The organism is Streptosporangium sp. NPDC020145 (assembly GCF_040631275.1).
GTDB lineage: Bacteria > Actinomycetota > Actinomycetes > Streptosporangiales > Streptosporangiaceae > Streptosporangium.
Window position 1 is genome coordinate 57,154 of the sequence record NZ_JBEXZT010000008.1, and the last position, 57,671, is coordinate 114,824.

General features: G+C 70.0%; 54 protein-coding genes (2 of these 54 only partly in view). 17 read left to right on the plus strand and 37 right to left on the minus strand.

What is annotated here, in order from left to right; all coding sequences use genetic code 11:
• Positions 1-361, minus strand: the 5' end (the start) of a protein-coding gene (locus ABZ463_RS17030; protein WP_362776923.1) for an APC family permease. It extends 986 nt beyond the left edge of the window; 361 of the gene's 1,347 nt are visible here — the first part of the coding sequence; its start codon is at positions 359-361; its stop codon lies beyond the left edge, outside the window.
• A gap of 99 nt (positions 362-460) precedes the next feature.
• Complete coding sequence (locus ABZ463_RS17035; protein WP_362776925.1) at positions 461-1,828, minus strand: CoA transferase; 1,368 nt, start codon at positions 1,826-1,828, stop codon at positions 461-463.
• 194 nt (positions 1,829-2,022) lie between these two features.
• Between ABZ463_RS17035 and ABZ463_RS17040 the strand changes: the two genes are divergently transcribed.
• From ABZ463_RS17040 to dprA, 3 genes are all read left to right on the plus strand, one after another.
• Positions 2,023-2,385 (plus strand): YraN family protein, encoded by a 363-nt coding sequence (locus ABZ463_RS17040; RefSeq protein ID WP_352009521.1) that lies wholly within the window; start codon positions 2,023-2,025, stop codon positions 2,383-2,385.
• Positions 2,386-2,418: 33 nt separating this feature from the next.
• Positions 2,419-3,990, plus strand: coding sequence for a YifB family Mg chelatase-like AAA ATPase (locus tag ABZ463_RS17045; RefSeq protein ID WP_352009522.1), 1,572 nt, complete (start codon positions 2,419-2,421; stop codon positions 3,988-3,990).
• A 752-nt stretch (positions 3,991-4,742) separates the two neighbouring features.
• Positions 4,743-5,717, plus strand: a complete 975-nt coding sequence (dprA, locus tag ABZ463_RS17050) for a DNA-processing protein DprA (protein ID WP_352009523.1) — start codon at positions 4,743-4,745, stop codon at positions 5,715-5,717.
• Between the two features lie 220 nt (positions 5,718-5,937).
• Here the strand turns inward: dprA and ABZ463_RS17055 are convergent, their stop codons facing one another.
• Positions 5,938-6,336: a RidA family protein gene (locus ABZ463_RS17055; RefSeq protein ID WP_352009524.1), complete on the minus strand. Its 399-nt coding sequence runs from the start codon at positions 6,334-6,336 to the stop codon at positions 5,938-5,940.
• Between the two features lie 142 nt (positions 6,337-6,478).
• On the opposite strand from ABZ463_RS17055, the gene ABZ463_RS17060 reads away from it, so the two are divergent.
• A complete protein-coding gene (locus tag ABZ463_RS17060) occupies positions 6,479-6,628 on the plus strand; it encodes a hypothetical protein (protein ID WP_362776929.1) in 150 nt (49 codons plus the stop codon).
• Positions 6,629-6,755: 127 nt separating this feature from the next.
• On the opposite strand, the gene ABZ463_RS17065 is transcribed toward ABZ463_RS17060, so the two are convergent.
• The 15 genes from ABZ463_RS17065 to ABZ463_RS17135 all read right to left on the minus strand — a co-directional run bounded on the left by ABZ463_RS17065 (position 6,756) and on the right by ABZ463_RS17135 (position 19,913).
• Positions 6,756-7,271, minus strand: coding sequence for a M23 family metallopeptidase (locus tag ABZ463_RS17065; protein ID WP_362776932.1), 516 nt, complete (start codon positions 7,269-7,271; stop codon positions 6,756-6,758).
• A 129-nt stretch (positions 7,272-7,400) separates the two neighbouring features.
• Positions 7,401-7,724: a DUF2469 domain-containing protein gene (locus tag ABZ463_RS17070; RefSeq protein WP_012888569.1), complete on the minus strand. Its 324-nt coding sequence runs from the start codon at positions 7,722-7,724 to the stop codon at positions 7,401-7,403.
• Between the two features lie 39 nt (positions 7,725-7,763).
• Positions 7,764-8,450, minus strand: coding sequence for a ribonuclease HII (locus ABZ463_RS17075; protein WP_352009527.1), 687 nt, complete (start codon positions 8,448-8,450; stop codon positions 7,764-7,766).
• Positions 8,451-8,514: 64 nt separating this feature from the next.
• Positions 8,515-9,141 (minus strand): signal peptidase I, encoded by a 627-nt coding sequence (lepB, locus tag ABZ463_RS17080; RefSeq protein ID WP_362776936.1) that lies wholly within the window; start codon positions 9,139-9,141, stop codon positions 8,515-8,517.
• 9 nt (positions 9,142-9,150) lie between these two features.
• Complete coding sequence (gene lepB / locus ABZ463_RS17085) at positions 9,151-10,038, minus strand: signal peptidase I (RefSeq protein WP_362776939.1); 888 nt, start codon at positions 10,036-10,038, stop codon at positions 9,151-9,153.
• Positions 10,039-10,191: 153 nt separating this feature from the next.
• Positions 10,192-10,545, minus strand: a complete 354-nt coding sequence (gene rplS / locus ABZ463_RS17090) for a 50S ribosomal protein L19 (protein WP_352009530.1) — start codon at positions 10,543-10,545, stop codon at positions 10,192-10,194.
• Positions 10,546-10,740: 195 nt separating this feature from the next.
• Positions 10,741-11,529 (minus strand): tRNA (guanosine(37)-N1)-methyltransferase TrmD, encoded by a 789-nt coding sequence (gene trmD, locus ABZ463_RS17095; RefSeq protein ID WP_352009531.1) that lies wholly within the window; start codon positions 11,527-11,529, stop codon positions 10,741-10,743.
• Position 11,530: 1 nt separating this feature from the next.
• Positions 11,531-12,046 carry a ribosome maturation factor RimM gene (gene rimM, locus ABZ463_RS17100; RefSeq protein WP_352009532.1) on the minus strand — a complete coding sequence of 172 codons (516 nt, stop codon included), beginning with the start codon at positions 12,044-12,046 and terminating at the stop codon, positions 11,531-11,533.
• 135 nt (positions 12,047-12,181) lie between these two features.
• Positions 12,182-12,424 (minus strand): RNA-binding protein, encoded by a 243-nt coding sequence (locus tag ABZ463_RS17105; RefSeq protein WP_184713302.1) that lies wholly within the window; start codon positions 12,422-12,424, stop codon positions 12,182-12,184.
• A 1-nt stretch (position 12,425) separates the two neighbouring features.
• On the minus strand, positions 12,426-12,878 hold the full coding sequence (gene rpsP, locus ABZ463_RS17110) for a 30S ribosomal protein S16 (RefSeq protein WP_352009533.1): 453 nt from the start codon (positions 12,876-12,878) through the stop codon (positions 12,426-12,428).
• A 468-nt stretch (positions 12,879-13,346) separates the two neighbouring features.
• A complete protein-coding gene (ffh, locus tag ABZ463_RS17115; protein ID WP_352009534.1) occupies positions 13,347-14,894 on the minus strand; it encodes a signal recognition particle protein in 1,548 nt (515 codons plus the stop codon).
• Between the two features lie 388 nt (positions 14,895-15,282).
• Complete coding sequence (locus tag ABZ463_RS17120; RefSeq protein ID WP_031158879.1) at positions 15,283-15,843, minus strand: ATP/GTP-binding protein; 561 nt, start codon at positions 15,841-15,843, stop codon at positions 15,283-15,285.
• A gap of 13 nt (positions 15,844-15,856) precedes the next feature.
• Positions 15,857-16,213, minus strand: coding sequence for a DUF742 domain-containing protein (locus tag ABZ463_RS17125; protein ID WP_352009535.1), 357 nt, complete (start codon positions 16,211-16,213; stop codon positions 15,857-15,859).
• Between the two features lie 126 nt (positions 16,214-16,339).
• Positions 16,340-16,753 carry a roadblock/LC7 domain-containing protein gene (locus tag ABZ463_RS17130; RefSeq protein ID WP_197048434.1) on the minus strand — a complete coding sequence of 138 codons (414 nt, stop codon included), beginning with the start codon at positions 16,751-16,753 and terminating at the stop codon, positions 16,340-16,342.
• Positions 16,754-16,796: 43 nt separating this feature from the next.
• The gene (locus ABZ463_RS17135) at positions 16,797-19,913 is read right to left on the minus strand and encodes a nitrate- and nitrite sensing domain-containing protein (protein ID WP_362776945.1); all 3,117 of its coding nucleotides are present in this window, start codon (positions 19,911-19,913) and stop codon (positions 16,797-16,799) included.
• A gap of 551 nt (positions 19,914-20,464) precedes the next feature.
• Here ABZ463_RS17135 and ABZ463_RS17140 point away from each other — a divergent pair.
• From ABZ463_RS17140 to ABZ463_RS17160, 5 genes are all read left to right on the plus strand, one after another.
• Positions 20,465-21,256, plus strand: coding sequence for an ABC transporter permease subunit (locus tag ABZ463_RS17140; RefSeq protein ID WP_362776947.1), 792 nt, complete (start codon positions 20,465-20,467; stop codon positions 21,254-21,256).
• Positions 21,253-22,041 carry an ABC transporter permease subunit gene (locus ABZ463_RS17145; protein ID WP_352009538.1) on the plus strand — a complete coding sequence of 263 codons (789 nt, stop codon included), beginning with the start codon at positions 21,253-21,255 and terminating at the stop codon, positions 22,039-22,041. The genes ABZ463_RS17140 and ABZ463_RS17145 overlap by 4 nt, the downstream gene beginning before the upstream one ends.
• 9 nt (positions 22,042-22,050) lie before the next feature.
• Positions 22,051-22,833, plus strand: a complete 783-nt coding sequence (locus ABZ463_RS17150; RefSeq protein ID WP_362776951.1) for an ABC transporter ATP-binding protein — start codon at positions 22,051-22,053, stop codon at positions 22,831-22,833.
• Positions 22,834-23,444: 611 nt separating this feature from the next.
• On the plus strand, positions 23,445-24,425 hold the full coding sequence (locus ABZ463_RS17155; protein WP_352009540.1) for an ABC transporter substrate-binding protein: 981 nt from the start codon (positions 23,445-23,447) through the stop codon (positions 24,423-24,425).
• The gene (locus ABZ463_RS17160; protein ID WP_352009541.1) at positions 24,422-25,489 is read left to right on the plus strand and encodes a nitrilase-related carbon-nitrogen hydrolase; all 1,068 of its coding nucleotides are present in this window, start codon (positions 24,422-24,424) and stop codon (positions 25,487-25,489) included. The genes ABZ463_RS17155 and ABZ463_RS17160 overlap by 4 nt, the downstream gene beginning before the upstream one ends.
• Positions 25,490-25,585: 96 nt before the next feature.
• Here ABZ463_RS17160 and ABZ463_RS17165 read toward each other — a convergent pair whose 3' ends face one another.
• The 6 genes from ABZ463_RS17165 to ABZ463_RS17190 form a co-directional block, all read right to left on the minus strand.
• Positions 25,586-26,125, minus strand: coding sequence for an ATP/GTP-binding protein (locus tag ABZ463_RS17165; protein ID WP_184713291.1), 540 nt, complete (start codon positions 26,123-26,125; stop codon positions 25,586-25,588).
• 7 nt (positions 26,126-26,132) lie between these two features.
• The gene (locus ABZ463_RS17170) at positions 26,133-26,531 is read right to left on the minus strand and encodes a DUF742 domain-containing protein (protein ID WP_352009542.1); all 399 of its coding nucleotides are present in this window, start codon (positions 26,529-26,531) and stop codon (positions 26,133-26,135) included.
• Between the two features lie 9 nt (positions 26,532-26,540).
• The gene (locus ABZ463_RS17175) at positions 26,541-26,963 is read right to left on the minus strand and encodes a roadblock/LC7 domain-containing protein (protein ID WP_184713289.1); all 423 of its coding nucleotides are present in this window, start codon (positions 26,961-26,963) and stop codon (positions 26,541-26,543) included.
• Complete coding sequence (locus ABZ463_RS17180) at positions 26,960-30,046, minus strand: nitrate- and nitrite sensing domain-containing protein (protein WP_352009543.1); 3,087 nt, start codon at positions 30,044-30,046, stop codon at positions 26,960-26,962. The genes ABZ463_RS17175 and ABZ463_RS17180 overlap by 4 nt, the downstream gene beginning before the upstream one ends.
• A 126-nt stretch (positions 30,047-30,172) precedes the next feature.
• Positions 30,173-31,579, minus strand: a complete 1,407-nt coding sequence (locus ABZ463_RS17185; RefSeq protein ID WP_352009544.1) for an aldehyde dehydrogenase family protein — start codon at positions 31,577-31,579, stop codon at positions 30,173-30,175.
• A 35-nt stretch (positions 31,580-31,614) separates the two neighbouring features.
• Complete coding sequence (locus tag ABZ463_RS17190) at positions 31,615-32,754, minus strand: nucleotide disphospho-sugar-binding domain-containing protein (protein ID WP_362776955.1); 1,140 nt, start codon at positions 32,752-32,754, stop codon at positions 31,615-31,617.
• Between the two features lie 258 nt (positions 32,755-33,012).
• Between ABZ463_RS17190 and ABZ463_RS17195 the strand changes: the two genes are divergently transcribed.
• A complete protein-coding gene (locus tag ABZ463_RS17195; protein WP_352009546.1) occupies positions 33,013-33,621 on the plus strand; it encodes a TetR family transcriptional regulator in 609 nt (202 codons plus the stop codon).
• Here the strand turns inward: ABZ463_RS17195 and ABZ463_RS17200 are convergent.
• Genes ABZ463_RS17200 through ABZ463_RS17215 form a run of 4 tightly spaced genes read right to left on the minus strand, consistent with a single transcriptional unit; the run spans position 33,615 to position 37,747 of the window.
• Positions 33,615-34,982: an ATP-binding cassette domain-containing protein gene (locus ABZ463_RS17200; protein ID WP_362776958.1), complete on the minus strand. Its 1,368-nt coding sequence runs from the start codon at positions 34,980-34,982 to the stop codon at positions 33,615-33,617. The two genes, ABZ463_RS17195 and ABZ463_RS17200, sit on opposite strands and share 7 nt — an antisense overlap.
• Positions 34,982-35,755, minus strand: coding sequence for an ABC transporter permease (locus ABZ463_RS17205; protein ID WP_362776960.1), 774 nt, complete (start codon positions 35,753-35,755; stop codon positions 34,982-34,984). The genes ABZ463_RS17200 and ABZ463_RS17205 overlap by 1 nt, the downstream gene beginning before the upstream one ends.
• Complete coding sequence (locus ABZ463_RS17210) at positions 35,748-36,623, minus strand: ABC transporter permease (RefSeq protein WP_362776962.1); 876 nt, start codon at positions 36,621-36,623, stop codon at positions 35,748-35,750. Before ABZ463_RS17210 ends, ABZ463_RS17205 begins: the two co-directional genes overlap by 8 nt.
• Complete coding sequence (locus ABZ463_RS17215) at positions 36,620-37,747, minus strand: spermidine/putrescine ABC transporter substrate-binding protein (protein WP_352009550.1); 1,128 nt, start codon at positions 37,745-37,747, stop codon at positions 36,620-36,622. The genes ABZ463_RS17210 and ABZ463_RS17215 overlap by 4 nt, the downstream gene beginning before the upstream one ends.
• A gap of 361 nt (positions 37,748-38,108) precedes the next feature.
• Between ABZ463_RS17215 and ABZ463_RS17220 the strand changes: the two genes are divergently transcribed.
• Both ABZ463_RS17220 and ABZ463_RS17225 read left to right on the plus strand, forming a co-directional pair.
• A complete protein-coding gene (locus ABZ463_RS17220; RefSeq protein ID WP_362776965.1) occupies positions 38,109-39,020 on the plus strand; it encodes a hypothetical protein in 912 nt (303 codons plus the stop codon).
• Between the two features lie 82 nt (positions 39,021-39,102).
• Complete coding sequence (locus ABZ463_RS17225) at positions 39,103-40,080, plus strand: SIS domain-containing protein (RefSeq protein ID WP_362776968.1); 978 nt, start codon at positions 39,103-39,105, stop codon at positions 40,078-40,080.
• A 6-nt stretch (positions 40,081-40,086) separates the two neighbouring features.
• Here the strand turns inward: ABZ463_RS17225 and ABZ463_RS17230 are convergent, their stop codons facing one another.
• Both ABZ463_RS17230 and ABZ463_RS17235 read right to left on the minus strand, forming a co-directional pair.
• Positions 40,087-40,473 carry a DUF742 domain-containing protein gene (locus ABZ463_RS17230; protein ID WP_352009553.1) on the minus strand — a complete coding sequence of 129 codons (387 nt, stop codon included), beginning with the start codon at positions 40,471-40,473 and terminating at the stop codon, positions 40,087-40,089.
• Positions 40,474-40,476: 3 nt separating this feature from the next.
• On the minus strand, positions 40,477-42,918 hold the full coding sequence (locus tag ABZ463_RS17235; RefSeq protein WP_362776970.1) for a nitrate- and nitrite sensing domain-containing protein: 2,442 nt from the start codon (positions 42,916-42,918) through the stop codon (positions 40,477-40,479).
• Positions 42,919-43,271: 353 nt separating this feature from the next.
• Between ABZ463_RS17235 and ABZ463_RS17240 the strand changes: the two genes are divergently transcribed.
• The 4 genes from ABZ463_RS17240 (at position 43,272) to ABZ463_RS17255 (ending at position 48,245) form a co-directional block, all read left to right on the plus strand.
• Positions 43,272-44,348 (plus strand): betaine/proline/choline family ABC transporter ATP-binding protein, encoded by a 1,077-nt coding sequence (locus ABZ463_RS17240; protein ID WP_362776972.1) that lies wholly within the window; start codon positions 43,272-43,274, stop codon positions 44,346-44,348.
• A gap of 119 nt (positions 44,349-44,467) precedes the next feature.
• On the plus strand, positions 44,468-46,345 hold the full coding sequence (locus tag ABZ463_RS17245; protein WP_362776974.1) for an ABC transporter permease subunit: 1,878 nt from the start codon (positions 44,468-44,470) through the stop codon (positions 46,343-46,345).
• Positions 46,342-47,301, plus strand: a complete 960-nt coding sequence (locus ABZ463_RS17250; RefSeq protein WP_362776976.1) for an ABC transporter substrate-binding protein — start codon at positions 46,342-46,344, stop codon at positions 47,299-47,301. Before ABZ463_RS17245 ends, ABZ463_RS17250 begins: the two co-directional genes overlap by 4 nt.
• Positions 47,298-48,245, plus strand: a complete 948-nt coding sequence (locus ABZ463_RS17255; RefSeq protein WP_352009558.1) for an ABC transporter substrate-binding protein — start codon at positions 47,298-47,300, stop codon at positions 48,243-48,245. The genes ABZ463_RS17250 and ABZ463_RS17255 overlap by 4 nt, the downstream gene beginning before the upstream one ends.
• A 63-nt stretch (positions 48,246-48,308) precedes the next feature.
• Here the strand turns inward: ABZ463_RS17255 and ABZ463_RS17260 are convergent, their stop codons facing one another.
• The 7 genes from ABZ463_RS17260 to ABZ463_RS17290 form a co-directional block, all read right to left on the minus strand.
• Complete coding sequence (locus ABZ463_RS17260; RefSeq protein ID WP_352009559.1) at positions 48,309-48,896, minus strand: ATP/GTP-binding protein; 588 nt, start codon at positions 48,894-48,896, stop codon at positions 48,309-48,311.
• Positions 48,877-49,239, minus strand: coding sequence for a DUF742 domain-containing protein (locus tag ABZ463_RS17265; protein WP_352009560.1), 363 nt, complete (start codon positions 49,237-49,239; stop codon positions 48,877-48,879). Before ABZ463_RS17265 ends, ABZ463_RS17260 begins: the two co-directional genes overlap by 20 nt.
• Before the next feature lie 24 nt (positions 49,240-49,263).
• On the minus strand, positions 49,264-49,683 hold the full coding sequence (locus ABZ463_RS17270; RefSeq protein WP_352009561.1) for a roadblock/LC7 domain-containing protein: 420 nt from the start codon (positions 49,681-49,683) through the stop codon (positions 49,264-49,266).
• Complete coding sequence (locus ABZ463_RS17275) at positions 49,680-52,625, minus strand: nitrate- and nitrite sensing domain-containing protein (RefSeq protein WP_352009562.1); 2,946 nt, start codon at positions 52,623-52,625, stop codon at positions 49,680-49,682. The genes ABZ463_RS17270 and ABZ463_RS17275 overlap by 4 nt, the downstream gene beginning before the upstream one ends.
• A gap of 133 nt (positions 52,626-52,758) precedes the next feature.
• Positions 52,759-55,020 carry a [protein-PII] uridylyltransferase gene (locus ABZ463_RS17280; protein WP_352009563.1) on the minus strand — a complete coding sequence of 754 codons (2,262 nt, stop codon included), beginning with the start codon at positions 55,018-55,020 and terminating at the stop codon, positions 52,759-52,761.
• Positions 55,017-55,355, minus strand: a complete 339-nt coding sequence (locus tag ABZ463_RS17285; protein WP_184713272.1) for a P-II family nitrogen regulator — start codon at positions 55,353-55,355, stop codon at positions 55,017-55,019. The genes ABZ463_RS17280 and ABZ463_RS17285 overlap by 4 nt, the downstream gene beginning before the upstream one ends.
• A complete protein-coding gene (locus ABZ463_RS17290; protein ID WP_362776982.1) occupies positions 55,352-56,662 on the minus strand; it encodes an ammonium transporter in 1,311 nt (436 codons plus the stop codon). The genes ABZ463_RS17285 and ABZ463_RS17290 overlap by 4 nt, the downstream gene beginning before the upstream one ends.
• Before the next feature lie 426 nt (positions 56,663-57,088).
• On the opposite strand from ABZ463_RS17290, the gene ABZ463_RS17295 reads away from it, so the two are divergent.
• Positions 57,089-57,671 carry the 5' portion of an SAM-dependent methyltransferase gene (locus ABZ463_RS17295; RefSeq protein ID WP_352009565.1) on the plus strand. The gene runs 260 nt beyond the window's last position, so 583 of the gene's 843 nt are visible here — the first part of the coding sequence; its start codon is at positions 57,089-57,091; its stop codon lies off the right edge, out of view.

Consider the following 57,671-nt stretch of genomic DNA (forward strand, 5'->3'; position numbering starts at 1 on the left):
CTGCGGGAAAGAGCGCGTGCAGCGCGATCCCGGAGAACAGGTAGGCCACGCTGGGGATGAGCAGGTAGTCGAGCATGATCAACCAGCCCGCGAGGAACCCGGCCGCCGGGCCGAGGCCCGCCGAGGCGTAGGCGAACACCGATCCGGCCCGCGGCACGACCCGTGACATCTCGGCGTACGACAGAGCGGTGAAGGCCATGGCCACCGTGGCGATGACGTAGACGAGCCCGACCGCCCCCGCGCTCCTCGCGTCGAGCACCCCGAACACGCCGACCGGGGCCAGCGGCCCGATGAACAGCAGTCCGTAGACGATCAGGTCCCGGACCGAGAGCGTACGGCGCAGCCTCGCCCGTGTCTCCACGCCATCCCTCCCCCCGCGCAGGATGCACTCGTCCCTGGACCATCCCCTCATCCGGCGTTGTCATCCGGGGTCGCCGCCGGAGGTTCCGGATCGGGCCGCTCACCACCAGGCGGGCGGGTGCTCCCCCTGTCCCGGTGGCGGGCTCGTCCAGTACGGCCGGGCGCCGTCGACGCTCCCCGGCGCCCTGACGTAGGTGAGCCTCCCGAACGGGCTGTCCATCTCGCTCAGCAGGTCGGCGACCCGCGGCCCCTTCCCTGTGACGTTCTCCGCCTCGGCGCGGCCGAGCGAGTCGAGCCACAACGCGGTCCTGGCCAGCGACACCTCGACCCGCCAGGAACCTCCCTCCCGCGAACGGCGCGTCAGGGCGGCCATCGCGCCGAAGGCCGCCAGATAGCCCGTGGCGTGGTCGAGCGCCTGGGCGGGAAGCGGGCGCGGCCCGGCCCCGCCGCCGCCCTCGTGGGCGATGCCGCACACCATCTGGACCAGACTGTCGAAACCCCGCCTGCCCGCCCACGGACCGTGCGCGCCGTAGGCGGAGAGATCGACGCACACGATGCCCGGCCTGATCCCGGCCAGTTCCTCCGGACCGAAGCCCAGCGTCTCCAGCGCGCCCGGCCGGTAGGACTGCACGAACACCTCCGCCCCGGCGACCAGGTCACGCAACGCCGCCGCCCCCCGCGCGGTCCTCAGGTCGAGGTGGCAGGAGCGCTTGCCGAAAGCGGTGCCGACCACCAGCCCCGGCACCTCCGGCAGGTGCCCGGCCCCCACCCTGAGCACCCGCGCCCCGTGGGCGGCGAGCGTGCGGGTGGCCACCGGCCCGGCGATCACCCGTGTCAGGTCCAGCACCCGCACCCCGTCCAGCGGCCTGTCCCTCCTCCCGCCCGGTGCCCGTACCGGCCCGTCGCCGATCCTGGTCAGGCCGACGAGCGGCGAGCGCGCGACCGCCGCCCTCTGCGGATGGGCCCGCCACCCGGCGCGGCTGCGCATCATGGCCGCGCATCCCCCCTCGGCCGTGACCACCTCCTCGACCTCGAAGGCGGTACGGCCCGCGCACGCCCTGGCGACGGCCTCACCGTCCGCGCCGGTGGGCAACCCGAGGGCGGCCAGGGCCGCGTCCCTGTGGTGGTCGAAGTTGCAGTGCAGCCGGACCCACCCGTCAACGGTCCGGTAGTCGCCGGAAAGCGCCGCCCACCCGGCGGGACGAGCTCCGTCGATCATGAAGTGGCGCTCGTCCAGGAAGGCGACCGCCGCCTCGCGGACGTCCACCTCCGCCCCCGCTCCTCCCCCGAGACCGGCCGCCGCGGCGGTCGCGGCCCCGACGGAGACCGCGGCCGCCGTGTCGACGTGGAAGACGGACGGCAGCACCGGCTCCGCGCCGGTGACCCGCAAAGGCGGCAGCTCGACCCCTACCTCGGCGCCCAGCCTTCGCACGAGGTCCTCGACGACCTCTTCTCTCTCCTCACACATGCGACGAAGCCTCGCACTTCGCCTTTCCATCCGCGGGCCTTCGGCGGGTTCTGGCTCTGGACACCACCCGAGGTCGTCTCCCGTATGGGTTTTCCACAGGCCGGCCGGTCCGCGTGCCGTTTTCCACAGAACCGGATTCGGTCCCTCGCGGGCGGGGCGAGCTGCGCGAAGGTCTGGGACCGGAGGTGGTTTCCATGGCCGCGAAGGACGATCTCGGCAGGCACGGCGAGCAACTCGCCGTCGCCTACCTGCTGACCCGTGGCATGCGGGTTCTCGACCGCAACTGGCGATGTTCCGACGGAGAGATCGACGTGGTCGCCCGCGAGGACCACACGCTCGTCGCGGTCGAGGTGAAGACCCGTTCGGGGCGCACCCACGGCACGGCCTTCGAGGCGGTGACCGAGGAGAAGGTCGCCCGCCTGCGCAGGCTCATCGCCAAATGGCGGAACGAGCGGTGCGCCCCGTCCGAACGGTTCGACGCGATCCGTGTCGACGTCGTCGCCCTCGAACGGTTCGCCGGAGCCTTCACCATCCGTCACGAACGAGGGATGTGCTGAATGTCCCTCAGACCATCACAGGGAGTGTGAGAAGTGACCGTCGCGCGCACCCGGTGCGTCGCCCTGCTCGGAGTGACCGGTCATCCCGTCGACGTGGAGGCCGACGTGGGCAGCGGCGTCGCGGGCACGCATCTCATCGGCATGCTGGACACCGCGCTCAGCGAGGCCCGCGACCGGGTCCGCTCCGCCGTGGTCAACAGCCGCCACACCTGGCCGGACGCCCGCATCACCATCAGCCTGTTCCCCGCCAGTCTCCCCAAACGAGGCAGCATGTTCGACCTCGCCATCGCCGTCGCGTTGCTGGCCGCGGCCGGAGTCGTGCCCGTGGCGCGGGTCGCCGACCCGTTCTTCCTGGGTGAGCTCGGCCTGGACGGCTCGCTGAGACCCCTGCGAGGGGTGCTGCCCGCCGTGCTGGCCGCCGCCGCGGCCGGTGCCCGCACCGTCGTCGTCCCGTCCCGCAACGCCGCCGAGGCCGCGCTCGTGCCCGGCGTGACGGTGGTCCCCGTCTCCACCCTGAGCCGGCTGGTCGACTGGTTGCGCGACGACGACCAGACCACCGTGCCCGCGACCCCCGACCCCGCCCCGGACGAGACCGGCGAGTCCGTACGGCCGTGGGCCTCCTCCACCACCGAGCGAAGAGCGGGCACCCCCGACATGGGCGACGTGGCCGGTCAGCCCTTCGCCCGCCGCGCGCTTGAGGTCTGCGCCGCGGGTGGGCACAACCTCTGGATGCTGGGGCCGCCGGGCACCGGCAAGACGATGCTCGCCGAGCGCCTGCCCACCCTGCTTCCCCATCTGGAGCGCGAGCAGGCCCTGGAGGTGACCGCCATCCACTCCGTCGCCGGGGCGCTGCCCGAGGATCGCCCCCTGCTGGTCCGGCCGCCGTTCGTCGCGCCCCACCACACCGCGACCGTGGCGGCCGTCATCGGCGGAGGCAGCGGGGCGATCCGGCCGGGCGCGGTCTCCCTCGCCCACCGAGGGGTCCTCTTCCTCGACGAGGCCCCCGAATACCCGGCGACCGTTCTCGACTCCCTCAGGCAGCCGCTTGAATCCGGCACGGTGACGGTGTCCAGGGCGATGGGCTCGGTGACGTTTCCCGCGCGGTTCATCCTGATTCTCGCGGCCAACCAGTGTCCGTGCGCGCGTCCCTCGGGGCCCGCCGACCCGTGTCGCTGCACCCCGATGGCCCGCAGACGTTACCTTTCCAGGCTCTCCGGCCCGCTGCTCGACCGCGTCGACATCAAGATCACACTGCATCGTTCCAGCCGCCGTGAACTTCTCGCCGACCGCCGGTTCATCGAGCCGAGCCGGGTGGTGGCCGAGCGGGTCCTGGCCGCCCGCGAACGGGCCGCGAAACGGTTCGCGGGCACACCGTGGCGGTGCAACGCGGAGGTGTCGGCCCAGGCTCTGCACACCGGCTACCGTCCGGCTTCGAAGGCGATGGCCCCGCTGCTCCGCTGTCTCGACAGCGGAGAGCTGAGCGCCCGGGGGCTCGATCGAACGCTCAGGGTGGCCTGGACGCTCGCCGATCTCGCGGGAAAGAACGCGCCCGAGGTCACCGAGACCAACGCGGCGCTCGGCCTGTGGCTTGGGGAGGCACGATGAACGACCGTCTCGCACGGGTCACGCTGATGCGGGTGGCGGAGCCCGGCGACCCCGTGGTCGGCCGTCTCGTCGCCACCGTCGGCGCCGAGGCCGCTGTCAGGCGGATCCACCGTGGCCGTCCTGATCCGGAGCTCGTCCGCTGGTTCGCCGACACCTGCCGTCCTGCCCCGCCGAGCACACGGCCTCCCCGCCCCGTCCGGCCGGTCTCCGGCGATCGGAACGATCACGCCGCCCACCCACCCGGCGCCGCCGGACACCTCGCCTGGAAGCCGCCGACGAACGAGACAGAGGATGACGATGCCACCTTTGGGGCCACCTTCGAGCCGGATGGCCACGGTGTCCGTCCTGGGGCGAGCGGCGTTCCTCGGCCACGCGCCACGGGGCCGGAGAGCCGGGCTGCTGGCGTTCCTCTCAGCCCGGAGAGCTCCCACGGGGTGTGCGCCACTCTGCTGGACGGCCATGACGGCCCTCCTGGGAGGCGAGCCGGTCAGGTGTCGCTGGACCGGGCGAGGGGTGATCGTGTCCGTCCGGGGCCGGATGATGTTCCTGGGATGGGCACGGGAGAACACGACCTCCGGAGCGTTTCCGGCGCGTGCGGCGCCCACGCCGGGGGCGACCATCCGGGTGTTCCGGGGGGCTCTCATGACGGCCGCTCCCCTGGTGATCTCACCGCGTCCGGGGGTTCGCCGATCCGGCGTCACGGTTCCTCGTCCCGTGCGGGCGGCGAACGGGCCGTTGAACGGCTCGGCCGGATGTTCTCCTCATGGGCGGCCCGTCTCGAAGCAGCCGATCCCGCCCAGGACCTGGCCTCGGGAGAACGGCTCGGGGCCAGACTGGTGGTTCCGGGAGATCCCGAATGGCCGACCCAGCTGAACGACCTCCAGGAGCGCGCGCCGTACGGCCTGTGGCTCAACGGGGAGGCGGACCTCCGCTTCTCCTGCCTGCGTTCCGTCGCCGTCGTCGGCTCCAGGGCGGCCACGCCGTACGGCACGCACATGGCCGCGGAGTTCGGCGCCGGACTCGGCGAACGCGGCTGGAGCATCGTCTCCGGGGGCGCCTACGGCATAGACGGGGCGGCTCATCGCGGCGCTCTCGAAAGCGGGGCGCCGACCGTCGTGGTCCTGGCCTGCGGCACCGACGTCGCCTATCCCAGCGCGCACCACGACCTGTTCGCGGCCGTGCGGTCGCAGGGGCTCCTGGTGAGCGAGTGCCCGATGGGCGCCCGCCCCACCCGGCCACGCTTCCTGATCCGCAACCGTCTCATCGCGGCGCTGTCACGGGGAAGCCTGGTGATCGAGGCGGCCGTGCGCAGCGGGGCGCTGAACACCGCCGGACACGCGACCTCGCTGAACCGCGTCGTGGCCGCCGTCCCCGGGCCCGTGACGTCGGAGATGTCGGCCGGGTGTCATCGGCTGATCCGTCAGGGGGCCGCGGTCTGTGTCACCACCCCGGCGGAGATGATCGAGCTCGTCGGGGTGATGGGAGACGATCTCGCCCCCGAGGTCCGGGGGCCCGTGCTCCCCCGTGACCGGCTGGACCCGGAGACCCGTCAGGTCCTGGAGGTCATCCCCGCCCGTACGGGAGCCGGCCCGGCCGTGATAGCGACGGCCGCGGGCGTCGATCTGGAGACCGTGCTGTCCTGCCTGGGCGGCCTGGCCGCCGCCGGATACGTGGAACGTGTCGCGAAAGGCTGGCGGTTGCGCCCGAACAGATCACCGGGAGGCTGACTCCCTCTCGCCGCGACGAGGGGCTTTGGGGGATCGGCGCGAAACGCGTCACGAGGCCAAGGAGGCCCTACCGGGAACCCGGACGAAACCAGCGAAGGGCGAGCCATGGCTGTCGTATACCGGCGTCGTATTCGCCCCCACCGGGTCTCTCGACGTCGTCGCCCCCCGACCTCCATCGCCTCCCGTCACTTTCCGGACGTCCTGCCCCGGGAGGCCGCGCTCAGGGAATCGCGGCCACGGCGGTGATCTCCACGAGTTGGCCGGTGTATCCCAGGCACGAGACGCCCAGCAGGGTCGAGGTGTGCGGGCCCTCCGCGAGGCCGGACTCACGCACGACCTGCCACACCCGGCCGAGGGGTTCGGGGGTGTCCGCCACCACGTAAACGGTGCTGGACAGCACATGGCTCAGGTCGCTGCCCGCCGCCTGCAACGCGGTCCGCAGATTGGCCAGCACCTGCCGGGTCTGCGCGACCGGATCACCGGCCCCGACAAGGCCGCCGTCACCGTCCAGCGGGACGGCACCGGCCATGAAGGCCAGCCGCTGACCGGCCTCGACCACGACCGCGTGCGCGTAGTCCGGGGGCGGGAACAGCCCCGCGACGGTCATCCGATGGATCATCACACTCCTGACGCTTGGTTGCCCCACGTACCGGTCTCCCGGCACGTTGGCCTCCCGGCAGACGGGCTTCCCGACATACCGGTCTTCTGACGACGCCGTTCCAGAACGGAACCCCGGCCTCCTGAGGCGCCGGTTTCCCGCCATGCCGGTCTCCTGGCGCCCTGGCATGATGATCGCCGTCTCCGGCTCCGGTGTCATCCGGGTTTTCCCGCGCCGCACCCTCGTCACGCCCGGCGCCCCCGTCAAGCCCGGCATCCCTGTCATCTCCGGCATCCCCGTCAAGCCCGGATGACCCCACCACACCCCGCTGACCGTCGAAGCCGAGGCGACCCGTCGGCCTCGCCCCTTGCGGACATGGGCGGCCCGTTGTCTCCACGGCCGCCGAGCACGGGTGATCCGCCGGCCGACGGGGCACCGGATCACCGGGGTCCCACGGGCCAGACCGGGAGCAGCCTGACCCGTCCCTGTCCCAGCAGGAGGAGCGGGTCGAGGTAGGAGTGGTCCCGTAACAGGCCCCAGTGCAGGCAGGCCGTACGACAGTGGCCGGAAACGTCCTGGACGACGCCGATGACCTCGCCCCGGCTCACCCGCTGGCCACGCCGTACCGAGGGGCGGACGGGAAGGTAGGTCGTCCGCAGGCCGCCGGGGTGAAGCACCGTCACCACCGCCCGTCCGGCGAGCGGCCCCGCGTAACCGATCGTCCCCGCACCGGCCGCGTGCACCTCCGCACCGGGGGTCGTGGCGAGGTCGACCCCCCGATGGCCGGCCAGCCACGGCCGAGCCGGAGGGTCGAACCCCCTGAGCACGACGAGACGCCCCACGAGCGGCCGGCCCCACCGGGCGGAGACGGTGTCAGGGGACGCGCCGCGGGTGCCCCCGGCCGCCGGGAGGGCGAACAGCGGCACCACCAGCAGAATGACGAGGAAGGATCTCACGCATCGAGGATGCGCGTTCCCGCCCGGAGACGACGGACCGAACGGCGTTCTGTGGACAGCCGACGTCCCCCGGAGCGGAGGACGTCGGAGGAGATCCCGGCGAAAGACACCGGGAGGGCGCAAACGGGCTCAGTTCGAGAAGCCCTCCTTGGGCATCTCCAGGTCGGGCTTGGCGAGTTCCTCGACGTTGACGTCCTTGAAGGTGACCACGCGGACGTTCTTGACGAACCTCGCGGGCCGATACATGTCCCAGACCCAGGCGTCCTGCATCTTCACGTCGAAGAACACGTCACCGTTCTCGGCGGTACGGACGTCCAGATCGACCGAGTTCGTGAGGTAGAAGCGCCGCTCGGTCTCGACCACGTAGGTGAACAGACCGACGACGTCGCGGTACTCACGGTAAAGCTGCAGCTCCATCTCGGTCTCGTATTTTTCGAGATCCTCTGCGCTCATACCGGTCCTCCTGTCGCACGCCCTTCCCGGGCCGTCTGATCAGACGACACCGGCCCCCATTTCATTTTCACCCATCACCTCACCCGGCCTGGACCTCGCCACCGTCGCGAACGAGAAACGGTGGTCGGGGCACGGACCGTACATCTCCAGTGCTCTGCGATGATCCACGGTGCCATACCCCTTGTGCTCCGCGAAGCCGTACACGGGATGGCGTTCGTGGAGCGCGATCATCATTCTGTCTCGCGTCACCTTCGCCACGATCGACGCCGCCGCCACACAGGCGGCGACCTGGTCCCCCTTCCAGACACCCAGCGAGGGAACCGGCAGGCCGGGGACGGGGAAGCCGTCGGTGAGCACGTAGCCGGGATGGAAGGAAAGCCGCGCGACGGCACGGCGCATTCCCTCGATGTTCGACTTGTGCAGGCCGCGCCTGTCGATCTCCTTCGGAGAGATCGTCACTACGCTGAACGTCCTGGCCGTCATCATGATCCGGTCGTACAGCGCCTCCCGCCGGGAGGCCGTGAGCGTCTTGGAGTCGCCGAGCCCCTCGATCCTGCGCCCGAGGACGACCGCCGCGATCACCAGGGGTCCCGCGCAGGCTCCCCGGCCCGCCTCGTCGACCCCGGCCACCGGGCCCAGGCCACGGCGTGCCAGAGCCCGCTCATAGCCGTACAGGCCTGAGTCGCGCCGGACCACGCTGGGCGTGGGACGGAACGCAATCGTCATCGCACCACGGCAGACATAGCGACCATGAGCAGAGAGTACGCCCCATCCGGACCATTCGGTACCGCTATCTCAGCTTGGTGAAGGTCTCCGACGTGGAGAGCAGTCCTACCCTGGAGAACGGCCAGTAGATCGCGAAGGCCCGGCCGATGACCGCCTTCTCCGAGATCGTGCCCTCTCCCTCCTGCTCCTCGTGCGTCCGGGAGTCGGCGGAGGCCGAACGGTGGTCTCCCATGACCCACAGCCGCCCCTTGGGCACGACCTTCTCGAACTTCTCACCCGAGGGGAAGTCGTCGGGGTGGAGGTAGGCCTTCTCGTCGAGCGGCACCCCGTTCACCGTGATCCGCCCCTGGGCGTCACAGCACTTCACCGTGTCGCCGCCGACCGCGATGACCCGTTTGATGGTGTCCTCGCCGTCCCAGCCCTTGAAGACGACGACGTCGCCACGATCGGGCGTGCCGGACAGCTTGTTGACGAACACCCGGTCTCCGTTGATCAGGGTGTTCTCCATCGACTCCGACGGAATGGCGAAGGAGTCGAGGACGATCAGGCGCAGCAGCAGCGCCACGAGCACGCCGCCCAGCAGCAGGAGCGCCGACTCGATCAGGCTCTTCCTCTTCGAGCCCTTCTTCTCAGGCTGGGGGGAGGGCTCGTCCTCGGGGGTGACGGGCCTGTTCTCGGGTTCCACGGTCATGGGGTACGGCTACCGCCTCGAACGCCGGCGGCGCCACAGCACCAGGGGCACGGCCCCCGCGAAACCGGCCACGAAGGGGACTGCCTCCCCCGCCGCTACGGCGGCCTTGAGGGCCGGCTGGTTGAAGGTGCTGGGGATGGGGATGATCTCGGCCCTTGAGAAGGGCCACACGATCACGAAGGCCCGGCCGATGACCTTGTCGATGGGGATGCTCCCGCCGCCGGGGTCACCCATGTGCAGGCGGGAGTCCAGGGAGACGGAGCGGTGGTCGCCCATCACCCACAGGCGGCCCGGCGGGACCTCAACGCTGAAGGTCCTGTCGGAGGGGACGTTGCCGGGATAGAGGTAGGCCTTCTCGTCGAGCGGCACCCCGTTCACCGTGACCCGTCCCTGGGCGTCACAGCACTTCACCGTGTCACCGGGCACTCCGATGACCCGCTTGATGTAGTCCTTCTCGCCCGGGACGACGCCGAAGGCGGAACCGGCCCACCTGAAGAAGGCGACCACGGGGTTGGCCGGCTCCTCGATGTTCACCTCGCTGTCCCAGGAGTCGACGCCGGAGAAGACCACCACGTCACCGCGTTCGATGTCGCGGACCCGGTAGACGAGCTTGTTCACCAGGACACGGTCGTTGACCAGGAGGGTGTTCTCCATGGACTCCGACGGGATGTAGAACGCCTGGACCACGAAGGTCTTGATGACGAGCGCGAGCACCAGCGCGACGACGATCAGGACGGGGAGTTCCTTCCAGAAGGCCCCCTTCTTCTTGCCCTCGCCATCGGCCCGCTCGTCCCGGCCGCCCTCGGCGTTCGTCTGGGTCTCTCCGGCGATCACGCCCACCTCGTCCTCGACAGGTCGACGCGAGGCTGCGCCGGACTCCCGGTCTTCGCTAGTCATCGGTGACGAGCCTAGATGATGGAAAGCGCCGGTCAGCCGCCCGCCGGGTTACCTGACAGCTATGGGTCCGCCATAGGAGGTCAAACCCTCCTGCATGCGAATGGCCCGCACCACCGACGGCGGAGCGGGCCAGAACGTTCGAATGCGGGCGCGTCAGCGAGCCTCGCGCTTCTCCTTGATGCGGGCGGCCTTGCCGCGCAGGTCGCGCATGTAGTAGAGCTTGGCGCGGCGGACGTCACCGCGGGTCACCACGACGATCTTCTCGATGACCGGGCTGTTCACCGGGAAGGTGCGCTCGACGCCGACGCTGTAGCTGACCTTGCGCACGGTGAAGGTCTCACGGGAGCCACCGCCCTGGCGGCGCAGGACGAAGCCCTTGAACACCTGGATACGGGACCGGTTGCCCTCGATGACCCGTACGTGAACCTCAAGCGTGTCGCCGGGGCGGAAGGCCGGGATGTCGGAACGGAGCGAGGCCTTCTCGATCTCGCTGATCAGCGTGTGCATGACAGTGGTACCTCGTCTAGATGAGCACGTGGAGGTTCATCCGGCCGCGGCGGGCGGCATCGCGATGGACACACGTGCTGAATTGGATGTGTCTGGGAACCGGGCCGTCCGCCCGGTTGCGCGCGCCAACCCGTGGACAGCAAGCGGCAACGCTTCAGTTTGCCATATTTCTCCGACCGACCGGAAATCAGCACGTCAGACCGGGTGGTCGCCCTCCTGAGCGGGCTGTCCCAGCTCCGCCAGGAGCTTCAGGTCGTGCTTGTCCAGGCCCCGCGGGTCGAGCGCGGCCAGCAGCTCGGGCCGGTTTCTCGCGGTACGGCGCAGCGCCTCGTCCCGCCGCCACCTGGCGATCCGGCCGTGGTGCCCGGACAGCAGGATCTCGGGGACCTCGTGTCCCCGCCACTCGGGGGGCTTGGTGTAGACGGGTCCCTCAAGGAGGTTCTCCATCGCCCCCGGCGCGAACGAGTCGTCCACGGCGGAGCAGGCGTTGCCGAGCACCCCGGGCAGCAGCCGTCCCACGGCCTCGACCATCACCAGCACCGCGGCCTCACCACCGGCCAGCACGTAGTCGCCGACGCTGACCTCGTCGACCCGCGTCCGCGTGCCGTACTCGGCCATGACGCGGGAGTCGATGCCCTCGTAGCGGGCGGGGGTGAACAGCAGCCACGGCTCGGCGGCGTACTCCATCGCGAGCCGCTGGGTGAAGGGCACGCCGCTCGGGGTCGGCACGATGATCCGGGCGGGCGCGTCCTGGCCGGTCGAGAGGACGGCGTCGATGGCCTCGCCCCACGGGTCGGGCTTCATGACCATGCCGGGGCCGCCGCCGTAGGGGGTGTCGTCCACGGTGCGGTGGACGTCGTGGGCCCAGTCGCGCAGCTGGTGCAGGCGCACGTCCAGGATGCCGCGCTCACGCGCCTTGCCGATGAGGGAGACGCCGAGCGGCGCGAAGTACTCGGGGAAGATCGAGATGATGTCGACGCGCATGTCAGACGGCCTCGTCCGGGTCGAGCAGGCCTGCGGGCGCGTCCACGACGAGGTGCCCCTTCTCCAGGTCGACCACGGGCACCAGCGCCTTGACGAACGGCACGTAGACCTCCCTGCCCTGCCTGCGCACCACGAGCAGGTCCTGCCCGTGGTGGAGCACGTCGGACACCTCACCGGCGCGCTCCCCGTCGGGGGTGAGCACGGTCAGGCCGATGAGCTGGTGGTCGTGGAACTCGTCCGGGTCGTCGGAGGGTGGGATGTCCGCCGAGTCGATGACGAGCATGGTGCCCCTGAGCCCCTCGGCCCGGTCGCGGTCGTCGACGCCCTCGAACCTGACCAGCAGGACCCCGGCGTGGTTGCGGCTCGACCGGACGACGAGCGGGCCCGCGGCGGCGGGGTCGGTGGCGATGGCGGCCCCGGGAGCGAAGCGCCGCTCCGGGTCGTCGGTGCGCACCTCGACGGACACCTCGCCGCGAAGTCCGTGGGGACGGCCGATCCGGCCTACGACAAGCTGCACGCCCGCCTCCCGAGATAGTGGTGTGTGAGAAGACGAACGGGCCACCCACACTGGGTGGGTGACCCGTTCGCCGGTGGATCTCATGTGGGTGCCTGACCCCGTTCCCCGGACCGGAACGCCCGGGGAGAGGGACCTCTAACGGGCCTCGTTCAGGTCGAGCAGGTCGACCCGGATGTACTTGCCGTCGCCCAGGGCGTTCACCACGGTGCGGAGCGCCTTGGCCGTACGGCCGCCACGGCCGATGACCTTGCCGAGGTCCTCGGGGTGGACCCGGACCTCAAGCACACGACCGCTGCGGATGCGGCGCGCGTGAACCTGGACCTCGTCGGGATGTTCGACGATGCCCTTCACCAGGTGCTCGAGGGCCTCCTCAAGCACCTCAGGCCTCGCCTTCCGGCTTCTCCTCCGCGGCCGTTTCCTGGGCCTCGGCGGCAGGCTCGTCGGCCTTCGCCTTCTTGGCGGACTTCCTCGGCGTGGTGGCGTTGTCCAGGGACAGCGCCTCCTTGGCCGCGGCCTCGTAGAGGGCGTGGCGGTCGGCCTTGGGCTCGGCCACCTTGAGCGGAGCCGGAGCGGCCTCGCCCTTGAACTTCTGCCAGTCGCCGGTGAGCTTGAGGAGCTTCAGCACGGGCTCGGTCGGCTGCGCGCCGACACCCAGCCAGTAGGCCGCACGCTCAGCGTTGACCTCGATGCGCGAAGGGTTCTCCTTCGGGTGGTACAGACCGATCTCCTCGATCGCCCGGCCGTCACGCTTGGTGCGGCTGTCGGCGACGACGATGCGGTACTGCGGGTTGCGGATCATGCCGAGCCGCTTGAGCTTGATCTTGACTGCCACGGGTGTGGTCTCTCCTGCATTAGAGCGTGGGTGAGCGGCGTCTCATCGAGTGGGGTACGAGGAGAGGACCGTTCAGGGGACAGGCGCGGCACGCGGGGGTGAGAGGGCACCCACGTGACCACGATGTTCCAACATGTCATTCTGCCAGACGCACAGAGGTGCCCGACCAACGACGCCCCATCCCGCACGGCACGCGGACGGCAAATCTCGGTAATCCGCGTGTGCGCGGTGGGCGTGCGGCCCGCTTCGCGGCGCCGGGCGGCCACCACGAAGCCCCCGCCATGGGCGAGGCGGCCGTCCTCGGACCCGTTTCAGCCGGAAGAAGCGCCGTCCTCCCCCGCCCGAGGCCGGGAGAGGACGTTCACCGGGGGCGCACCCCCAGCAGTTCGAGGGCCGTCATGATGATGAATCCGACCATGATGGCCACCCAGATCCATCTGGCCCGCCGATGGAACCGGTCGTCTCCGGTCACTTCTGGCCGGGAAGCTTGAACTTCGAGGGGTCGAAGCCCGGCGGGAGCTCAAGGCCGGGAGGAAGCTGACCGGCTCCGAGCCTGCCGAGGGCGCCGCCCGCGCCGGGGGCGTCGGGGGCCGCGGCGGAGGCGTTCTTGCCGAGCGCGGCCTTGCGCGGGTCGCCGCTGACCCTGCGACCCTTGGCGGCCTTCTTCTGCGCGCCCTTGTTCTTGCGCCCGCCCGGCATGCCGGGGATGCCCAGGCCGCCCGCCATGCGCTTCATCATCTTCTGCGCGTCGAAGAACCGGACGACCAGGTTGTTGACCTCGGTCACGCTGACGCCGGAGCCCTTGGCGATGCGGGCGCGGCGGGAGCCGTCGATCATCTTGGGGTTCTGGCGCTCGCCCGGGGTCATCGAGCGGATGATGGCGGCGACGCGGTCCAGGTCACGGTCGTCGACCTGGTTGATCTGGTCACGCATCTGCCCCATGCCGGGCATCATGCCGAGCAGGTTCTTGATGGGGCCCATCTTGCGGACCATCATCATCTGCTCAAGGAAGTCTTCGAGCGTGAAGCCCTCGCCGGAGGTGAGCTTGCCCGCCATCTTGGCGGCTTCCTGCTCGTCGAAGGTCTTCTGCGCCTGCTCGATCAGGGTGAGGATGTCACCCATGTCGAGGATGCGGGAGGCCATCCGGTCCGGGTGGAAGGCGTCGAAGTCCTCAAGCTTCTCACCCGTCGAGGCGAACATGATCGGCTTGCCGGTGATGTGACGCACCGAGAGGGCGGCACCGCCCCGGGCGTCGCCGTCGAGCTTGGTGAGCACGACGCCGTCGAAGCCGACGCCCTCCATGAAGGCCTGGGCGGTGGAGACCGCGTCCTGACCGATCATGGCGTCGACGACGAACAGGACCTCGTCCGGGGAGACCGCGTCGCGGATGTCGGCGGCCTGCTTCATCAGCTCCTGGTCGATGCCCAGGCGGCCCGCGGTGTCGATGATGACGATGTCGTGCTGCTGGCGCCTGGCGTGCTCGACCGACTGGCGGGCCACGGCGATCGGGTCGCCGACGCCGTTGCCGGGCTCGGGGGCGTAGACCGCCACGCCCGCGCGCTCGGCGACGACCGAGAGCTGCTGGACCGCGTTGGGGCGCTGCAGGTCGGCGGCGACCAGCAGCGGCGTGTGGTTCTGCTCACGCAGCCAGCGGGCGAGCTTGCCGGCCAGGGTGGTCTTACCGGCGCCCTGGAGACCCGCGAGCATGATGACGGTCGGCGGGTTCTTCGCGTAGCGAAGCCGCCGGGTCTCGCCACCCAGGATCTCGACCAGCTCGTCGTTGACGATCTTGACGACCTGCTGCGCCGGGTTCAGCGCCTGGGACACCTCGGCGCCCCTGGCCCGTTCCTTGACCTGGGCCACGAACGTCCTGACCACCGGCAGCGCGACGTCGGCCTCAAGCAGCGCGATGCGGATCTCGCGGCAGGTCGCGTCGATGTCGGCCTCGGACAGGCGCCCCTTGGAACGAAGGGAGGAGAAGACCGATGTCAGCCGGTCGGAAAGCGTCTCGAACACGTGATTGGCCAGCCTCTGCGCTCTCGGGTCTGCGACTCGACATCCCAGCCTATCCGCTGGAGAGGGCGGAACACGCCCTCGCGAGACGGTGGTATGCCCGCGACGTACCGGTCGCGCGGGCGGCGACGGTACGTCCGTGCCTCCTGCCCGGTCCCGCGGGAGACCGCGCCCGCTCTCGCGGAACCGGGCAGGAGGCACGGACGCCGGGACGTCCGGGGCCGTGACGGCCGTGGGCACACGATGGGCACACGATGGACACGCGGTGGGCGCGCGACAAGCACATGGTGGGCGCACGGTGGGCGCACAGTGACACACAGTGGACATGACGAGACGCCGGGACCGCCGGTCGCGGTTCGGGTCCCGGGCGCCCCGGCCGGGCGAGACTGTCTCAGCGGCCCCAGCCGGGGACGGCCATCCGCATGGTGAGGGCGTGCTCGACCAGTGTGATGAGCGTGGCCTTCACCGCGTCCCTGGAGCGCGCGTCGGTGCGCGAGATCGGGATGTGCGGCGCCAGCGTGAGCGCCTCGCGCACCTCCTCCTCGCCGTGCAGGTAGGTCCCGTCCCAGCCGTTGACCGCGACGACGAAGGGGAGCTTGGCCTCCTCGAAGTAGTCGATCGCCGGGAAGCTGTCGGCCAGCCGCCGGGTGTCGACGAGCACGATTGCGCCGATGGCGCCGCGCACGAGGTCGTCCCACATGAACCAGAACCGGTGCTGGCCCGGCGTGCCGAACAGGTACAGGATCAGGTCCCGGTCCAGGGAGACGCGCCCGAAGTCCATCGCGACCGTGGTCGTCGTCTTGTTCGGGGTGAGGCCGAGGTCGTCGATGCCGGCGCTGGCGTCGGTCATCACCGCCTCCGTGGTCAGCGGCAGGATCTCGGAGACCGCTCCCACGAACGTGGTCTTGCCCACACCGAAGCCACCGGCGACGACGATCTTCGTCGATGTCAGGCCGCCGCCGCGGCTAGAGCCTGCGAAGTCCACTGAGCACCCTTTCCAGCAGGTTGAGATCCGGCTTGCCCGCGTCCAGTTGCGGCTGGTGCAGCTGGACCAGTCCCTCAGCCGCCATGTCCGCGACCAGGATCCGGGTGACGCCGAGCGGGATGCGGAGCATCGCGGAGATCTCGGCGACCGAGCGCACTTGCCGGCACAGGGCGCTGATGGCCTGGTACTCCGGCGTGCGGTTGGACAGATCGTGGTGCGCGGACGTCGCCGAGGAGACCAGGGCCTCCATGGCGAGCTGGGTCCGGGGGGCGGTTCGCCCTCCGGTGACGGCGTACGGCCTGACCAGGGAGCTCTGCTCCACGGGTGCCGGTTGCATGAGATGTGAAGGACCACCCTGTTGCCGGTGGGGGTCGTCCATGGACTGGTAGGGAGGCCCGCCTAGCGGGTCCCCCTCACCGGGCCAGCCGCGGCCTGCCACGGCATCCTCCTATGGTCGTCGCCATCACCGGGGGTGTGAGGCCTGGAGTTCGGCGCGGACCGCCGGTGTCAACACCTGGCCCGCTCGTTCGACAAGCAGGGTCATCTGGTAGGCCACGAGACCCATGTCGCAGTCGGCCGCGGCCAGTACGGCCAGGCAGGAGCCGTCGCTGATCGACATGATGAGCAGCAGTCCTCGCTGCATCTCGACCACGGTCTGGGTGACCGCTCCGCCCTCGAAGACCCTGGAGGCGCCTTGGGTCAGGCTGATCAGCCCGGCGGCGACCGCCGCGAGCTGGTCGGCCCTGTCCCTGGGGAATCCATCGGAATACGCCAACGGCAGGCCGTCGGCCGACACAACGACCGTGTGGGCAACGCCTGGGACGTTGTTCACGAAGTCGGTGATCAGCCAGTTGACCCCCCGGGCGGCCTGGCTCATTTCGCGCACGTGTCATCCTCCTTGGCGACCGGGGCGAGCTCGCTCACCGGTCTTCCTCGTTTCCTTCAACGTCACGGCTGAAGTCGGGATAGGGCTGTCCCTCACCGACTTCGCCCCTGGCGACCGCGCGGCCCTGCCGTACTCCTTGCTGGAAGCTCGCCAGGCGGTTGCGTACCGCTTCAGGGGAGACGGAAGGCCTGAACGCGGGGGTCTGGGGGGCCGCGGCCGAGCCGGGCGCGGCCGTACCGGGAACCAGGTTCGCCTTGGGCACCCGCTTGGGCAGCCCGGCTCCGGTCATCCCGCCGAGGGTCGGCTCACTGGCCGCCCGTGCCGCCTGCCAGCCCGCGTCGGCGGGCGAGGACCAGACGTCGGAGGGCGGGGCCACGGGGGGCGGGACGACGGCCCCGGGCTCCTCCACCTTCTCCGGCTTCTCGGGAGTGGGCTCGACCTTCTTGAACCAGTCGGACTCGACGGCGGCGAAGATCGGCAGGAACTCCTCCTTCGCCTCCTCCATGAGCGAGGGCTCGGGAACGACGGGCAGCGGGCCCGTGTTGTCCGAGGGCTCGAACACGCTGCTGTCGAAGAGACGTCCGTTCTGGCCGGGCGGGCCGGGCCAGGAGCCGTCGTTCTCCTTGGCGGGGGTGCTGCTCCAGATGCCCGAGTCGCCGCGCGCGGGCGCGTCCGGCCACACGCTCGTGTCCGGCTGGGAGGCGATCGGCCAGCCTCCCGGCCCGCCGGGCTCACCCGGGCGCGGGGAGCCGGACCAGCCGGTCGCGTCCGAGGAGAGGTTCGACCAGCTCGGGCCCCCTCCCTGCTGCGGCACCTGGCCGGACCACACGCTGTCGAAGGGCGACTGGCTGAAGTGGTCGATCCCGGCGGGGCTGTTCGGCGCCTCGAAGGAGGCGAGCTGCTGCCGTACGTCGAACTGGTCGAAGGGGCTCTGGGTGACGTCGAAGGAGGTGAAGGCCGACTGGGTGGGGTCGAGGGTCGGGCTGGCCAGCAGCGGCGGGCGGTCCATCACCGCCCGCTCCTGCGGGCCCATGGCCGCCGACCAGTCGCCGCCGCCGTTGGTGACCGGCGCCTGACGGGAGTCGGCGTCGGAGAGCAGGTTCTCCGGGATCAGCACCATGGCGGTCAGGCCACCGCTGTCCTGCTGCCTGAGCTGGACGCGGATGCCGTGGCGCAGGGCCAGGCGGCCGACCACGAACAGGCCCATTCTGCGGGAGACCGAGACGTCGACCACGGGCGGGTTGGCCAGACGCCAGTTCGCCTGGGTGAGCTCGTCGGCGGTCATGCCGATGCCGACGTCGGCGACCGAGACCATCACGCCACCGCCGTCGATCCGGTTGCTGGACACGACGACCTTCGTCTCCTTGGGAGAGAAGGAGATCGCGTTCTCCACCAGCTCGGCGATGAGGTGCACGACGTCGTTGACGGAGGTTCCGACGACGGAGACGCCCGCCGACAGGTGCAGGGCCACCCGCTCGTAGTTCTCGACCTCGGACAGCGAGGCGCGCACGACGTCGATGAGCGGGATCGGCTGGCTCCACCTGCGGGCGGGTTCCTGGCCCGCGAGGACCAGCAGGTTCTCGCTGTTGCGGCGCATGCGGGTGGCGAGGTGGTCGAGGCGGAACAGGTTGCCGAGACGGTGCTCGTCCTGTTCGCCCTGCTCCAGGCTCTCGATCAGGGACAGCTGGCGTTCGACCAGGGTCTGGCTGCGGCGGGAGAGGTTGACGAACATCGCGTTGACGTTGCTGCGCAGCGTGGCCTCCTGGCCCGCGAGCCGTACGGCCTCGCGGTGGACCTCGTCGAAGGCGCGCGCGACCTCACCTATCTCGTCGTCGGAGTTGACGCCGATGGGCTGGACCTTGACCGAGTCGGCGTCGCCGCTCTCGCGCAGCGACTGGACGGTTTCCGGCAGGCGCTGCTCGGCGACGGACAGGGCCTCGGTGCGGAGCCTGCGCAGCGGCCTGACCAGTGAGCGCGCCATGATCGTGGTGACGATGAGGACCAGCAGGAGCAGCAGGCCGCTGGCGCCTCCGGCGATCATCGCGCCCTGCTGCTCGGCCTCCTGGAGGGTGCGGCTCTGCGTGATGACCGAGTCGGCGACGGCCTTCTCGACCGTGCGCATCTTGTCGATGATGACGCTGGAGGCGTCGAACCACTGGGTCTGGTCGCCCGCGCCGGTGCCGGTCGCGCTGACGCCGACGAGGGGGGCGTTGGCGGTGGCCAGGACGAGGGACCTGAGGCGGATGAACTCGGCTCGGTCGACCTTCTGGCCGCTGACGGTGTCGTCGTAGAACTGGCGCTGGTCCAGCGAGGCCTCGCCCCTGAAGGCGGCCAGTTCGCTGTCGCGCTGGGCGCGGGCGACGATGAACTCGTCGAGGCCCTCGGTGCTGAACTGCCTGTTGGCGAGGGCGACGGCGAGTTCGGCCCGCTCTCTTGAGGCCTGTTCCTTGGCCCTGGCCAGGGCGGCGAAGGCCGCCGCGCTGCTGCTGAGGGACTGGTCGGCGTCGACCTGGACGATCTTCTCGTGGAGCGCGAGCAGGTCGCCGATCGTCTGGGAGTAGGTCTGGATGACGGGCTGGGCGGGCAGCGCGCTGCCGACGACGGTCTTGCGCACGTTGGCGAGCTCGTCGAGGCGGGTGCTCATCTGCGCGATGTCCTCCCGCTCCCGGGAGGCGAAGTCACCGGCCGCGGCGGTGCGCAGCCGTTCGCGCACGACCGTGACGATCTTGTCGACGACGCCGTACTGGTCGTCGAGTTTGGCGCGGGCGCCACGGAGACGGCCCTGGGCCACGTATCTCGCGGCCAGGTCGCGTTCGAGCTGCAGGCCGTGCACCAGGCCGCTCAGGTCGGCCGAGAGTTCCGCGGCCACCCTGACCTGCTCGTATTCGGCCGCGTTGTTGACCGAGGCGACCACGCGCAGCCCGCCGAGGACGATCGCCGCGGTCGTGGGGATGACGATGAGTGCGATCAGTCGCGACCGCACGCGCCAGTTCCTGAACGCGAACCTGCTGCCGTTCTCACGGGTGCTGTCACGCCGCCCGCGTTTGGTGGCCTTCACCGCCTGGGCGCCGTCCTCCTGCGCCTCCGTCTCACCGAAGACCTGGGCAGCAACCAGCCCGGATTCGCGTTCACTGGGGATTGCCGTCCTCACTGGCCTCCGCTACCTCTCCTCGTTTGTCTGATTGGAGGGGAATCCTGTCATGCATCTGATCTTCACGTGACGCGGATGCATCCTTGGGGCGAGGGTTATTGGAGCATAGCCCGAACAGTTCGGCCAATAGCCCATAAGTCGCAACTTATGGGCAATCGGGACTAGATGCTTGCAACCGGGCAACCCCCACCGGGCCTCCCGAGCAGATTTATACGGGGATATCCGCCCCGGCGCCCACTCTTTCACAACATGTCATCGCCCCTTCGGCCGGAGAGCTTGGAACGCTCCGATTCGCCACCGGCCCGTCCGAAAACCCGACATCAAAAGTCCATATTTGTCCGATTTACCCCTATTAGCCAATACTTGCGATTAAGCACACCCCCTCCGCTACGCTGCTGCACGGCCGGGAGCCCCCTCATCCTGCGCTTTCTTGGACCATCTCCATCGCATGACGGCTTCCGGCGGATCAGGCCCGAACGGCCAATCGCCCCCTAAGGAGACCCCATGCGCCTCGGACCCATCAGCCGGACGTCTCACGCGGAGCAGGTCGGGTGAGCGGTCGGGCCCTGTTGCGCAACAGGGTGTTCTGCGGCGCGCTCGGGGTCACGGCGCTGCTGATCCTGGCCGAGACCGCGGGCAGGGCGGGCCTGATCGACCCGGACGTCCTGCCGCTGACCTCGACGATCCTGACCAGGACCGCCGAACTCGCCGTCGACGAGGAGTTCCTGACCAACGTGGCGGCCACCATGCTCGCCTGGACCCTCGGCCTGCTCCTCACCGTCGCCGTCACGGTCCCGCTCGGGCTGCTGCTCGGCAGCCTGCCGAGGCTGGAGGCCACGGCCCGGCCGCTGATCGAGTTCCTCCGCCCGATCCCCTCCGTCGCTCTCATCCCGCTGGCGATCCTGCTCTTCCCCGACCGGCTCGACCTCAAGATCGCCGTGATCTTCTACGCCTCGTGCTGGCCGATCCTGATCAACACGATGTACGGCCTGCGGGACGTCGACCCGGTGGCCAAGGAGACCCTGCGCAGCTTCGGCTTCGGGCCGCTGGCCGTACTGTGGCGAGTCTCACTGCCGAGCACCGCGCCGTTCATCGCCACCGGCGTACGGCTCGCGGGCGGCATCGCGCTCATCCTGGCCGTCAGCGCCGAGTTGCTCGCCGGCGGCTCGGACGGCATCGGCGCCTACGTCCTCAAGGCGGGCAGCAGCCCCGACGGCCTTGAGCTCATCATCGCCGCGACCGTCTGGGCGGGAATCCTCGGTGTGGTGACGAACAGCCTGTTCATCGGGGCCGAGCGGAGACTGTTCCGCTGGCACACCGCACGGGCGGGGGTGGCCTCGTGAACGTACGACGCGCCCTGGTCCGCCTGTGGCCGGTTCCCGTCGCGCTGGTGCTGTGGGAGGTGGGCACCCGGGCCGCGGACAACCCCTTCTTCCCTCCGCCGACCACGATCGCGGTCAGGATGCGGGAGCTGTGGCTCACCGGTCCCCCCGGTCGCCTGTGGCTGAGCGACGCCGCCCTGGACAACTTCCCGCCCAGCCTGGCCAGGCTCTTCGCCGGCTGGATCCTCGCCGGGGTCGTCGGCGTCGTGTTCGGCGTGCTGCTGGGCCGCTCGGTCGTCCTGGCGCGTTTCGTCGATCCGCTCGTCCACTTCGGACGGGCGGTCCCGCCGCCGATGCTCCTGCCGCTGCTGATCCCGCTGATGAGCATCGGCACCCCGATGCAGCTGACCACGATCGTGTTCGGCGTCGTCTGGCCGGTGCTGCTCAACACCGTCGAGGGCGCCCGTTACGTGGACCGCCAGCACGTGGAGACCGCCAGGGTCTTCGGATTCTCTCGCCGGCAACGGCTCTGGCGGGTCATCCTGCCCTCCGCGACCCCGAAGATCTTCGCGGGCCTGCGGCTCAGCCTCTCCCTCGCCCTGATCCTCATGGTCGTCTCCGAACTGGTGGGCAGTACCAACGGGATCGGCTTCCAGCTCCGTGACGCGGAGCGCGCCTTCGACCCACCCGGCCTGTGGGGCTCCCTCGTGGTGCTCGGCCTGCTCGGTTACGTGCTGAACCTGGCGTTCTTCACCGCCGAGCGACGGGTCCTGTCCTGGCACCGCGCCGCCAAGCAGACAACCTGAGGAACCTCCGTGCTTGAGATCTCCAATCTGACCCACACCTACGGAAACGGCCCCTCCGCCCACAACGCGCTCGGTGGTGTCGACCTGAGCGTCGCCGAGGGGGAGCTGGTGTGCATCGTCGGGCCCTCCGGGTCCGGCAAGTCGACCCTGCTGCGCTCCATCGCCGGGCTGCTGCGCCCGACGGGCGGCCGGATCACGCTCAACGGCACCCCCGTCGCGCAGATCCCGGACGACCTGGCCGTGGTCTTCCAGGACTACAGCCGCTCGTTGTTCCCCTGGATGTCGGTCGCCGACAACGTCTCGCTGCCGCTGCGCCGTAAGGGCCAGGGCAGGAAACAGCGGGCGCTCTCGGCAGCCGAGGCACTCGAACAGGTGGGCCTGGCCTCGGCCGGGAGCAAGTATCCCTGGGAGCTGTCCGGCGGCATGCAGCAGCGCGTCTCCATCGCCCGCGCCCTGGCCTACCGGCCGAAACTGCTGCTGATGGACGAGCCCTTCGGGTCCGTCGACGCCCAGACCCGTGAGGACCTGGAGGACCTGACCCTGCTGGTCCGCGGTCTGCACAACATGACCATCCTGCTCATCACCCACGACATCGACGAGAGCGTCTACGTCGGTGACCGCGTTGTGGTGCTCTCCAAGGCCCCGGCCAGGGTGGTGGGTGACCTCCGGGTCGACCTGCCAGGCCCCCGTGACCAGATCGGTACCAGGGAGCACCCCGACTTCGTACGGCTGCGCGGCGAGGTCGGCCGTCTGGTGCGCGGTGTGCGTCCCGCGCAGACGTCGTCGCTGTGAGAGGCCTGTGAGAGACGCCGCGAGAGCTCTCCCGTGTCCCGGGGCGACCACCCGGGACACGGGAGACGGGGCCGGTGTTGAAGGGTCCTTCAGAAGCGCCGGGCGGGGCGGCGACCGTCCGGCCCGCCTCTGACATGGGGGCACGCGAACGTCACCGCGCCCCTTGACCATCCCGTTTGAAGATCGGTGTAAAAGGTTTTCGAGACTCCGGTAAATCCGGATCAGATGCCTAGAGCGTTCCATTTTATATCGTACGGACACGAAAGAAAATGCCATACCAGCGCCAAGCCCCACACATTCCGGTGGCCCGAAACGGTCGCGACGCCCGATCTGGCGGCGTCAACTCCCTACATACGGATGGCCGGAAACCGGCAACCCCCCGTAACAGGAGCCTCAATTCCGTCAAGTAGGCACTTCGCTAAACCGGTAAATCACCCCTTACAGCAACAAAACATGCTATATAGGGACATAAATTATGGACTGTCGATAAACCCGACGTTAAGGGTTGCTGCTGGATTTGAGAGCATCTACGATCGCTCCTTGATCTCTTCTCCCCGATTCCGGGACGTCCAACTCATGCCGCATTCCCTCACCTCTTCGAGGAGCCACATATGAGGTTCCGTCCACTAACACGAGCATGCCTGGTCATCGTCGCTCTTTCCGTTCTCGCCACCGCCTGCAGCAGCGGGAAAAGCGCAACGAGCGCGGCGAACGGCCTGGAGAAGACCGACATCACCATCGGTATGCTGCCGCTCCCCGAGGTGGCACCGGTTCAGATCGCCATCAGCCGGGGCTTCTTCAAGGAAGAGGGCCTCAACGTCAAGTTCTCCCTCATCGAGGGTGGCGCGGCCGCACTCCCCACGCTGCTCAGCGGTGGGTTCGACGTGCTGCACAGCAACTACGTCTCCGCCTTCACCGCCTCCGCGCAGAACGTCGCGGACCTGAAGGTGATCGCGGAGGCGACCGTCGCGACGCCCGGCTCCTTCGTCCTGTTGACCGCGCCCAACTCGAACGTCACCAAGGTCGAGGACCTCAAGGGCAAGAAGGTCGGCGTCAACACGAAGAAGAACATCGCCACGCTGGCGACCAGCGTGACTCTGAAGGTACACGGCCTGGACGTCGTCCGCGACAAGATTGACTTCATCGAGGTGCCCTTCCCCAACATGTGGCAGGCCCTCAAGAGTGGTCAGGTGGATGCGGCCTTCCTGCCCGAGCCGTTCGTGAGCGCGGCCGCCGCCGACGGCGGTGTGAAGCTCGCCGACACGATGGCCGGCCCCACGGACAGCTTCCCGATCGCGGGCTACTTCGTCACCTCGGAGTTCGCGGGCAAGAGCCCCAAGACCGTCGCCGCCTTCCAGCGCGCCCTGCTGAAGGCGCAGACGGTCGCGGCGAACGACCGCAAGGCCGTCGCCGAGGCGATCCCCCAGTACACCAAGATCAACGCTCAGACCGCGCAGATCATGCAGCTGCCCGGCTTCCCCGTCACGACCAACGCCGTACGGCTGCAGCGGGTCTCCGACCTGATGCTTGAGTACGGCTACCTGCCCAAGCCGTTCGACGTCAACTCTCTCCTGCTCGGAGGACAGAAATGATCGAGGCATACCAGGCGGTCGGCCTGGTTCCCACCATGCGCGGCGTCCGCAACCGGGACGAGATCCAGATCAACCTGGAGCACATCGAACACCTGGTCAAGGCCGCCTCCTGGCTGTCCAGCCTCGACCTGCCCGTCCGCCTGATCGCGATTCCCGAGGGCGCCCTGCAGGGGTTCAACGACGAGGTCCTCGACCTCGACCACGAGGACTTCGCCAGGGAGGTCGCGATCGAGGTGCCCGGTCCTGAGACCGACCGGCTCGGCGCGCTGGCCCGCCAGTGGAACACCTACATCGTCGCCCAGGCCAAGGCCCTGCACCCCGAGTTCCCCGGACGCTTCTTCAACGTCGGCCTCGTGATCGACCCCGAGGGCGCGATCGTCATGACGCACTACAAGACGGTCCCGCTGCTGCCCGTCGAACACTCGGTGACCCCGCACGACGTCTGGGACCGCTGGGTCGAGCTGTACGGCAAGACGCTCGACGCGTTCTACCCCGTCGCGGACACCGCGATCGGCAGGATCGGCGTGCTCATGGCCAACGAGGCCTCCTACCCGGAGAACGCCCGCGGGCTCGCCATGAACGGCGCGGAGATCATCTACCGCGGGCCGTACCCGCACCCGCACGTCGGCAACGGGCTCTACGCGATCCAGAACCAGGCCAGGGCGCTGGACAACAACTGCTACCTGATCGCCTGCAACGTCGGGACCTACTATCTGACCCCCGACTCCGACGTCCCGATCGACACCTTCGGCGGCCACTCGATGGTCGTGGACTACAAGGGGCAGATCGTCGGGCGTCACGACTACGGCGGCGCCTCCTCCTGGGTCTCGGGCACGATCGACATCGAGGCCCTGCGCAGGTTCCGCGCCAACGCGCAGTGGGACAACTGGATCAAGGACCTCAAGACCGAGCAGTACCAGCTCATCTACGAGAAGCCGATCTACCCGAAGAACCTCTACCTCGACCGCAAGCCGTACAACCACACGGAGTTCCGCACCGAGGTGATCGACAGGCAGATCGAGCTGATGCACGAGCGCGGAGTCTGGGTTCGCCCGGAGAAGTAGGAAGAGAAAGACCGGTGTGACCGGGCCGGCTCGCCGGTGAGGCCGGCCCGGTGTGGGATCCGCCGTCGTGGCGGGTCCCACACCGGGAGAGAAAGATCAGACGCGAAGCGTCAGAACGTGTTCGACCAGGGTGATCAGGGTCGACTTGACCGCGTCCCGCGAACGGGCGTCGGTCCGTACGACGGGGATGTGCGGAGAGATCGTCAGAGCCTCCCGCACCTCCTCCTCACCGTGTAAGTGCGTACCGCCGAAGCCGTTGAGGGCGACGACGAACGGCAGCCCCGCCTCCTCGAAGTAGTCGATCGCCGGGAAGCTGTCGGCCAGCCGCCGGGTGTCGACCAGCACGATCGCGCCGATGGCGCCCTTGACGAGGTCGTCCCACATGAACCAGAACCGGTGCTGACCCGGCGTACCGAACAGGTACAGGATCAGGTCCCGGTCCAGCGAAACCCGGCCGAAGTCCATGGCCACCGTGGTGGTCCGCTTGGTCGGGATGTGCGAGAGGTCGTCGACCTCCGCGCTGGCCTCCGTCATAACCGCTTCCGTGGTCAGCGGCATGATCTCGGAGACCGCTCCGACGAAGGTCGTCTTGCCGACACCGAATCCTCCGGCGACAACGATCTTCGTTGACGTCATTCCGGCGTCAGAGCCTGCGAAGCCCACTGAGCACCCTTTCAAGCAAGTTGAGATCCGGCTTTCCGGCATCCAGCGACGGCTGGTGGATCTGCACCAGGCCCTCGGTCGCCATGTCCGCGATCAGCACCCGGGTCACGCCCAGTGGCATGCGCAGCAGGGCGGACAACTCCGCCACCGAGCGCACCTGCTGGGACAACGAGATGATCGCCTGGTACTCCGTGGAGAGCGTGGCGGTGTCCACGCTCATGAAGGTCGCCGAGGAGACCAGGGCCTCCAGAGCGAGCTGCATGCGGGGCGCCGTCCTGCCTCCGGTCACAGCGTACGGACGAATCAGACGATTACGTCCGCTCTTGGCCTGAGGCGTGCTTGGGGGTTCCTCACCCGGGCGCCAACCTGGTGCGTCCATATCACCTCCCTATCGCTGAGCCGACTGCAACTCGGCCCGAAGAGCAGGTGTCAACGCCTGCCCCGCGCGCTCAGCCAGCATGGTCATCTGGTAGGCCACCAGGCCCATGTCACAGTCCGGCGAGGCCAGTACGGCCAGCGCGGAGCCGTCGCTGATCGACATCGTCAGCAGGAGACCCCGCTGCATCTCGATCACGGTCTGCGCGACGGGACCGCCCTCGAAGACCCGGGAGGCTCCCTGGGTCAGGCTGATCAGACCGGCCGTGATCGCGGCGAGCTGGTCGGCGCGGTCCTTCGGGAAGCCCTGCGAGTAGGCCAGCGGAAGACCGTCCGCGGAGACGATCACCGCGTGGGCCACACCGGGCATCTCCTTGACGAACTCGGTGATCAGCCAATTGAAGCCTCGGGCGGCCTGACTGAGTTGGTGGTTCACTGGTTCTCTCCCTCAGCGGCGTTCAACCGCTCGATCATCTCGGCGCGGCCCTGCCGTATGCCTTGCTGGAAACTGGACAGACGACTACGCACCCGCTCCGCCGATATCGGGGGCAGCGGGGCCACCGGAGTGCTCGGGGCCGGGGCGGCCGTTCCGGGCACGAGGTTGGCCTTCGGCACCCGCTTCGGCAGGCCCGAACCGGTTACACCGCCCTCGACGGGCTTCTTCGCGACCTCGGCCGCGGCCCATCCCTGGTCGGACGGGGAACTCCACGGCTGCCTCTCCGGCTGCTCCTCCGAAGGAGGCGGTCCCTGGCGCCCCGGCCGCCTGATGGGCAGCACGGGCGACTCCTCCTGGAGCGACCGCTCCGGTGAGGGCGTCTCCTGCCTTTCCTCCTCCGCGGGCTCGGCTTCGGCCTCGGGGTCGGCCACGAGCTCGGCGGAGGTGTTGCGGAACCAGTCCGATCCTACCGCCGCGAAGATCGGCAGGAACTCCTCGGGCTCGGGCTCCGTCGGCGACACCTCGACCGCGGGCAGGGCCTGGGTGTGGTCCGGAACCTCGCGCCTGGGCGGCGTCCACGGGTCGACCGGCGGCATCTCCGGCCATGCGGGCGGCTGCCCGCCCCTCGGTGGTTCGCCTCCCGGGAACGGCGACTGCGTCGTGGAGAACGACGAGTCGGCGGGGAAGGAGGGGTGGGCGGCCGGGAACGAGGGCTCGGCCGGGAAGGACGGCGGCGCCGCGGGGAAGGACGGCTCGGCCAGGAAGGACGACTCCGACTGACGCGGCGGCTGCGCCGTGGGGAAGGACGGGTCCCCCGCCGGGAACGACGGATGCGCCGGCGGGAAGGACGGCGGGGACGGGGTGAGCGGCGAGGCCCACAGGTCCTCGACCGCCGCCGCGGAGACGACCGGCGCCGACCACAGGTCCGCGACCGAGGGGGCCGGGGTCTGCGGGATCGAGGGCTCCGGAGCGGGCGGGACCGGCAGGGACGGCTGGGCGGGCGGGGCCTGCCTGACGGCGCCCATCGAGGGAACGCTCCCGAACGGGTCGGAGCTGGGCGCCCCGCTGAACGGGTCGTTGCCGGACAGGGCCGAGGGGCCGTTCTGACCGGCCATGGCCAGCTGCGGCATGAGCGGCGACTGGGCGACGACCTGCGGGGGAAGCAGCACGACGGCGCTCAGGCCGCCGGTCTCGGGACGGCGCAGCTGGACCCGGATACCGTGACGCATGGCCAGCCGGCCGACCACGAACAGGCCCATTCTGCGGGAGACCGACAGGTCGACCGCGGGGGGCTCGGCCAGACGACGGTTGGCCTCGGCCAGCTCCTCGTCGCTCATGCCGATTCCCGAGTCGGTGACCGCCAGGATGATGGCCCCCGTCTCGTTGGCGTTGCCGCTCACCATGATCTTGGTGTCCTGCGGCGAGAAGAAGATGGCGTTCTCGACGAGCTCCGCGATCAGGTGGACGATGTCGTTGACGGCGGAGCCAACGATCATGGTACCCGCCTCGACCCGCAGGCCGACGCGTTCGTAGTTCTCGACCTCCGACAGGGAGGCTCGCACGACGTCGCTCAGCGGAACCGGCTCACTCCACCTGCGGCTCTGCTCCTGACCCGCGAGGACCAGGAGGTTCTCGGAGTTACGGCGCATGCGGGTGGCCAGGTGGTCCAGCTTGAAGAGGCTGGCCAGCTGGGCGTCGTCCTGCTCGCCCTGCTCCAGGTCGTCGATGAGGTCGATCTGCCGTTCCACGAGCGACTGGGTGCGCCGGGAGAGGTTGATGAACATCGCGTTGACGTTGTTACGCAGCCTGGCCTCGTCGCCCGCCAGGCGGATGGCCTCGCGGTGGATCTCGTCGAAGGCCCGGGCGACTTCCCCGATCTCGTCGCGGGAGTCCACGTCGATGGGGGAGACCTCCACGCTCGGATCGGCCTCACCGGTCTCCCGCAGCACGCGGACGGTCTCCGGCAGCCGGTTGCCGGCCACCTCCAGGGCCTCGCTGCGCAGCTGGCGCAGCGGCCTGACCAGCGTTCCCGCCACCCAGGCGGTGACGAGCAGGATCATGATCAGCAGGACCAGGATCGTCGCACCGGTGACGATGGCGTTCTGCTCCTCGGCGGCCTGCAGCTCCTGGCTTCGGGAGGTGACCGAGGCGGCCAGGCTTCGCTCGACGGCGTTCAGTCCGTCGACGAGGGCCGAGGAGGCCTCGTACCAGGCGTTCATGCCCATCTCCCTGGGCAGGCCCAGGTTCTCGCGCATCCGGGAGATGACCAGGGCGCGCATGGCGTCGGCCTTGGAGATCTTCGGGTCGGTGAGCACGTCGTTCAGACGCTTGATGTCCGTCGTCGACGCGGTGGACCGGAAGGTGGACATCGCGTTGAGCTGGCCCTTGTAGGCGCCCAGGAAGTCGGCGGGGTCGTCGAAGTCGAACCGGCCCTCGATGCGGGCGACGAGCAGAATGCCGCGCTGCCTCGCGACCTGCTCTCTTGCCTGGGTGAGGGCGCCGAGCGCGAGGACGTCACCGACCAGACGTTGGTCACGGGCGCTGCGGCCCAGATCGTCGTGTAGCGTCATGAAGTCGGCGATCATGCGCGTGTACATGCCGAGGGCGGCACGAGGAAGCACGTCGCCGCTGGTGAGAGCCTTTCTCAGGCTGAACAGGCCGTTGAGCCAGTTGCGGACCTGGGCGACCTCGGCGACGATGCGCGGCTCCTGGTCGTCGCCCAGGGCGTCGATCGCGGTGAGCACCTTCGTACGGGTCAGGTCGACCCGGCCCTGCATGTCCTTGACCCTGGCCAGGCGCGCCTGCCTGCGCCGGTCGGCGATGTACCAGGCGGTGAGGTCACGCTCGTCGGCCATCTCGTAGGACAGGTCGGTGAGCTGCTCGATGAGCGAGGCGACCTCGGCGTTCTTGCGGTATTCGGTGGCGCCGGTCAGCGAGTTGGTGAGCTGGAGTCCACTCAGCACCACCGCCGCGGCCGTGGGGAGCAGGATCAGCGCGACCAGACGGGGACGCACGCGCCAGTTCGAGGGCAGGAAGCGACTGCCCACCGCTGACTCACGGTGGTTGCGGCGGTCTTGTGTCATCACTGGCCTACGTAACCCCTCGCCGGTTTTGGATACGGCGGTAGCAATTTGAGCACATCCTTTATGTCACTTCGAATGGAGTATGTGCCGCTAAATCCCCACAAAAGGGATATTTGGCGACAAACCTCACGAGGGCCGGAAGGATTCTCTCGCCTCCGGAACCTGGTGCTTGATCATCAAATGGCGCGTAACCGAGTACGCCTGGACCGCCTCCTGACTCATGTCCTTGCCGAAGCCACTGCCCTTGACCCCGCCGTGCGGGGCCTCCGACGCGATGGGCAGATGGTCGTTCACCCAGGTCACACCCACGTCGAGTCGATGGGAGACGCGTAGTGCCCGCGCCACGTCCGTGGACCAGACCGAAGAGGCTAAACCGTACCTGGTGTCGTTGGCCAGCCGTACCGCCTCGTCCTCGTCGTCAAACGGTAGAGCCAGAAGGACCGGTCCGAAAAGCTCTTCTTGGGCGATCTCACTGTCCTGTGTCACTCCCGTGACCAGCGTGGGCGGGTAGTAGAAGCCCGGCCCCTCCTCCGGGACGCCGCCCAGCGCCACCGAGGCGCCCGCGGCGACCGCCCGCTCGACGAAGCCGTGCACGCGTTCGCGGTGCTCACCGGAGATCAGCGGGCCGATGTCGGTCGCCGGGTCCCACGGGTCTCCCGTCCTGATCCCCTCAAGCGTCGCGCGCAGCGCCTCGACGGCCTGGCCGTACACCTCGCGGGCGATGTAGACGCGGGTCGCGGCGGTGCAGTCCTGGCCGGTGTTGTAGGTCGCGCCCATCGCGACCCCCCTGGCCATGTCGGCCAGGTCGGCGTCACCGAAGACCAGCGCGGGCGCCTTGCCGCCGAGTTCCAGGTGGACCTGCTTGGGGAGGACCGCCGCACCGCGCATCACGGCGCGGCCCGTCTCGGTCGAGCCGGTGACGCTCACCAGGTCCACGCCGGGGTCGGCGACCAGCGCCTGGCCCACCTCCGCGCCACCGAGGACGACCTGGAGCAGCCCGTCGGGCGCTCCCGCCCCGGCGAACAGCTCGGCCAGCCGCAGCGTGGTGCCCGGCGTGCGCGGCGCGGGCTTGACGACCACCGCGTTGCCCGCGGCGAGCGCGGGGCCGAGCTTCCACACCGCCATCACCAGCGGGAAGTTCCACGGAGCGATCGCCCCGACGACGCCGACGGGACGGCGCACCAGCACCGAGGTGTAGCCGGGGCTGAGCACCCCGGCCCCGGTTCCCTCAAGCGAGCGCGCGGCCCCGGCGAAGAAGCGCAGGTTGTCCACGGCGAAGGGCAGTTCGCCCTCGCGGAAGACCGAGGCGGGCTTGCCCGTCTCGCCGACCTCAAGCCGGGTGAGTTCCTGGGCGTCGGCCTCGACCAGGTCGGCGAAACGCAGCAGCACCCTGGCCCGCTCGGCCGCGGTCGCCCCGCTCCACTCCTGGTAGGCCTCGCGGGCCCGCCGTACGGCCGCCGCGACCCCGGCCACCGGGGTGTCACGCGCCTCGGACAGGAACTCCCCGGTCGCCGGGTTGATCAACGTGCTCATGGAACTTCTCTCGTCATGTCATGGTGCCGGGGGCGTCAGGCTCCGGCCCGCTCGATCAGGTCGGCGGCCCGGCGCAGGCCGTCGCGGCGGCGGATCTCCTCACCCGCCGCGGCGAGCCGCTCACGCAGCGCGGTGTCACCGAGCAGCCTGTCCAGCGCGCCGGTCAGTTCCTCGTCGGTGAAGGTGTAGGGGGCCAGGCGCACGCCGTAGCCCAGTTCGTCGACGCGCTGGGCGTTGTCGTACTGGTCCCAGAACAGGGGAAGCACGATCATCGGCTTGCCGAAGTGCAGCGCCTCGGTCGTGGTGTTGTTGCCGCCGTGGGTGATGACCAGGTCGACCAGCGGGAGGATCCTGGTCTGCGGCAGGAACTCCGCGCCCCACATGTTCTCCGCGAGCTTGATCTCCTCGTGCAGCGGGCCCTTGGAGACGACGAAGCGGTGCGGCGTCGTGCCCAGCACGTCGATCACCCGCTGCATCAGCGCGACGTCCGCCGAGCCGAGCGAGCCGAGCGAGAAGTAGACGAGGGCGCCCTCCCCCGAGGCCAGCGGCTCGGGCAGCGCGAAGTCCTCGTCGGTCTCGCGCACCGAGGAGTCCAGCCGGTGCCAGGTGTCGCCGAGCGGCCTGTCACCGGTGTAGTCGAGGACCTCGGGGAAGACGTAGAGGTTCAGGTCGCCCTCGTGGACGAAGTCCAGGTCGGGCAGCGGCGGCGCCCCCTGGGCGACGACCCACTCGTTGAAGGAGGTCCACACCTCACGGTGGGTCCTGTCGTACTCGGCGCGGAAGGCCTCCCACTCGGAGCGGTCGTCGGCGGGCAGCCCGGAGAAGACCGGCGCCACGCCCTCGCCGCGCACCTCAAGCGGGTTGCAGGAGACGATCCTGACGAACGGTTTGCCCGCGGTGAGCAGCGCGGGAAAAGTGATCACGTTGTCCTCTACGATCACGTCCGGCCTGACGCGCTCGATAATCTCCTTCAACCGCGGTTCGCAGTACTTCACACCGTCGATGAGCGCGTCCCAGATCGGCTTGGTCACCGTCTCAAGCTGCTCGGCGGTCGACTTGCGATATTCCGGCGCGGTGTCCCGGATGAAGTCCTTCCAGAACTGTCCCGGGTCCTGCTCCTCTTCGGCCGGGGGCGCCAGGTCTACCAGGTCCTCCTCGAATCCGAGGGCGGTCAATTTCCCTTTCCATGAAGCCTCAGCTGCGAAAACGACTCGGTGGCCGCGCTTGCGAAGAATGTCACCGATGCCGATGCAGTTGTTCGTGGGTCCGTAGGCGCTTTCCGGCATGAACAGGATCGTGAGTGACATCACGCCTCCAAGTGACTGGGAGTTATGCGGCTTGAAGAATGATTCAATACTTGCTCTAGCTAAAACGCTAGGAAACGGTCACTATGGACCCCGGTACTGAACCGGGTCCCGAACGAGTGGGGGAATATGACGCGCAAGAGACGGGCGGATCGGCGCCTCGATCTCATCGCCGCCGCACACCGGGCGATCATCCGGCACGGCACCGAGGGGGTGCACCTCAACCACGTCGCCGAGGAGGCCGGTCTGACCTCCGGCGCCGTGCTGTACCACTACCCCCAGCTCGGCGAACTGCTGGTCGACGCGCACCACGCCGGCATGGAGCGCTTCTACGAGCAGCGGATCAAGCGGATCAGCGGCATGCGCGACCCCGTCGAGAAGCTTGTCGTGACCATCCGCTCCGGTCTGCCACACGGTCCCGACGATCCGGAGGTCCGGCTGCTCAACGAGCTCGGCGGAGCCGCGCCCCGCAACAGGATGTACGCCCTGCTGCTCACCACGCTCTACGACCGCCAGGTCTCGATGTACCAGAGCATCCTGGAGACCGGAGCCGCGCTGGGGACCTTCACCCTGTCCGACGACTCCCTGGTCATCGCGCGCAACCTCGTCGCGCTCGAAGACGCGTACGGTTACCGCATAACGGCCCGCCACCCGGTGATCGGCCCGGATGAGGCGGCGGAGCTGATCCTCGCCTACGCCAGGACCGCCACGAACAACCCGCTCAAGACGTCTCATTGAGGGATCAGCACCCCGTCCTCCGCCGCCCAGGTGAGGGTCACCGAAGACCCCACCTGGACCCGCGTCGCCCCCTGCGTCGCCACAAGGACCACGCCGTCGCGACCGGGCACGAGAACCGAGACGTGTGACACGCCGCCGTAGAAGCTGACATCGGCCACCCTCCCCCGCAACGCTCCGGCAGCCTCAGTGGCCTCAGAAGGCGTATTGTCCACATCCGGGCCCTTGTCAGCGGATGCCGTCCCTTGGCCCTCAGTGACGACCTCAGCGTCCTGCAGGGCCTCCTGCGCCGCCTGCCCGGTGTCACCGGAGGCGTTCTCCCGCTCGGCGGTCCCGGAGGCGTCGTCACCGCCGTTCTCAGAGAGCCGCTCAGCGCCGTTTTCCGCGTCCTCGCCCACGCCGTCGCCGCTCTCAGAGGCGCTCACGGAGGCGCTCTCGGCAGTGCTCTCGGCAGTGCTCTGGACGACGCTTTCGACGGTGCTCTCGACGGCGTCACCCGGATCCGGCGCCACGGGTTCCGCGACCTCCGTGAGCCTGATCCGCTCCGGCCGTACGGCCAGCAGCGCCGCCGCCCCCTCGGGCAGCCCGTCCGGCCCGGCCAGCACGCCGACTCCCTCGCAGGTCAGCCCGCCCGCGCAGGCCGTACCCGTGAAGAGGTTGTTGGCCCCGACGAACCCGGCGACGAACGGCGTCGCGGGCCGTTCGTACAGCGTGACCGGGGCGTCCACCTGCTCGACCCGGCCCGCGGACAGGACGGCGATCCGGTCGGCGAGCGACATCGCCTCCTCCTGGTCGTGGGTGACCACGACGAAGGTGATCCCGACCTCGTGCTGGAGCCGCTTGAGTTCGAGCTGCATCTCGGCGCGGACCTTCTTGTCCAGCGCGGAGAGCGGTTCGTCCAGCAGCAGCAGCCTGGGCCGTTTCACGATCGCCCTGGCCAGCGCGACCCGTTGCCGCTGGCCTCCGGAGAGCCTGTCCGGCCTGCGGCCCGCCGCCTCGGCCAGGCCGACCTTCGCCAGGACCTCGGCGACCCGCTCCCGGATCTCGGCCTTGGGCAGCCGCTCCCGCTCAAGGCCGTAGGCGACGTTCTTGGCCACGGTCATGTGCGGGAACAGCGCGTACGACTGGAACATGAGGTTGACCGGGCGGCGGTGCGCGGCCTGGGTGAGCAGGTCGGCGCCGTCGAGGGTGACGGTGCCCGCGTCCGGCGTCTCGAAGCCCGCCAGGATCCGCAGCAGGGTGGTCTTGCCGCAGCCGCTCGGGCCGAGCAGCGCGAAGAACTCGCCCTGGCGGATCTCCAGGGAGACCCCCGACAGCGCCGTGACGTCGCCGAAACGGCGGCTGACATCTGTGATCTGCAGCATCAGGACAGTGACTCCGTCAGTCGGGTCATCCGCTGGGCCGCGATCACCACCGTGAAACTCACGGCCAGCAGCAGCGTCGCCAGCGCGTTGATCTCCGGGGTGACCCCGAAGCGGACCATTGAGTAGATGACGATGGGCAGGGTCGGCGTGGTCGGCGCCGCGGTGAAGAAGGCGATCACGAACTCGTCGACGGAGAGCGTGAACGCCAGCAGCGCGCCCGCCGCGATGCCCGGCATGAGCTGCGGCAGCGTGACTCGCACGAACGTGGTGAACGGCGAGGCGCCCAGGTCCTGCGAGGCCTCCTCAAGGGAGTCGTCCACGTGGGTGAGCCGGGTGCGCACGACCGCCGTCACGAACGCCATGCCGAAGACCGTGTGCGCGAGCAGCACCGAGTGCAGGCCGAGCGTCTTCCTGACCGCCGCGTAGAAGACCAGCAGCCCGATGGCCAGCACCAGGTCGGGCAGTACGGCCGGCAGCACGCTGAGCGTGTCGAGCACCCGTGACCTGGTGTGCCTGGCCAGGCCCACGGCGAGCAGGGTGCCGAGCACGGTCGCGAGCGCCGTCGATCCCGCGGCCACGATCAGCGTGTTGACCAGGCCCTCGCGTACCAGGGCGTTCCCGGCGAGCTTGCCGTACCACTTCAGGCTGAGGCCGGTGAAGGAGTAGGGCGACCTCCCCGCGTTGAACGACATGACGACGAGCACGACGATCGGCGTGTAGAGGAACACATAGGTCGCCCAGAAGGGGACGTGGAGGAGACGCGGTCTACGCACGGCGGACACTCCATGCCTGCAGGAGGAGCAGGACGACCAGCACCGCGAGCAGCGCCAGCGTGAGGGCGGACCCGAACGGCCAGTCCCGCGCGGTGAGGAACTGGTCCCTGATCAGGTTGCCGACCATGATCGAACGTCCGCCGCCGAGCAGTTCGGGGATGACGAAGTTCCCGAAGCTCGGGACGAACACGAACAGGCAGCCGGTCAGGACGCCGGGCAGCGTCAGCGGCAACGTCACCGAGAGGAACGTGCGGGCGGGCCTGGCCCCGAGGTTGGCCGAGGCCTCGGCCAGGCGGGGGTCGAGCCGCTCGATCGCCGCGTACAGCGGCAGCACCATCAGCGGCAGGTAGGAGTAGACCAGCCCGACGACGACGGTGCCCTGGTTGTACAGGAACTCGAAGGGGCCGAGACCGAGCCTGCCCAGGGCGGAGTTGACCAGCCCGGGGCCGCTCAGCAGCACGATCCAGGCGTAGACCCTGATCAGCAGGTTCGTCCAGAAGGGCAGCACGATCGCCACCAGCGCGACCGTCTTCCACTTCCTGGGAAGCCTGGCGATCAAGTACGCCGTCGGGTAGCCGAGCAGCAACGCGACCAGCGTGGCGATCAGGGCCGTCCGCAGCGAGCCGAGCAGGATGTCGAGGTAGATCGGATCGGCCAGGCGCACGAGGTTGTCCGCACTGGCCTCGTAGATGACCCCGCCGAAGCGCCCCCTGCGGAACAGGGAGAAGCTCAGGACCGTCACCAGCGGGATCAGCAGCAGGACGATCAGGTAGGCCAGCCCAGGCCCGAGGAAGACGAGCCGCTCCGCCAGACGTGACCGGCGCGACCGGGAGTTGACGGTCGCGCCGGAGACGGCGGGGGCTGTCACTGCGCTGCCTTGACCTCGGTGGCGAGTCGGGTGTACTTCGCGGAGTCATCGCCCAGGTCGACGATGGACTCGCCGGCGAGCAGCTGGGACGGGGTCATCTGCAGCGGCGCGTTCTTCTGCTTGAGCTCGGCGGGCAGCGCGTCCATGGCGGCCTTGTTCGGAACCTTGTAGAGGATGTTCCGCGCGGCCCAGCCGTGGATCTTCGGGTCCAGGATGAAGTTGATGAAGGCGTGCGCCGCCTCCTTGTTCTTGGAGCCGCGCAGCACGACCATGGTGTCGACCCACAGGTCGCTGCCCTCTCTGGGCACCACGAACTTGATGTTCTTCTCCGAGGTGGGGCACCAGCCGTCCCACGCCTCGACCATGACGGCCTCACCGCTCTTGAGGCGGTCGCCGAAGGTGACGTCGTCGTAGCCGAGCAGGTTCGGCTTGGCGGCGACCAGCTTCTCCTTGACCTTGGCCAGGTCCTGGTCGTTGCGGGTGTTGACGGACATCCCGAGCGCCTTGACGGCGGGCAGTGCCAGCCAGCGCTCGGTGGTCATCATGGTGACCTTCTTCCTGGCGTCCTCCGGCGGGCTGAGGATGTCGTTCCAGCTCGTCGGCGGCGTCTTCAGCAGGTCACTGCGGTAGCAGATGCCGGTCGTCCCCCAGGTGTAGGGGACGGAGAAGGCGTTGCCCGGGTCGAAGGCGAGCTCCTTGGCCTCGGGGTAGAGGTTGGCCAGGTTGGGGATGAGCTCGGGGTGGATCGGTTCGAGCAGGCCCGCCGCGTTGAGCGCCTGGGCGTACTGGCCGGAGACGAAGGCCACGTCGATACCGGTGTCGGCGCCCCCGGTCAGCTTGCCCATGATGATCTCGTTGGTGTCGTGCGTGGCCACCTTGAGCTTGAACCTGAGCTTCTCCTCGACCCGCGCGGCCAGGTCCTCGGGGGTATAACCCGGCCACACCGAGATGGTCACGCTCTGCTTGGACAGGTTCGCGTTGGGGTTGAGCTGCTCCGCCGACGCCGAGGGGGTCGCCTCGGGAAGGGCCGCCGTGGTTCCTCCGCCGCAGGCCGATACGGCTAATGCGAGACCGGCCACCAGGGTGACAGCCGGAAGACGACGGGGGTACCGGGCACGGGACACGGCCGCTACTCCTTCAGTTTTCGGGATAAGTGGTGGACACCGACCGTTACGGACACGGCAGACCAAACCAGGAGTGTTGCAGCCAACCATAACTTGGGCAAGACTTTGCGCGTCATCACCCCTGGAAAGTTTGGTCCGCCTGTTGCACTCCACTTCAATCTGGACTCGACTGAACACCGTGCCACAGGCGGGAGACGGCCGCAGTCACGCGCTGGTCGAGGCCCTGAACAGCGAGATTCCCCCTCCCTTCACGGTCAGGAGATTCGGCCCTCTCCCCTTCACCCCGATCTCCGACTTTTCAACAGGAGTTCAACTAACGGCCTCCCGTGTTATGGGTTCCGGCGCCGAGCGAGGGGTCGGCGTGGACCAGACCAACCACTCGGTGGTCGTCGGGGAGAGCGTGGTCGTCAAGTGGTTCACCCCGCCCGCCCCGCTCCCCCAGCCCGCCCCTGACGTGCTCGCCCACCTCGCGGAGACCGGTTTCACCGCGACCGCGACGCCGTACGCGGCGCTCTGCCGGGAGGGGAGGCTGCTCGCCCTGGTCACCGCCTACCTCCCCGGCGCGGTGGACGGCTGGCAGTGGTGCGTCGAGGAGGCCGCCGCGGGCCGTACGGCCTTCGCCGCCGACCTGGGCGCGCTGGCCGCCGACCTGCACGCGGCGCTCGCCACCCCCTCCGCGACCTTCCCCGACCCGGTACGGCGGGCGCACGACCTGGGGCGGGACCTGGCCGCCCGCGCCGAGAAGGCCCTGCGGGAGGCGCTCGCCCTGACCGGGGACACGGACGGGCGCTGGCTGCGCGAGCGCGCCGACGCGCTGCGCGCCGGGCTGGCGCCGCTGGCCTCGACCGGCCCGACGCCTCTCGTGCGCGTCCACGGCGACCTGCACGTGGGACAGATCCTGCGCTGGCGGGAGGGGTACGCGGTGATCGACTTCGACGGCAACCCCACCGTCACCGAGGCGGACCTCCACCAGCCCGTGGCCCGTGACCTGGCCCAGCTCACCACCAGCCTGGAGCACGCCGGGCAGGTCGCCGTCAGACGCCGCGGCGCCGACCCGTCGGCGACCGGCCGGTGGGCGGCCGAGGCCGTCGCCGTCCTCGGGGAGGCCTACCTGACCCGGCTGGCGGAGCACGGCCACGCCGGCCTGCTGGACCGTTCCCTGCTCCACCCGTTCGAGATCGAGCAGGAGTGCCGGGAGCTGATCTACGCCGCCCGGCACCTGCCCCGCTGGCGGTACGCCCCGATGGGCGTCCTGCGCTCCCGTTACCCGTGACAGCGCCCACCCGTGACAAACGCGTATGCGTCACCCGTGACGGCGCGCGAGCCGACGCCCTACGAGCCGACCAGGAGAGACCGTGAATCCCGAGCTGTACCTCGCCGACCTGGAGGCCAAGCCCGCCGCGCTGGCCGACCTCGCCGGGCTCCTCGCCGAGACCGACCCCTTCGCCGGGCTCCCCGGCCGGATCGGGCGGGTGCTCCTGCTGGGCATGGGCAGCTCACGGTACGCCGCGGGGGTCGCCGCGCTGCGGCTGCGGGCGGCGGGGGTCGAGGCGGTCGCCGAGTACGCCTCCGGTGACCTGCTGCCCCCGGCCCTCCCGGACACCCTGGTCGTCGCGATCTCCGCGACCGGCGGCAGCCGGGAGACCCTCGACGCGCTGGCCCGTTACCGGGGACGGTCCTTCGTGCTGGCGATGACCAACACCCCGGGTTCCCCGGTCACCGAGGGGGCCGACCTGGTGGTGCCGATGGCGGCGGGCGAGGAACGCGGTGGCGTCGCCTGCCGGACCTTCCAGCACACCCTGGCCCTGCTGCTGGCCCTGCGCGACCGTCTCACCGGCACCGGCACCGGCACCGGTGTGCCCGCGCTGCTGCGCCGTACCGCCGAGGCCACCGGCGACCTGCTCGAACGCCGTGACCTGTGGCTTGAGACGGCGGCCGAGCTGCTCGACGGGCCGGACGGCGTCCACACGATCGCCCCCGTCGAGCGCCTGTCCTCGGCCGAGCAGTCGGCGCTGATGTTCCGGGAGGGACCGCGCCGGGCGGCCGACGCCTGCGAGAGCGGCGACTGGTCCCACGTGGACGTCTACCTCACCAAGACCCTCGACTACCGCGCGCTGCTGTTCCCCGGCTCGCGCTACGACGACCAGGCGATGGAGTGGATCACCCGGCGCGGCTCGGCCGTCCTGGCGGTCGGCGGTGAGGTGCCCGGCGCCAGGGCGAGTGTGCGCTACCGGCACGACGACGACCGGGACGTCGCCCTGCTCACCGAGACCCTCGTTGCGGAGCTGGTCGCCGCGCGCTGGTGGCTCACGGGAGCCCTCGCGGAAGCCTGAGCCGGGTCAGAGGCGGTGCAGCCCGCTGAGGACCCGTTCGAGGGTGGCCAGGTCGGGACCGCCCGCCTCGCCCCTGGGACGGTGCACGCGCACCAGCCCCTCCGCCTCCATGTCGGAGATCAGGACCCGGGCCACGCCGAGGGGAACGCCCAGCAGGGCCGAGATCTCGGCGACCGAGCGGACCTGGTGGCACAGCTCGCTGATCGCGCGGTACTCCCGGACGTAGGACAGGCCGAGCCTGGCCGAGGTGGCCGAGGAGACCAGGGCCTCCATGGCGAGCCCGGCCGAGGGCGTCGTCCTTCCCCCGGTCACGGCGTACATCCTGACCAGGGAGCTCTCCTCCTCGGCCGGTTCGGCGGGCCGTTCGCCGTACCAGGGGTCGTGTCCCGCCATGGCTCAGCTCTCCCGTTTCGGGAGTTCGTTGCGGGCCCTGCGCACCCCGTCCTGGAAGCTCGACATCCGGGTGCGCGCCAGGTCGGCCGACCTGGCGTGCCTGGCCGGGGGCGGACCACCCGGGGGGCCGGCGACGGAGCCCGGCACCAGGTTCGCCCGCGGGGTACGGCGCGGCAGGCCGGAGGAGGTCGTCCCCCCGAGGGCCGGGTCGCCTGCGACCTTGGCCGCCTGCCAGCCGTCGTCCCCCGGGGAGGACCACGATTCCGGCTCTCCCGCCACGATCGGGACCTCTCCCGTCGATCCCGGACCTCCCGTCGAGGCCGAGCCGGAGAACGGGGGCGCGGCTCCGGCGCGGAACCAGCCCGACTCGACCGAGGCGAAGATCGGCAGGAACTCCTCCTCCTGCGCCGGGACCCCGGTGCCGGGCAGCGGTGTGACGACCTCCTCGGACACGATCGCGGGCGCCGCGAGGACCGCCGCCCCGTTGTGCGTGGTGACCGAGGTCAGGAGTGTCTCGGGCAGCAGGACCATGGCGGTCAGGCCCATCGCCTCCTGCGGACGGAGCTGGACGCGGATGCCGTGCTTGAACGCGAGACGGCCGACCACGAACAGGCCCATGCGGCGCGCGGTCGAGGCGTCGGCGCCCTGCGGGCCCGCCAGGCGCCGGTTCACCTCGGCGAGTTCCTCCGGCGTCATGCCGATGCCCTGGTCGGCCACCGAGATCATCACGCCCCCGCCGTCGATGACGCCGCTGGAGACCACGACCGGGTTCTCCTTCGGGGAGAAGGACAGCGCGTTCTCCAGCAGTTCGGCGAGCAGGTGGACCACGTCGCTGACCGCGGGGCCGATGACCGCGGCCTCCGCCTGGACTCGGATCGCCACCCGGTCGTAGTTCTCCACCTCCGACAGCGAGGCGCGGACCACGTCCATCAGCTCGACGGGGGTCCGCCAGCGCCGTGCGACCTCCTGACCGGCCAGGACGAGGAGGTTCTCGCTGTTGCGGCGCATCCGGGTCGCGAGGTGGTCGAGTTTGAACAGGTCGGCCAGGCGCCGGTCGTCGCGTTCGCCGCGTTCGAGCCGTTCGACCAGGGTGAGCTGGCGTTCGACCAGGGTCTGGCTGCGGCGGGAGAGGTTGACGAACATCGCGTTGACGGTGGTGCGCAGCCTGGCCTCCTCCCCCGCCAGCCGTACCGCCTCCCGGTGGACCTCGTCGAAGGCGCGGGCGACCTCGCCGATCTCGTCGCGGGACAGCACGCCGACCGGGACGACCTCGGCGGCGACCTCGCCGTCACGTGACTCGCGCACCTGCTGGACGTAGGCGGGCAGCCGGTCCTCGGCGATCCGCAGCGCCTCCCTCCGCAGCCGCCGCAGCGGCTTGACCAGCGAGCGTGCGACCCCGGTGGTGATCAGGAGCACGACCAGCAGCAGACCGGCGACGCCTGCGGCCGTCAGCAGGGCGCGGCTCTGCTCGGCGGCGCCGAGTTCCTGGCTGCGGGCGACGATGGCCTGGGTGTGCCGCCGTTCGATCTCGCGCATCCGGTCGATGGTGACGGTCGCCGCGTCGTACCACTCCTTGGCGTCGTCCTTCCTCGCCAGGTCGAGGCCTTTGAGGGAGGCGCCGGAGGAGGCGCGCAGCAGCACCAGTTCGCGGAGGAACTCGGCCCGGTCGGCGGTACGGCCGTCGGCGGTCTCGCCGAACAGGCGGCGTTCCTCGCTTCCGGCCTCGACGGCGAAGGCCCGGCGCGCGTTGCGTTCCTCGGAGAGCGCGCCGAGGAACCTCTCCATCTGGTCCTGTTCGAACCGGCCCGCGACCAGGACGACGGACAGCAGCGCCCGTTGCAGCGACAGGGCCTCCTTCGCCCTGGCCAGCGCCCCGAGGGTCAGCGCCTGGCCGAACAGCGCGTCGTCGTCGCTGCCCTTGCCGAGTTCGTCGTGGAGGGACAGCAGGTCGCCGATGACCAGGGTGTAGGCGTCCACGGCCGCGTCCGGCAGCAGCGAGGGGCCCATCGCCCGGTCCCGCAGCGGGCCGAGGTCGTCCAGCCGGGTGATCACGGTCTCGACCTCGTCCCTGGTCCGGCCGCCGACCGCGGTCCTGAGCAGGGCCGCGCCGTCCCGCACGCCCGTCGCCTCTGTGTCGACCGCCTCCATCTGCCGCCGTACGGCCTGCGTCTGACGCTGCGGACGGCCCTGGGCGACGTACCAGGAGGTCAGGTCCCGTTCCTGGGCCAGCGCGTGGGTGAGTGCCCCGATGTGGTCGGAGAGTCTGGCCAGGTCGTTGACCCGCTGGTAGTCGGTGGAGGCGCGCAGGGAGGCGGCGACCTGGATCCCGCCGAGCAGCACCGCCGCCGCCGTGGGAACCAGGATGAGCGCGACGAGCCTGGAGCGCACCCGCCAGTTCCGCAGGCGAAGGCCGCTGCCCGCCCCCTCGATCTTGTGTGTACTCACCGAACGCTGCCTCTCGGTGGACGAATACCGGCCGAATTTCCCACGGCCCCGGCAATTCGAGCACATCTCAACCTATTGGGCCAATCGAACACACCTTCATGAATGACTACTTATGGGACCACACCCCGGAAGTATCAATCCTCATTTCCAGACTGGAATCCTCGTTACGGACATCCTTATATATCCATTACGTTTTTATGCGTCACTTGACCGTTTACACCGTTCCAGTCAACAATTAAGGACAGCCGTTTAAACCACAAAACATCTCCAGAAGGCCACATCATTGTAATTGGCGATATTTCCCTCATATCTTGACTCACTACGTCCTTGGCCCACCGAATCCGGATGTCAGGTTGGAGGAGTCAGTGGTCCCGTCCGGCGGTGCCGCGATCGAGGTGCGCGGGCTGTGGAAGATCTTCGGCCCCGGCGCCGACCGCCTTCCCCGCAGCCTCCTCACCCGCCTGTCCCCTACCGAGCTCAGGGAGCGCACCGGCTGCGTCGCCGCGGTCAGGGACGTCACCCTCTCGGTACGGCCCGGCGAGGCGTTCGTCGTGATGGGCCTGTCGGGCAGCGGGAAGTCCACCCTGATCCGGTGCCTGACCCGGCTGGTCGAGCCGAGCGCCGGAGAGATCACGATCGCCGGGCAGGATGTGCGCACCGCCTCCCCCGCGCAGCTCAGGCAGCTGCGGCGGCACCGGGTGAGCATGGTCTTCCAGCACTTCGGCCTGCTGCCGCACCGGGGGGTCCTCGACAACATCGCCTACGGCCTGGAGATCCAGGGCGTCCCCAGGGCCAGGCGGCGGCGCAGAGCGGGGGAGCTGCTGTCCCTGGTCGGCCTCGACGGCTTCGCCGACGCCCGGCCCGACACGCTCTCCGGCGGCATGCGGCAGCGGGTCGGCCTGGCCAGGGCGCTGGCCTGCGAGCCCGAGGTGCTGCTGTTCGACGAGCCCTTCAGCGCGCTCGACCCGCTGATCCGCAGGGACATGCAGGCCGAGGTCACCCGCCTGCACCGCGAGGCCGGCACGACCATGGTGTTCGTCACCCACGACCTGTCCGAGGCGCTCAGGCTGGGCGAACGCATCGCGATCATGCGGGACGGCGGGATCGTCCAGCTCGGCACCCCCGAGGAACTGGTCGGCACCCCGGCCGACGGCCACGTGGCCGCCTTCGTCAGGGACGTGCCCAGGGGCGAGGTGCTCTCGCTGCGCTGGATCTGCCGCCGCCCGCGTGACGGCGAGCGCCTCGACGGCCCGCCCCTGCCCTCGGGGACCGTCATCCGCGACGCGGTGCCGACCGCGATGGGGACGGCGCTGCCGATCGTCGTCGTCGAGAACGGCCGGGCCGTCGGCGTCGTCGACCGGCTCGACCTGCTGTCCGCGATGAGCGGCCTGCCCGGCGCGGAAACGGCGACGGGAACGGGCCGCGTGTGACCTCCTCCCCTTTACGCTCCCCCTTGGGCTCCCCCTTGAGCTCCTCCGTGCGAGCCGCCCCGGCCCCGCCCGCCGTACCGGCGCTCACCGCCACGGCCGCGGCCACAGTGGCTGCCACAGTGCCGATCGCAGTGGCGGTCGCGGCGATCGTCGTGGCCTGCCACCTGCTCTTCGGGGGAAGCGCGACGCTGCCGCACGACGAGGACGCGGCGGCCTTCCGCCTCATCGGCGACCTGCGCGACTGGGTCGACGCCAACAGGAACGCCAGCCCGATCTTCCTGTTCCTGGTCAACTACGTGCGCCTGCTGGCCGGCGGCCTGAACGACGCCTTCGCCCTGCTCCTGCGGGAGCTCGGCTGGGCCGGAACCATGGGACTGGCGGGCGGGATCGGCTGGCTTGCCGGTGGGCCGAGGACCGCGGTGACCGTGCTGGCCGGGTTCTGCGCGTTCGGGGTGCTCGGTGTGTGGCCGGAGAGCGCCGAAACCCTCGCGCTCGTACTCGCCTCGGTCCTGCTCTCCCTGCTGCTCGGCCTGCCGCTCGGCGTGTGGGCCGGCCGCTCGGTACGGCTGCGCCGCCTGCTCGACCCGGTCCTCGACGTGATGCAGATCATGCCGACCTTCGCCTACCTGGCGCCGATGGTGCTGTTCTTCCAGATAGGACCGGCCGCGGCCGTCGTCGCCACGACGGTCTACGCGGTTCCCCCGGCGATCAGGATCACGGCGCTGGCCGTCGAGCGGGTCTCCCCCTCGGCGGTCGAGGCCTCGGCCTCGCTCGGCGCGACCCGCTGGCAGACGCTGCGCACGGTCCACCTGCCCCTGGCCCGCGCGACGATCGCGCTGGCCGTCGGCCAGACCGTCATGATGGCGCTGTCCATGGTGGTGATCGCCGCGCTGATCGCGGCCCCCGGCCTCGGCTCGGGCATCGTCACCGGCCTGTCCCGGGCCGATGTCGGCCTCATGCTCCCCTCCGGTCTGGCCGTCGTGGCGCTGGCCGTCGTCCTCGACCGGACGGTCGCCGCCTGCGCCGTACCGGGAGGACGGCCGCGCCGGGCCGTACTCGCCGCGGCGGTCCTGGCGCTCTGCGGCGCCGCCGCCTCCCTGCTGCTGGGCACCGGGTTCCCTCCCGGCTGGACGCTCCACCTGGCCGGACCGGTCAACGACGCCGTGACCTGGGCGAAGTTCTCCTGGTACGGCGTCACGGACGCGATCAGGAACCTCGTGACCGAGGCCCTGCTCAACCCGTTGCAGGAGGTGCTGACCTCCTCCCCGTGGTGGCTGGTCGCCGGGGTCGTGCTGGTGGTCGCCTGGCGCCGGGCCGGTCCCCGCGACGCCGTCGTCGCCGTCTGCTGCCTGCTGGCCACGGCCCCGCTCGGGCTGTGGCGGCACACCATGGAGACGCTGACCACCGTGCTGACCGGGACGGCGCTGACCCTGGCCGCCGGGCTCGCGCTCGGCGTCGCCGCGGCCCGCTCTCCCCGCTTCTCCGCCGTGCTGCGCCCGCTGCTCGACGCCGCGCAGACCATGCCGTCGTTCGTCTACCTGCTGCCCGCGCTGGCCCTGTTCGGCGCGAGCAGGTTCACCGCGGTCCTGGCCTGCGTGGTCTACGCCCTGCCCCCGGTCGCGCGGCTGGTCCAGGACGGGATCGGCGCCGTCTCCCCGGCGGCCGTCGAGGCCGCCCGATCCTGTGGCTCGACCGAGTGGCAGGTGCTGTGGAAGGTCCGCCTGCCCCTGGCCCGCGGGGCGATCCTGCTGGCCGCCAACCAGGGCGTCGTCATGACACTCGCCATGGTCGTGGTCGGCGGGCTGGTCGGCGGGGGCGGGCTCGGCTACGACGTCGTCTCCGGCTTCGCCCGGCGTGCCGACTTCGGCATGGGGCTCGCCGCCGGAGTGGCGACGGTTCTGGTCGGGGTCACGCTCGACCGGATCACCAGGGGCGCCGCGGAGCGCCCCGCCAGGAAGGTCTCCCGATGGTCTCCCGGAAAGAAGAGGATCTCATGAGGATCGGACGCAGCATCCGTCTGCTCGCCGGCGCCCTCACCGTCGCGCTTGCCGCGGGATGCGCGGGCGCCAGGGTCGAGACGGGTCAGGCCGCGGCGCCGTCGCCGGCGGACTCCGTCGTGCGGATCGCCGTCAACCCGTGGGCCGGTTACGAGGCCAGTACGGCGGTGCTCTCCCACCTGCTGGAGAAGAAGCTCGGCTACACCGTCAAACGCGAGAACCTCGCCGAGCAGGTCTCCTGGGAGGGCTTCGAGAAGGGCGACGTCGACGTCATCGTGGAGAACTGGGGCCACGAGGACCTGAAGAAGACCTTCATCCAGGACAGGAAGGTCGCCGTCGAGGCCGGTTCGACCGGCAACAAGGGCGTCATCGGGTGGTACATCCCCGGCTGGATGGCCAAGGAGTATCCCGGCATCACCGACTACCGCAACCTCAACAGGTACGCGAACCTGTTCAGGACCTCCGAGTCCGGCGGGAAGGGCCAGCTGCTCTTCGGCGACCCGTCCTACGTCAGCAACGAGGACGCCCTGATCAAGAACCTCGGGCTGAACCTGAAGGTCGTCGTGGCGGGCAGCGAGGCGGCGCTGATCGAGTCCGCGACCCAGGCGCAGCGCCAGCGCAGGCCGCTGCTGTTCTACTTCTGGAAGCCGCACTGGCTGTTCGACAGGATCGACCTGGTCAGGGTCGCCCTGCCCCCGCACACCGAAGGCTGCGACGCCGACCCCAAGAAGGTCGCCTGCGACTACGCGGAGCTGGACCTCGACAAGGTCGTGAGCAGGAGGTTCGCCGAGACCGGCGGCCGGGCCTACCAGCTGGTCAGGAACTTCTCCTGGACGAACGAGGCGCAGAACGCCGTCGCGAACGACATCGTCAACAACGGCCTGAGCGCCGAGGCCGCCGCGGAGAAGTGGATCAAGGCCAACGAGTCCGTCTGGTCCTCCTGGATGCCCCAGTGAGGGCACTGTCGCATCCGCTGACCCGCCTCGTGGCGGCGGCCGTACTGCTGGTGTGGCTGCCCGGGTGCTCCGCCCCGCAGCAGAGGCGGCCGGTGACCGGCGGCCTCGTACGGATCGCCGTCAACCCGTGGGTCGGCTACGAGGCCAGCGCCGCCGTCCTCGGTGTGCTGCTGGAACGGGAGCTCGGTTACACGGTGCGGAAGGTGCCGCTCAACGAGACAGAGTCATGGGAGGGAATGGAAAAGGGGACGGTCGACGTCATCGTCGAGAACTGGGGTCGTGAGGCGGAGAAGAAAACCTATATCGAGGACAGGAAAGTCGCGGTCTCCGCCGGGCGCAACGGCAACAGGGGTGTCATCGGGTGGTACGTGCCCCAGTGGATGGCCGAGCGATATCCCGGCATCACCGACTGGCGCAACCTCAACAAATACGCCGGGCTGTTCAGAACCAAGAAGTCCGGTGACGCCGGGCAGGTTCTCGACGGCGACCCCTCCTATGTCACCAATGACGAGGCGCTGGTGCGCAATCTCCGTCTCGACTACAAGGTGGTCTACGCGGGAAGCGAGAAGGCTCTGATCAACGCCGCGGAGGTCGCCACGGAACGGCGGACCCCGCTGCTGATGTACTTCTACGAGCCGCAGTGGCTGTTCACCCGGCTCAAGCTGGTCAAGGTCAACCTTCCCCCCTACGCGATCGGCTGCGACGCCGACCCCAAGAAGGTGGCCTGCGACTACCCGCCCTACCTGCTGGACAAGGTCGTGAGCAGGAGGTTCGCCGAGACCGGTGGCAGGGCCTACGAGCTGGTGCGCAACTTCACCTGGAGCAACGACGACCAGAACGCGGTGGCCGACGACATCGTCAACGCGAACATGACCCCGGAGAAGGCCGCGGAGAAGTGGGTCAGGGAGAACGCGATCGTCTGGAAGGACTGGATCCCCGCCTGACCGGCCGTACGGGAGAGAGCGGCGCGGGAGGGGGCCCTCCCGCGCGCGCCGTGCTCGGAGGTCTCAGACGGGCATGCCGTAGGCGGCGCGGACCCGCAGGACGTGCTCGACCAGCGTGATGAGCGTGCCCTTGACGGAGTCGCGGGAGCGCGCGTCGGTGCGCACGATGGGGACGTGCGGGGCGAGCGCCAGGGCCTCGCGCACCTCCTCCTCCGTGTGGAGGAACCTGCCGTCCCAACCGTTGATGCCGACCACGAAGGGGAGCTTGGCCTCCTCGAAGTAGTCGATCGCCGGGAAGCCGTCGGCCAGCCGCCGGGTGTCGACCAGGACCACCGCGCCGATGGCGCCCTTGACGAGGTCGTCCCACATGAACCAGAACCGGTGCTGGCCCGGCGTGCCGAACAGGTACAGGATCAGTTCCTGGTCCAGCGACAGCCTGCCGAAGTCCATGGCGACCGTGGTCGTCGCCTTGTTCGGGGTGAGGCCGAGGTCGTCGATGCCGGCGCTGGCGTCGGTCATCACCGCCTCCGTGGTCAGCGGCAGGATCTCGGAGACGGCACCCACGAACGTGGTCTTGCCGACGCCGAAGCCACCGGCGACGACGATCTTCGTCGACGTCAGGCCGCCACGGTTAGAGCCTGCGAAGTCCACTGAGAACCCTTTCGAGCATGTTGAGATCCGGTTGTCCCTTGTCGAGGCTCGGCTGGTGGAGGCGGACGAGTCCCTCGTCCGCCATGTCCGCCACCAGCACGCGGGCCACGCCAAGCGGGACCCTCAGCAGCGCCGAGATCTCGGCGACCGACCGGAACGCCCGGCACATCCTGATGATGGCCTCCTGCTCGGGGGTGAGCAGGGCCAGCTCCTCGTCCATGATGAACGAGGAGGAGACCAAGGTCTCGATCGCCATGTGGTAGCGCGGCTCGGCGCGACCGCCGGTGACCGTGTAGGGACGGAACAGGGGTTCCTCGTCCCCACTTCCATCACTCCCGAGCACGGCCCCCTCCAGTGAACCTCATCGTCATCTCCGGGATGCCTGTAGTTCGGCCCGCAGAGCGGGGGTGAGCACCTGACCCGCACGGTCGACCAGCAGGGTCATCTGGTAGGCGACCAGTCCCATGTCACACTCGGGGGAGGCGAGGACGGCGAGCACCGAACCGTCGCTGATCGCCATGACCAGCAGCAGCCCGCGCTCCATCTCGACCACCGTCTGGGTCACGGCCCCGCCCTCGAAGACGCGGGACGCCCCGACGGTGAGGCTGAGCAGGCCCGCCGCGACGGCGGAGAGCTGGTCGGCCCGGTCGTCGGGGAAACCCTCCGAACTGGCCAGCCGCAGCCCGTCCGCCGACACGCACACGGCGTGCGCCACCCCTGGAGTGCCCCGGACGAACTCGGTGATCAGCCAGTCGAACCTGCTTGCCTCGTGGCTCAGGGTCGTCACGAGCCCTCCTCCTTATCCGCCAGGGTCCTGGCGGAGTCCTCGTTGAGTTCGGCCCGTCCCCGCCGTACCCCCTGCTGGAAACTCGACAGGCGGCTGCGGACCCGCTCGGGCGAGAGGGGCGGCATCGGAGTCGACGGTACGGCCGCGGCCGTACCCGGGACCAGGTTGGCCTTCGGGGTGCGCTTGGGCAGGCCCGCGGCGGTGATCCCGCCGAGGGCCGGGTCGCTGGCCGCCTGGGCGGCCCGCCATCCGGCGTCGGCCGCTGCCTCCCAGTTCTCCGGCTCGCGGACGGGTGTCCGCGGCCTGAGCGGTCGCGCGACGGGCTCGGACGCCTGGCCGGGGTCGCCGGCCTCGGCCTCCTGTGAGTCGTCACGTGTCTCCGGGCCGGGAAGGGCCTGCCTGACGGCCTGTGACGTCTGGCCGGCCTCCTCCGGTTCCTCGGTCTCATGAGGTTCGTCGGCCGTCTCGCCGTGCCCGGCGGCCGCCTCGGTCCTGCGGAACCAGGCGGACTCGACGGAGGCGAAGATCGGCAGGAACTCCTCCTGCTCGGGTTCGAGCGGGGAGACCCGTACGGCGGGCATCGACGCGGTCGCCGGGTCGTCGTGGGCTTCGAGCGCGTCGTGGGAGCTGTGCCCCCAGGCGGAGAAGCCGCTCGACGGGGCGGGGGCGCCGGTCGCCGCGCCGCCGCCCGTCCCGGGGACCGGCCGCTTGGGCAGCGGGTAGGCCGTGCCGGACGGGGCGCCGAGCGAGCCCGAGGCGATGGGCTGGTCGGCGGGGATGGGGTGCTCGTCGGGGAAGGACACCGAGCTGAAGGGGTCCGCCTGCGGGAACGAGGGATGTCCCTGCCCGAGGGAGGTGTGCCCGAAGGAGGTCCGGCTGAGGGAGGTGCCCGCGAACGAGCTCTGCCCGAAGGAACTCTGCCCGAAGGAGCTCTGGCTCTGCGACTCCCCGCCCCACGACGGGGTCTGGCTCGGCTGGACCGTCTCGACGATGAGCGCGGCGGGGAACAGGACCATGGCGATGAGGCCACCCGACTCCTGCGGGCGCAGCTGGACCCGGACGCCGTGGCGCAGGGCCAGGCGGCCGACCACGAACAGGCCCATCCGCCGGGAGACCGAGACGTCGACCACGGGCGGGTCCGCCAGGCGCCGGTTGGTCTCGATCAGCTCCTCGTTGGTCATGCCGATGCCCGCGTCGCTGACCGCGAGCAGCGCGCCGCCGCCCTCGATCATGCTGCTGGAGACCACGACCTGGCTGGCCCGCGGGGAGAACTGGATGGCGTTCTCCACCAGCTCGGCGATCAGGTGGACGACGTCGTTGGCCGCGCTTCCCGAGACCGAGAGCGTGCGGTGCACCTTGACCTGGACCCGCTCGTAGTCCTCGACCTCCGACAGGGAGGCACGCACGACGTCGACGAGCTTGGCCGGCTGGCTGCGCCTGCGGGAGGGCTCGTGGCCCGCCAGGACCAGGAGGTTCTCCGAGTTGCGGCGCATGCGGGTGGCCAGGTGGTCGAGCCGGAACAGGTCGGCGAGCCGCCCGCCGTCCTCCTCGCCCTTCTCCAGGCCGTCGATCAGTGAGATCTGCCGTTCGACCAGGGTCTGGGTGCGGCGGGAGAGGTTGACGAACATCGCGCTGATGTTGGAGCGGAGTTCGGACTCCTCGGCGGCCAGCCGTACGGCCTGCTGGTGGACCTCGTCGAAGGCCTTGGCGACCTCTCCGATCTCGTCCTTGGAGTCGACGGAGATCGGGGCGATGTCCGGCGCCCTGGTGTCTCCCGAGACCCGCAGGTTGCGCACGACCTCGGGAAGCTTGAAGCCCGCCACGTCCAGTGCCTCGGAGCGCAGACGGCGCAGCGGCAGGACCATCGAGCGGGCGATGAGGACGGTCAGTCCGAGGATCAGCATCAGCAGGAGCAGGATCAGCCCGGAGGCGATGATCGCGTTGCGCTGCTCGGTGTCCTCAAGCTCCCTGGCCCGGGTGATCACGGCCGTGGCGACCTGGGTCTCGACCTTCCCCATCCGGTCGAGGATCGTGGTGTTGTCGGCGAACCACTGCTTGACGGCGGCGAAGTCGGTCAGCAGGCGCCCCTGCGACTGCGAGCCGCTGGCCAGCACGATCGCCCTGGCCTTGGTCAGCTCGGCCCGGTAGACCTTCTCGTCCATCAGGGCCTTGACGAGGAGCTGGCGGTTGGCGCCGCTCGCCTCGATGGTGAAGTCGGCCTTGTACTCCTCCATGCGCGATCTGGAGGCGATGAACTTCTCGATCTCCTGGGCGGTGATCTGCGAGGGGGCGTAGTAGCCCGCGAGCAGACGCGAACGCTGCCGGGAGACCTCCTCCTTGGCGCGGGCCAGCGCGCTGAGCGCCCGGGTGTTGCCGACGATCTCGGGGTCGTCGCTGACCAGGGTGAGTTCCTCGTGCAGCTGCAGCAGCGGGGCGATCATGATGCTGTAGCGCTCTGCCCGGTTCGTCCCGGGCAGCTGCCGCAGCTCGCCCAGGCCCGCGAGCTGGTAGCCCACGTCCCTGGCCGCCTCCGCGGCGCGCTGGCCGTAGCTGTCGTCGATGTTCTGCAGGTCGAGCCTGACCTTGCCGACCAGGGCGTCGACGGTCTTCGCCTGCGCCGCCGCCGCGTCCTGCAGGCCCTGGTTCGAGGGCTGGAAGGCGGCCCAGGCGACACGGTCACGTTCCAAACCGAGGGCCTGCGCCAGTTCTCGCAGCGATCCGGAGTACTCGGCCGCCGAGGCGGTCCGCTGGTATCCGGCCACGCTGTCGATGGAGGCGACCACGCGCGTTCCGGCGAGCACCACGCCCACCACGGTCGGCACGAGGATCAGGGCGGTGAGGCGCGTCCGCACACGCCAGTTCCGCAAACCGAACCGGGCGGCGAAGCGCCTGCCGCGGCTGTGTGCCGCGGTACCGCCGCCCTCGGTTGTCGCCGTCGTCACCGCTCTCGCTCTACCTCTCACCATCACGACATAGGTGGCCCTCATCAGACCACATGGTCACGGGACGCAATCGACAAAGCCGACAAACCGGACGCAATCGTTACGAAGGTGACGAGAGAACGATTTCCTATGGTTATCGCAAGGCGGCAAGCACCTGGTCCCGCACCAGTGCCCGCTGGGCCTCGTCAGTCAGAGGACGCCCGGCTCTATCGACAACGTAGAAGACATCCACCGCCTCTGCGCCGAGAGTCTCTACACGTGCGGCTCGCACGTCAAGACCACAGTCTCCAAAAGCCCCGCCGATTCGCCACAATAGTCCCGGTCGGTCCCGTGCGCGCACCTCCACCACGGTTGCGGTGTTGGACGCGTCGTCAACAATAGTGACCCGTGGTGGCGCGACCGGCACCCGGGGCGGCCGGGCCGAAGCGGCCCTGCGGGCCAGGCGCCGCCCGATGTCGAGCCGTCCGGCGAGAACGAGCCGCAGGTCAGCCTCCAGGGTCGCCGGATCGGGCGGCGAGCCGTACTCGGGGACGACCGCGAACTCGATCACCGCCGTCGCCCCCGCGGAGGCGGCCGAGGCGGCGCGGACGACCATCCGGTGCGCGGCGAGCACCCCTGCCGCGCTCCACAGCAGCCCGGCCCTGTCCGGGGCGACGACGGTGACCGCTCCCCCGTTGACCCGTACGGCGCCGCCACCGTGTCTGGCCAGGGACGTCTGGGCCGCCGAGAGCACCGGGGCCGGTCTGACGGGCGTGCCGGACAGCACCGAGCGCACCCGGCGCACGAGGTCGGCGACCAGGGACGCCTTCCAGGAGTTCCACGCGGCGGGTCCCGTGGCGCGGCCGTCGGCGACGGCGAGCGCGGCCAGCAGCTCCAGGACCTCGCGTGATCCGACCGCCTCGGCCACCCTGGAGATCGTCACCGGGTCGTCGAGGTCGCGGCGGGTCGCGGTCTCCGGCAGCAACAGGTGGTGACGGACCACCCGCTCCAGGGTCTCCACATCTGGCGCGGAGAGTCCCATCCGGGCGCCGATATCCCGAGCCACGACCGCCCCGGTCACCGAGTGGTCCCCGGGCCATCCCTTGCCGAGGTCGTGCAGCAGCGCGGCGACGAGCAACAGGTCGGGCCGGGCCACCTCGCGGGTGAACGACGCCGCCCCCGCGGCCGTCTCGATGAGGTGCCGGTCCACGGTGTGGCGGTGCACGGGGTTGCGCTGCGGGCGGTGCCGTACACGCTCCCAGTCGGGCAGCAGACCGACCACCACGCCCGCCTGGTCCAGCTCCTCCCAGACCGGTACCGCGGCCTGTCCCGCGCCGAGCAGCCCGACCAGGGCGTCGCGCGCCTCGGCGGGCCAGGGTACGGGCAGCGGCGGCGAGTGGGCGGCGAGCGCGCTCACCGTGGCCTGCGCGAGCGGCAGCCCCGCCTCGGCGGCGGCCGCCGCGGCGCGCAGCACGAGCACCGGATCGGCGCGCGGGTCCGCGTCGCGGGCGAGCACGACCTCGCCGCCCTGCTCGACCACGCCGTCGGCGAGCGGGCGGCGCCCCCTGGGCGCGGGGCCGCCGACCAGCCGGTCGACGGCGCGCCAGGTGGCGTCGAAGGCGTGCGTGACGGTCCGCCCCGCCTCCGCGAGAGCGCGCATCAGCACCTCGGCGTCGAGCAGGCCGAGGACGCCCGCGACCGCCTCCTGCTCCTGGAGCACCAGCCGGTCGCTCCCCCGCCCGGTCACCAGGTGCAGGGCGTGCCGGACGTCCAGCAGCAGTTCGTGGGCCTGCCTGACCCTCGGCCCCGGCGCCGAGGCGACCCAGGCCGCGGCGACCGCCTGCATGACCTGCACGTCACGGATGCCGCCGCGCGCGTCCCTGAGGTCGGGTTCCAGCAGGAAGGCCAGCTCACCGCGGGCCGCCGCCCGCAGGCCCGCGGCCTCACGAAGCTCGGCGAGCCTGCGCCGAGCGTCGGCCCGCCACCCGGCCAGCACGCCCTCCCTGGCCGCCCTGGTCAGCTCCGGGTCACCCGCGACGTGCCGGGCCTGGATCAGCCCGAGCGCCGCCTTCAGGTCGTCTCCGGCGACCGCGACGGCCTCCCCGACCGTCCGCACCGAGTGGTCCAGGCCCGCGCCCGAGTCCCAGATCGGGTACCAGAGCCGGTCGGCGACGGCCGCCACGTCGTGCCTGCCGTCGTGCAGCAGGACCAGGTCGAGGTCGCTGCCCGGCGCCTGCTCGCCCCTGCCCAGGCTGCCGACCGCGACGAGCGCGATCCCGGACGGCTCGCGTTCCCCGCTCCCCGCGCCGTCCTTCCCGTACGGCGCGCCGCGGGCGCTCCTCAGCAGCCCGGCCAGCCAGCGGTCGACCTCCGCGGTCCGCTCCCTGCGGGCCGCGGCGTAGGAACGCCGGTTCACAACGCCTCTGGGCCGCGTTCCCCGGTGCGGACCCGCACGACCGTGTCCACGGGGACGGACCAGACCTTGCCGTCCCCGATCTTGCCGGTCTGCGCCGCCTTGACGATGACGTCGATGACGTCGTCGGCGTCGTCCTCCTCGGCCAGCACCTCAAGCCGGACCTTGGGCACCAGGTCCACCTGGTACTCCGCGCCCCGGTAGACCTCGGTGTGGCCACGCTGGCGGCCGTACCCGCTGGCCTCACTGACCGTCATGCCCCTGACGCCGAACTGTTCCAGCGCGGCCTTCACGTCGTCGAGCTTGAAGGGCTTGATGACGGCGGTGATGAGTCTCATGCGTCCACCTTCTTCGCGGTGCCACTGGCCGCCGGGGTCCTGACCGTGACGCCGGAGGCGTGCACGGTGCCCAGGTCGTAGCCGGTCTCGGCGTGGGAGGTGATGTCGATTCCGGTGACCTCGTCGTCGGCGCCGATCCTGAATCCCACGGCCCTGTCGATGATCTTGGCGATGACCCAGGTGACGGCGAACGAGTAGGCCGCGACCACGATCGGGCCCAGCAGTTGCAGTCCCAGTTGCCCGAGGCCGCCGCCGTACAGCAGTCCCTTGCCCTGCTGGCCGAGGAGGGGGTAGGCGGCCAGGAAGCCGAGCGAGACCGCGCCGAGCACGCCGCCGACCATGTGGACGCCGACCACGTCGAGTGCGTCGTCGAAGCCGAGGCGGTACTTCAGGCCGACGGCACTGGCGCAGACCGCGCCCGCGACGGCGCCGATGACGACCGCGCCCCAGGGGTCGACGAAGCCGCACGCCGGGGTGATCGCGACCAGGCCCGCGACCGCGCCCGAGGCGACGCCCAGGCTGGTCGCGTGGCCGTCGCGCGCCTTCTCCACGACCAGCCAGGCGCCCGCGCCGACGGCGGCGGCGATCTGGGTGTTCATGAACGCCAGCCCCGCGGTCCCGTCGACGGCCAGTTCCGAGCCCGCGTTGAAGCCGAACCAGCCGAACCACAGCAGGCCCGCGCCGAGCAGCACCAGGGGCAGGTTGTGCGGGCGCATCGGCTCCCTGCGCCAGCCGACGCGCCTGCCGAGCACGAGGGTCAGCGCGAGCGCCGCGGCCCCGGCGTTGATGTGGACGACCGTGCCGCCCGCGAAGTCCTCCACGCCCAGGTCGAACAGCCAGCCGCCGCCCCAGACCCAGTGGGCGACCGGGAGGTAGACCACGCTCGCCCAGACCGCGGTGAACAGCACCCACGCGCCGAACCTGGCGCGGTCGGCGACGGCGCCGCTGATCAGGGCGACGGTGATCACCGCGAAGGTCAGCTGGAAGGCGGAGTAGACCAGGCTCGGCATCCCGGTGCCGTCGGCCTTGGTCGCCGTGCCCACCAGGCTCTGCAGCCCCAGGGCGTCCAGCCCGCCGACGAAGGCGTTGACGATCCCGTTGCCGTTCTCGGTGAAGGCCAGTGAGTGCCCGTAGAGCACCCAGGCGACGGTGACGGTGACGATGCTCGCGAACGACATCATCATCATGTTCAGGACGCTCTTGGCCCTGGTCATGCCGCCGTAGAACAGTGCGAGCCCCGGAGTCATCAGCAACACCAGCGCGGTGGCCGTGAGCATCCAGGCAGTGGTGCCGCTGTCGATCTTCATTCGAAGCGACCCTCCTTACGAATGGCGCGTGCCTGTCTCAGGTCGCAGTGAACGCCTCCGGGCTCCGTCGACCGTGCGCACTGACGATGCGCCCCAGCGTGTTCCCCGGTGGTTTCACGGCGCCGCACGATGTGTTTCGGATCTGTGAAACTCCACGACACGGTGTTTCAGCCACGTTTCGGACAGAGTCCACCAAGGCTGTGATCCATCCCAAACCAACCCGGTTTTCCCACGAAAGACCACGAAAGAGAATGCCCCGACACATCGCCACAGGCCGGGACGATGACACCAGCCCCTTACTCACAAAACGGACGAACGTCAGCAAATATCGACAAGATCATCAATAACTGACTACGAACGGGATCGCCGACCTTATCGTGTGTGACGACAGCGGAATACGCGTACGACAGGAGACCTCCCCCTGTGGTGAAACGTGATGATTCACCTTCCTCCCCGCAGAATCCTTCCGAATGGAAGCTTTCCCAGCAGAAGCCAGAAATCGACACCACCGTCCCGCACTCGGCCCGGATCTGGAACTACTGGCTGGGCGGCAAGGACAACTACCCGGTCGACCGCGAGGCCGGCGAGCAGTTCGCCGAGGTCTTCCCCGGTATCGCCGGGCTCGCCCGCGCGTCCCGGCACTTCCTCGCCCGCGCGATCCGGCACCTGGCCGGCGAGGAGGGGATCCGCCAGTTCCTCGACATCGGCACGGGCCTGCCGACCGTCGACAACACCCACGAGGTGGCCCAGCGGGTGGCCCCGGACTCCCGCATCGTCTACGTCGACAACGACCCCCTCGTCCTGGTGCACGCGGGCGCGCTGCTCACCAGCACCCCCCAGGGCATGACCACCTATATCAATGCCGACCTGTACGACCCGGACACGATCCTGGCCGCCGCGGCCAAGACGCTGGACCTCACCCGGCCCGTCGCGCTCGTGCTGATGCAGATCACCGGGCACGTCCGCGACACCGGCGAGGCGCACGCCATCGTGAGACGGCTCATGGACG

Excerpts from the sequence above, each read along its gene's own strand:
- ABZ463_RS17055 (WP_352009524.1), bottom strand. The coding sequence starts at position 6,336 with ATGATCCATCGGATGACCGTCGCGGGGCTGTTCCCGCCCCCGGACTAC.
- ABZ463_RS17230 (WP_352009553.1), bottom strand. The coding sequence starts at position 40,473 with ATGGCGGGACACGACCCCTGGTACGGCGAACGGCCCGCCGAACCGGCC.
- ABZ463_RS17170 (WP_352009542.1), bottom strand. The coding sequence starts at position 26,531 with ATGGACGCACCAGGTTGGCGCCCGGGTGAGGAACCCCCAAGCACGCCT.
- ABZ463_RS17290 (WP_362776982.1), bottom strand. The coding sequence starts at position 56,662 with ATGAAGATCGACAGCGGCACCACTGCCTGGATGCTCACGGCCACCGCG.
- ABZ463_RS17200 (WP_362776958.1), bottom strand. The coding sequence starts at position 34,982 with ATGCTGCAGATCACAGATGTCAGCCGCCGTTTCGGCGACGTCACGGCG.
- ABZ463_RS17155 (WP_352009540.1), top strand. The coding sequence starts at position 23,445 with ATGAGGTTCCGTCCACTAACACGAGCATGCCTGGTCATCGTCGCTCTT.
- ABZ463_RS17160 (WP_352009541.1), top strand. The coding sequence starts at position 24,422 with ATGATCGAGGCATACCAGGCGGTCGGCCTGGTTCCCACCATGCGCGGC.
- ABZ463_RS17075 (WP_352009527.1), bottom strand. The coding sequence starts at position 8,450 with ATGACGATTGCGTTCCGTCCCACGCCCAGCGTGGTCCGGCGCGACTCA.
- lepB (WP_362776936.1), bottom strand. The coding sequence starts at position 9,141 with ATGACCGTGGAACCCGAGAACAGGCCCGTCACCCCCGAGGACGAGCCC.
- trmD (WP_352009531.1), bottom strand. The coding sequence starts at position 11,529 with ATGCGCGTCGACATCATCTCGATCTTCCCCGAGTACTTCGCGCCGCTC.
- ABZ463_RS17070 (WP_012888569.1), bottom strand. The coding sequence starts at position 7,724 with ATGAGCGCAGAGGATCTCGAAAAATACGAGACCGAGATGGAGCTGCAG.
- ABZ463_RS17180 (WP_352009543.1), bottom strand. The coding sequence starts at position 30,046 with ATGACACAAGACCGCCGCAACCACCGTGAGTCAGCGGTGGGCAGTCGC.
- ABZ463_RS17035 (WP_362776925.1), bottom strand. The coding sequence starts at position 1,828 with ATGTGTGAGGAGAGAGAAGAGGTCGTCGAGGACCTCGTGCGAAGGCTG.
- ABZ463_RS17060 (WP_362776929.1), top strand. The coding sequence starts at position 6,479 with ATGCCGGTCTCCTGGCGCCCTGGCATGATGATCGCCGTCTCCGGCTCC.
- ABZ463_RS17250 (WP_362776976.1), top strand. The coding sequence starts at position 46,342 with ATGAGGATCGGACGCAGCATCCGTCTGCTCGCCGGCGCCCTCACCGTC.
- rplS (WP_352009530.1), bottom strand. The coding sequence starts at position 10,545 with ATGCACACGCTGATCAGCGAGATCGAGAAGGCCTCGCTCCGTTCCGAC.
- ABZ463_RS17195 (WP_352009546.1), top strand. The coding sequence starts at position 33,013 with ATGACGCGCAAGAGACGGGCGGATCGGCGCCTCGATCTCATCGCCGCC.
- ABZ463_RS17185 (WP_352009544.1), bottom strand. The coding sequence starts at position 31,579 with ATGAGCACGTTGATCAACCCGGCGACCGGGGAGTTCCTGTCCGAGGCG.
- ABZ463_RS17165 (WP_184713291.1), bottom strand. The coding sequence starts at position 26,125 with ATGACGTCAACGAAGATCGTTGTCGCCGGAGGATTCGGTGTCGGCAAG.
- ABZ463_RS17040 (WP_352009521.1), top strand. The coding sequence starts at position 2,023 with ATGGCCGCGAAGGACGATCTCGGCAGGCACGGCGAGCAACTCGCCGTC.
- lepB (WP_362776939.1), bottom strand. The coding sequence starts at position 10,038 with ATGACTAGCGAAGACCGGGAGTCCGGCGCAGCCTCGCGTCGACCTGTC.
- ABZ463_RS17125 (WP_352009535.1), bottom strand. The coding sequence starts at position 16,213 with ATGCAACCGGCACCCGTGGAGCAGAGCTCCCTGGTCAGGCCGTACGCC.
- dprA (WP_352009523.1), top strand. The coding sequence starts at position 4,743 with ATGTTCTCCTCATGGGCGGCCCGTCTCGAAGCAGCCGATCCCGCCCAG.
- ABZ463_RS17130 (WP_197048434.1), bottom strand. The coding sequence starts at position 16,753 with ATGAGCCAGGCCGCCCGGGGGGTCAACTGGCTGATCACCGACTTCGTG.
- ABZ463_RS17285 (WP_184713272.1), bottom strand. The coding sequence starts at position 55,355 with ATGAGACTCATCACCGCCGTCATCAAGCCCTTCAAGCTCGACGACGTG.